The 57,671-nt window shown below is 66.9% G+C and carries 52 protein-coding genes and 3 rRNA genes (1 of these 55 running past the window's edge); 37 read left to right on the top strand and 18 right to left on the bottom strand.

All coding sequences use genetic code 11. The annotated features are described in order from the left end of the window. From AC1XX3_RS18000 to AC1XX3_RS17990, 3 genes are all read left to right on the top strand, one after another. A protein-coding gene (locus tag AC1XX3_RS18000) for a glycosyltransferase family 87 protein (RefSeq protein WP_483322558.1) crosses the window boundary here: on the top strand, nt 1-757 show its 3' portion. Its footprint begins 677 nt before the window's first position; only the last 757 of its 1,434 coding nucleotides appear in the window; its start codon lies off the left edge, out of view; it ends in the stop codon at nt 755-757. Continuing rightward, the gene (locus AC1XX3_RS17995; RefSeq protein ID WP_483322557.1) at nt 754-1,866 is read left to right on the top strand and encodes a glycosyltransferase family protein; all 1,113 of its coding nucleotides are present in this window, start codon (nt 754-756) and stop codon (nt 1,864-1,866) included. Before AC1XX3_RS18000 ends, AC1XX3_RS17995 begins: the two co-directional genes overlap by 4 nt. Nucleotides 1,867-2,046: 180 nt before the next feature. After that, nucleotides 2,047-2,670, top strand: a complete 624-nt coding sequence (locus AC1XX3_RS17990) for a GAF and ANTAR domain-containing protein (RefSeq protein ID WP_483322556.1) — start codon at nt 2,047-2,049, stop codon at nt 2,668-2,670. A 46-nt stretch (nt 2,671-2,716) separates the two neighbouring features. On the opposite strand, the gene AC1XX3_RS17985 is transcribed toward AC1XX3_RS17990, so the two are convergent. Then, nucleotides 2,717-3,268 (bottom strand): GNAT family N-acetyltransferase, encoded by a 552-nt coding sequence (locus tag AC1XX3_RS17985; protein WP_483322555.1) that lies wholly within the window; start codon nt 3,266-3,268, stop codon nt 2,717-2,719. A gap of 49 nt (nt 3,269-3,317) precedes the next feature. On the opposite strand from AC1XX3_RS17985, the gene AC1XX3_RS17980 reads away from it, so the two are divergent. After that, nucleotides 3,318-4,118 (top strand): tyrosine-protein phosphatase, encoded by an 801-nt coding sequence (locus AC1XX3_RS17980; protein ID WP_483322554.1) that lies wholly within the window; start codon nt 3,318-3,320, stop codon nt 4,116-4,118. A 12-nt stretch (nt 4,119-4,130) separates the two neighbouring features. Here the strand turns inward: AC1XX3_RS17980 and AC1XX3_RS17975 are convergent, their stop codons facing one another. The 3 genes from AC1XX3_RS17975 to AC1XX3_RS17965 all read right to left on the bottom strand — a co-directional run bounded on the left by AC1XX3_RS17975 (nt 4,131) and on the right by AC1XX3_RS17965 (nt 6,769). Further along, on the bottom strand, nt 4,131-4,514 hold the full coding sequence (locus AC1XX3_RS17975) for a VOC family protein (RefSeq protein WP_483322553.1): 384 nt from the start codon (nt 4,512-4,514) through the stop codon (nt 4,131-4,133). 80 nt (nt 4,515-4,594) lie between these two features. Beyond that, on the bottom strand, nt 4,595-5,647 hold the full coding sequence (locus AC1XX3_RS17970) for an alanine racemase (protein WP_483322552.1): 1,053 nt from the start codon (nt 5,645-5,647) through the stop codon (nt 4,595-4,597). Nucleotides 5,648-5,656: 9 nt separating this feature from the next. Next, nucleotides 5,657-6,769, bottom strand: coding sequence for a lipid II:glycine glycyltransferase FemX (locus AC1XX3_RS17965; protein WP_483322551.1), 1,113 nt, complete (start codon nt 6,767-6,769; stop codon nt 5,657-5,659). A gap of 123 nt (nt 6,770-6,892) precedes the next feature. On the opposite strand from AC1XX3_RS17965, the gene AC1XX3_RS17960 reads away from it, so the two are divergent. From AC1XX3_RS17960 to AC1XX3_RS17935, 6 genes are all read left to right on the top strand, one after another. Next, a complete protein-coding gene (locus AC1XX3_RS17960; RefSeq protein ID WP_483322550.1) occupies nt 6,893-7,363 on the top strand; it encodes a hypothetical protein in 471 nt (156 codons plus the stop codon). 491 nt (nt 7,364-7,854) lie between these two features. Further along, a complete protein-coding gene (locus AC1XX3_RS17955; protein ID WP_483322549.1) occupies nt 7,855-8,922 on the top strand; it encodes a LacI family DNA-binding transcriptional regulator in 1,068 nt (355 codons plus the stop codon). A gap of 31 nt (nt 8,923-8,953) precedes the next feature. After that, on the top strand, nt 8,954-10,231 hold the full coding sequence (locus AC1XX3_RS17950; protein ID WP_483322548.1) for an ABC transporter substrate-binding protein: 1,278 nt from the start codon (nt 8,954-8,956) through the stop codon (nt 10,229-10,231). Between the two features lie 109 nt (nt 10,232-10,340). Further along, nucleotides 10,341-11,180 (top strand): carbohydrate ABC transporter permease, encoded by an 840-nt coding sequence (locus AC1XX3_RS17945; RefSeq protein WP_483322547.1) that lies wholly within the window; start codon nt 10,341-10,343, stop codon nt 11,178-11,180. 71 nt (nt 11,181-11,251) lie between these two features. Beyond that, on the top strand, nt 11,252-12,067 hold the full coding sequence (locus AC1XX3_RS17940; protein ID WP_483322546.1) for a carbohydrate ABC transporter permease: 816 nt from the start codon (nt 11,252-11,254) through the stop codon (nt 12,065-12,067). 48 nt (nt 12,068-12,115) lie between these two features. After that, nucleotides 12,116-13,723 (top strand): FAD-dependent oxidoreductase, encoded by a 1,608-nt coding sequence (locus AC1XX3_RS17935; RefSeq protein ID WP_483322545.1) that lies wholly within the window; start codon nt 12,116-12,118, stop codon nt 13,721-13,723. Nucleotides 13,724-14,071: 348 nt separating this feature from the next. Here the strand turns inward: AC1XX3_RS17935 and AC1XX3_RS17930 are convergent, their stop codons facing one another. Both AC1XX3_RS17930 and AC1XX3_RS17925 read right to left on the bottom strand, forming a co-directional pair. Further along, nucleotides 14,072-14,800 carry a VOC family protein gene (locus AC1XX3_RS17930; RefSeq protein WP_483322544.1) on the bottom strand — a complete coding sequence of 243 codons (729 nt, stop codon included), beginning with the start codon at nt 14,798-14,800 and terminating at the stop codon, nt 14,072-14,074. A 150-nt stretch (nt 14,801-14,950) separates the two neighbouring features. Next, nucleotides 14,951-15,766: an SDR family NAD(P)-dependent oxidoreductase gene (locus AC1XX3_RS17925; RefSeq protein ID WP_483322543.1), complete on the bottom strand. Its 816-nt coding sequence runs from the start codon at nt 15,764-15,766 to the stop codon at nt 14,951-14,953. A 169-nt stretch (nt 15,767-15,935) separates the two neighbouring features. On the opposite strand from AC1XX3_RS17925, the gene AC1XX3_RS17920 reads away from it, so the two are divergent. Both AC1XX3_RS17920 and AC1XX3_RS17915 read left to right on the top strand, forming a co-directional pair. Further along, on the top strand, nt 15,936-16,760 hold the full coding sequence (locus AC1XX3_RS17920) for a helix-turn-helix domain-containing protein (protein ID WP_483322542.1): 825 nt from the start codon (nt 15,936-15,938) through the stop codon (nt 16,758-16,760). Between the two features lie 78 nt (nt 16,761-16,838). Then, nucleotides 16,839-17,285 carry a hypothetical protein gene (locus tag AC1XX3_RS17915; protein WP_483322541.1) on the top strand — a complete coding sequence of 149 codons (447 nt, stop codon included), beginning with the start codon at nt 16,839-16,841 and terminating at the stop codon, nt 17,283-17,285. Nucleotides 17,286-17,300: 15 nt separating this feature from the next. On the opposite strand, the gene AC1XX3_RS17910 is transcribed toward AC1XX3_RS17915, so the two are convergent. From AC1XX3_RS17910 to AC1XX3_RS17895, 4 genes are read right to left on the bottom strand one after another with little or no spacing between them, the layout of a single operon-like run. Next, nucleotides 17,301-18,833, bottom strand: a complete 1,533-nt coding sequence (locus AC1XX3_RS17910) for an arylsulfatase (protein WP_483322540.1) — start codon at nt 18,831-18,833, stop codon at nt 17,301-17,303. Nucleotides 18,834-18,883: 50 nt separating this feature from the next. Then, nucleotides 18,884-19,804, bottom strand: a complete 921-nt coding sequence (locus AC1XX3_RS17905) for a carbohydrate ABC transporter permease (RefSeq protein ID WP_483322539.1) — start codon at nt 19,802-19,804, stop codon at nt 18,884-18,886. Next, a complete protein-coding gene (locus AC1XX3_RS17900) occupies nt 19,801-20,787 on the bottom strand; it encodes a carbohydrate ABC transporter permease (protein WP_483322538.1) in 987 nt (328 codons plus the stop codon). Before AC1XX3_RS17900 ends, AC1XX3_RS17905 begins: the two co-directional genes overlap by 4 nt. Before the next feature lie 15 nt (nt 20,788-20,802). Continuing rightward, nucleotides 20,803-22,341, bottom strand: coding sequence for an ABC transporter substrate-binding protein (locus AC1XX3_RS17895; protein WP_483322537.1), 1,539 nt, complete (start codon nt 22,339-22,341; stop codon nt 20,803-20,805). A gap of 120 nt (nt 22,342-22,461) precedes the next feature. On the opposite strand from AC1XX3_RS17895, the gene AC1XX3_RS17890 reads away from it, so the two are divergent. From AC1XX3_RS17890 to AC1XX3_RS17880, 3 genes are all read left to right on the top strand, one after another. Continuing rightward, nucleotides 22,462-23,502 carry a LacI family DNA-binding transcriptional regulator gene (locus tag AC1XX3_RS17890; protein ID WP_483322536.1) on the top strand — a complete coding sequence of 347 codons (1,041 nt, stop codon included), beginning with the start codon at nt 22,462-22,464 and terminating at the stop codon, nt 23,500-23,502. Between the two features lie 61 nt (nt 23,503-23,563). Beyond that, entirely contained in the window at nt 23,564-24,115 is a 552-nt protein-coding gene (locus AC1XX3_RS17885; protein ID WP_483322535.1) for a DUF6886 family protein, read from the top strand. A gap of 41 nt (nt 24,116-24,156) precedes the next feature. Next, on the top strand, nt 24,157-24,873 hold the full coding sequence (locus AC1XX3_RS17880) for an HAD family hydrolase (protein WP_483322534.1): 717 nt from the start codon (nt 24,157-24,159) through the stop codon (nt 24,871-24,873). On the opposite strand, the gene AC1XX3_RS17875 is transcribed toward AC1XX3_RS17880, so the two are convergent. After that, nucleotides 24,863-25,771, bottom strand: a complete 909-nt coding sequence (locus tag AC1XX3_RS17875; protein WP_483322533.1) for an SDR family oxidoreductase — start codon at nt 25,769-25,771, stop codon at nt 24,863-24,865. The genes AC1XX3_RS17880 and AC1XX3_RS17875 overlap by 11 nt on opposite strands. Nucleotides 25,772-25,959: 188 nt before the next feature. On the opposite strand from AC1XX3_RS17875, the gene AC1XX3_RS17870 reads away from it, so the two are divergent. Next, nucleotides 25,960-26,907: an AraC family transcriptional regulator gene (locus AC1XX3_RS17870; RefSeq protein WP_483322532.1), complete on the top strand. Its 948-nt coding sequence runs from the start codon at nt 25,960-25,962 to the stop codon at nt 26,905-26,907. 102 nt (nt 26,908-27,009) lie between these two features. Here AC1XX3_RS17870 and AC1XX3_RS17865 read toward each other — a convergent pair whose 3' ends face one another. Then, nucleotides 27,010-27,528 (bottom strand): MmyB family transcriptional regulator, encoded by a 519-nt coding sequence (locus AC1XX3_RS17865; protein WP_483322531.1) that lies wholly within the window; start codon nt 27,526-27,528, stop codon nt 27,010-27,012. Between AC1XX3_RS17865 and AC1XX3_RS17860 the strand changes: the two genes are divergently transcribed. Further along, entirely contained in the window at nt 27,500-27,778 is a 279-nt protein-coding gene (locus tag AC1XX3_RS17860) for a hypothetical protein (protein WP_483322530.1), read from the top strand. The genes AC1XX3_RS17865 and AC1XX3_RS17860 overlap by 29 nt on opposite strands. 98 nt (nt 27,779-27,876) lie before the next feature. Here AC1XX3_RS17860 and AC1XX3_RS17855 read toward each other — a convergent pair whose 3' ends face one another. Beyond that, nucleotides 27,877-28,344 carry an anthrone oxygenase family protein gene (locus AC1XX3_RS17855; RefSeq protein WP_483322529.1) on the bottom strand — a complete coding sequence of 156 codons (468 nt, stop codon included), beginning with the start codon at nt 28,342-28,344 and terminating at the stop codon, nt 27,877-27,879. A gap of 218 nt (nt 28,345-28,562) precedes the next feature. Between AC1XX3_RS17855 and AC1XX3_RS17850 the strand changes: the two genes are divergently transcribed. After that, on the top strand, nt 28,563-29,123 hold the full coding sequence (locus tag AC1XX3_RS17850; RefSeq protein WP_483322528.1) for a DUF4334 domain-containing protein: 561 nt from the start codon (nt 28,563-28,565) through the stop codon (nt 29,121-29,123). A gap of 8 nt (nt 29,124-29,131) precedes the next feature. Here the strand turns inward: AC1XX3_RS17850 and AC1XX3_RS17845 are convergent, their stop codons facing one another. Further along, a complete protein-coding gene (locus AC1XX3_RS17845) occupies nt 29,132-29,890 on the bottom strand; it encodes an exodeoxyribonuclease III (protein ID WP_483322527.1) in 759 nt (252 codons plus the stop codon). Nucleotides 29,891-29,975: 85 nt separating this feature from the next. Beyond that, a complete protein-coding gene (gene recQ / locus AC1XX3_RS17840) occupies nt 29,976-31,826 on the bottom strand; it encodes a DNA helicase RecQ (protein ID WP_483322526.1) in 1,851 nt (616 codons plus the stop codon). A 540-nt stretch (nt 31,827-32,366) separates the two neighbouring features. On the opposite strand from recQ, the gene dnaB reads away from it, so the two are divergent. From dnaB to AC1XX3_RS17800, 8 genes are all read left to right on the top strand, one after another. After that, nucleotides 32,367-33,713, top strand: a complete 1,347-nt coding sequence (gene dnaB, locus AC1XX3_RS17835; RefSeq protein ID WP_483322709.1) for a replicative DNA helicase — start codon at nt 32,367-32,369, stop codon at nt 33,711-33,713. Between the two features lie 287 nt (nt 33,714-34,000). After that, complete coding sequence (locus tag AC1XX3_RS17830; RefSeq protein ID WP_483322525.1) at nt 34,001-35,350, top strand: ABC transporter substrate-binding protein; 1,350 nt, start codon at nt 34,001-34,003, stop codon at nt 35,348-35,350. Between the two features lie 2 nt (nt 35,351-35,352). Then, complete coding sequence (locus tag AC1XX3_RS17825; protein WP_483322524.1) at nt 35,353-36,297, top strand: carbohydrate ABC transporter permease; 945 nt, start codon at nt 35,353-35,355, stop codon at nt 36,295-36,297. Between the two features lies 1 nt (nt 36,298). Continuing rightward, on the top strand, nt 36,299-37,207 hold the full coding sequence (locus tag AC1XX3_RS17820; protein ID WP_483322523.1) for a carbohydrate ABC transporter permease: 909 nt from the start codon (nt 36,299-36,301) through the stop codon (nt 37,205-37,207). Between the two features lie 92 nt (nt 37,208-37,299). Then, nucleotides 37,300-38,112, top strand: a complete 813-nt coding sequence (locus AC1XX3_RS17815) for an IclR family transcriptional regulator (RefSeq protein ID WP_483322522.1) — start codon at nt 37,300-37,302, stop codon at nt 38,110-38,112. Beyond that, nucleotides 38,099-39,184: an enolase C-terminal domain-like protein gene (locus tag AC1XX3_RS17810; protein ID WP_483322521.1), complete on the top strand. Its 1,086-nt coding sequence runs from the start codon at nt 38,099-38,101 to the stop codon at nt 39,182-39,184. The genes AC1XX3_RS17815 and AC1XX3_RS17810 overlap by 14 nt, the downstream gene beginning before the upstream one ends. Nucleotides 39,185-39,221: 37 nt before the next feature. Further along, nucleotides 39,222-40,034 (top strand): 5-dehydro-4-deoxy-D-glucuronate isomerase, encoded by an 813-nt coding sequence (kduI, locus tag AC1XX3_RS17805; RefSeq protein ID WP_483322520.1) that lies wholly within the window; start codon nt 39,222-39,224, stop codon nt 40,032-40,034. A gap of 147 nt (nt 40,035-40,181) precedes the next feature. Continuing rightward, the gene (locus AC1XX3_RS17800; protein ID WP_483322519.1) at nt 40,182-41,213 is read left to right on the top strand and encodes a GNAT family N-acetyltransferase; all 1,032 of its coding nucleotides are present in this window, start codon (nt 40,182-40,184) and stop codon (nt 41,211-41,213) included. A gap of 102 nt (nt 41,214-41,315) precedes the next feature. On the opposite strand, the gene AC1XX3_RS17795 is transcribed toward AC1XX3_RS17800, so the two are convergent. Further along, nucleotides 41,316-42,773: a DHA2 family efflux MFS transporter permease subunit gene (locus AC1XX3_RS17795; RefSeq protein ID WP_483322518.1), complete on the bottom strand. Its 1,458-nt coding sequence runs from the start codon at nt 42,771-42,773 to the stop codon at nt 41,316-41,318. Between AC1XX3_RS17795 and AC1XX3_RS17790 the strand changes: the two genes are divergently transcribed. From AC1XX3_RS17790 to AC1XX3_RS17755, 8 genes are all read left to right on the top strand, one after another. Next, nucleotides 42,774-42,959 (top strand): hypothetical protein, encoded by a 186-nt coding sequence (locus tag AC1XX3_RS17790; RefSeq protein WP_483322517.1) that lies wholly within the window; start codon nt 42,774-42,776, stop codon nt 42,957-42,959. Between the two features lie 363 nt (nt 42,960-43,322). Then, nucleotides 43,323-44,837 carry a DEAD/DEAH box helicase gene (locus AC1XX3_RS17785; protein WP_483322516.1) on the top strand — a complete coding sequence of 505 codons (1,515 nt, stop codon included), beginning with the start codon at nt 43,323-43,325 and terminating at the stop codon, nt 44,835-44,837. A gap of 255 nt (nt 44,838-45,092) precedes the next feature. Beyond that, on the top strand, nt 45,093-45,680 hold the full coding sequence (locus AC1XX3_RS17780; protein WP_483322515.1) for a TetR/AcrR family transcriptional regulator: 588 nt from the start codon (nt 45,093-45,095) through the stop codon (nt 45,678-45,680). A gap of 261 nt (nt 45,681-45,941) precedes the next feature. Next, entirely contained in the window at nt 45,942-46,388 is a 447-nt protein-coding gene (locus tag AC1XX3_RS17775) for a nitroreductase family deazaflavin-dependent oxidoreductase (RefSeq protein WP_483322514.1), read from the top strand. 237 nt (nt 46,389-46,625) lie between these two features. Further along, nucleotides 46,626-47,042 carry an aspartate 1-decarboxylase gene (gene panD, locus AC1XX3_RS17770; RefSeq protein ID WP_483322513.1) on the top strand — a complete coding sequence of 139 codons (417 nt, stop codon included), beginning with the start codon at nt 46,626-46,628 and terminating at the stop codon, nt 47,040-47,042. Then, nucleotides 47,035-47,877: a 3-methyl-2-oxobutanoate hydroxymethyltransferase gene (panB, locus tag AC1XX3_RS17765; RefSeq protein WP_483322512.1), complete on the top strand. Its 843-nt coding sequence runs from the start codon at nt 47,035-47,037 to the stop codon at nt 47,875-47,877. The genes panD and panB overlap by 8 nt, the downstream gene beginning before the upstream one ends. Further along, complete coding sequence (panC, locus tag AC1XX3_RS17760; protein WP_483322511.1) at nt 47,874-48,797, top strand: pantoate--beta-alanine ligase; 924 nt, start codon at nt 47,874-47,876, stop codon at nt 48,795-48,797. Before panB ends, panC begins: the two co-directional genes overlap by 4 nt. A 193-nt stretch (nt 48,798-48,990) precedes the next feature. Then, the gene (locus tag AC1XX3_RS17755; protein ID WP_483322510.1) at nt 48,991-50,211 is read left to right on the top strand and encodes a L,D-transpeptidase family protein; all 1,221 of its coding nucleotides are present in this window, start codon (nt 48,991-48,993) and stop codon (nt 50,209-50,211) included. On the opposite strand, the gene AC1XX3_RS17750 is transcribed toward AC1XX3_RS17755, so the two are convergent. Further along, nucleotides 50,202-50,651, bottom strand: coding sequence for a universal stress protein (locus AC1XX3_RS17750; RefSeq protein WP_483322509.1), 450 nt, complete (start codon nt 50,649-50,651; stop codon nt 50,202-50,204). The genes AC1XX3_RS17755 and AC1XX3_RS17750 overlap by 10 nt on opposite strands. A gap of 173 nt (nt 50,652-50,824) precedes the next feature. After that, the gene (locus AC1XX3_RS17745) at nt 50,825-51,505 is read right to left on the bottom strand and encodes a YoaK family protein (RefSeq protein ID WP_483322508.1); all 681 of its coding nucleotides are present in this window, start codon (nt 51,503-51,505) and stop codon (nt 50,825-50,827) included. 857 nt (nt 51,506-52,362) lie between these two features. On the opposite strand from AC1XX3_RS17745, the gene AC1XX3_RS17740 reads away from it, so the two are divergent. The 3 genes from AC1XX3_RS17740 (at nt 52,363) to rrf (ending at nt 57,621) form a co-directional block, all read left to right on the top strand. Further along, a 16S ribosomal RNA gene (locus tag AC1XX3_RS17740) occupies nt 52,363-53,881 on the top strand. Nucleotides 53,882-54,242: 361 nt separating this feature from the next. Further along, a 23S ribosomal RNA gene (locus tag AC1XX3_RS17735) occupies nt 54,243-57,367 on the top strand. Between the two features lie 137 nt (nt 57,368-57,504). Further along, a 5S ribosomal RNA gene (rrf, locus tag AC1XX3_RS17730) occupies nt 57,505-57,621 on the top strand. Together the 16S, 23S and 5S rRNA genes form the textbook arrangement of a ribosomal RNA operon. Nucleotides 57,622-57,671: the final 50 nt, after the last annotated feature.

Genomic DNA, 57,671 nt, shown 5'->3' with positions numbered 1-57,671 from the left:
CCCGCTGCTGCTGCTCTGCCTCCGGGCCGGCAGGATGCGCGCGTTCGGCCAGCTGCTGGCCGCGTTCGCGCTGAGCTGGCTGGCGGTGAACCTGCCGGTGATCGTGCTCGCACCGCAGGCGTGGCTGAGCTTTTGGACCTTCAACTCCGATCGCTCCGGCGACTTCGGCTCGCTCTGGTATGTCTTGTCGCTGGCCGGCCATCCCGTGCCGCACCTCAACGCGGTCAACGCGGTGATCTTCGTGCTGGCCTGCGTCGGCATCGCCGTCCTGATCGTGGTCGCGCCCCGACGGCCACGGTGGGGGGCGATGGCCTTTCTGGTGCTGGCGGCGTTCCTGATGACCAACAAGGTCTATTCCCCGCAATACGTGCTGTGGCTGCTGCCGTTCGTGCTCCTCGCCCGACCGCGCTGGCGGGACTGGTGGATCTTCACCGCCGGCGAGCTGGTCTATTTCGGCGCCATCTGGTGGCACCTCGGCGGCTTCCTCGCACCCGGCGACGGGGCCCCCGACCGGGTCTACTGGCTGGCGGTGCTGCTCCGCCTCGCCACCCAGGGCTGGCTGGTGGCGATGGTGGTCCGCGACGCGCTGCGCCCCGAGCATGACCCGGTCCGCCGACCGGGGGTCGACGACCCGTCCGGTGGGGTGCTCGACGGTGCTCCCGACGCCGCCTGGATCGGCCGGCTGCGCCCCTCGCTCATCCATCGATCCGCACCGACCCATCGACCCACTCCCACCCAGGCGGTGCCGGCCGCGTGAAGCTCACCCCCCTCGACCTGCGCGGTGGACGACTCGTGGTGCAGGCCTGGCTGGCCAGCCGCGGCCTGATCGCCGCCGTCGCCCTGGTGCTGGCCGTCCACGAAGGACGCCGGGTGAGTGACATGGTCAGCAACTGGGACGTCCAGCACTTCACCAACCTGGCCACCGGTGGCTATCGGGCCGAACCCGACAACATCTTGATGGCCTTCTTCCCCGGTCTGCCCTCGATCCTCTCGCTCGGACTCGAGTTCGGGGTGCCGGTGGCGATCACCGGGGTGGTGCTGTCGCTGCTCTGCTCCGCCATCGCCGCGGTGGCGCTGATGCGGTTCGGCGGGCCGTGGGTGGCCACCGCGTGGCTGTTCGCCCCGACCGCGGTCTTCACCACCGTGCCTTACACGGAGTCGCTGTTCTGTGCCGCCGCCTTCTGGGCCTGGGAACGGGCCCGCTCGGACCGCTGGCTGGCCGCCGCGCTGCTCACCGCGGTCGCCTGTTCGGTGCGGGTCTCCGGGCTGTTTTTGATCGGTGCGCTGGTCGTGATGATCCTGACCACCCGCCGGCTCGACCGCCGGGTGCGGCTGCAGCGGCTGGCCCTGCTGCTCATCCCAGCTTCGGTGGTGGGGCTGTTCGCGACCTATCTGTGGACCCTGACCGGCAGCTGGATCGCCTGGTACACGGCGCAGTCGACCGGCTGGGTCCGCGGCTTCACCTGGCCGTGGCAGTCGTTCCTCAACACCCTGCCCGCGATCGAGCCCGGTGCCTTCGCCGACCACCCGTGGTGGGCGGCGGTGTTCCGCGGCGAGATGGTGTCGATGGCGCTCGGGGTGGTCGTCGTGATCTGGTGCCTGGCCAAGCGGCTGTGGCCCGAAGCCGCCTGGGTCGGCGTCCAGGTGCTGGCGTTCTCGCTGTCGTACTGGTTCTTCTCGGTCAACCGGGCCACCTTGTTGTGGTTCCCGCTGTGGATGATGCTCGCCTCCTGGGGCACCTGGCAGCCGCGCCGCGCCGCGGTGGCGAAGGTGCACCGGGTGGTGGTGATCGGCGCGTTCTGCCTCAGCGTCGTGCTGATGCTGTGGTGGAGCTGGCTGTTCTTCACCGGTCATTGGGCCAGTTGATCTCGGTCTGCGAACGAATCACTTCTCAAAGCTCTCTACTGGGTATCGTTTTAGTGAGAATCTAAAAAGAGGGCGGGGGCCTGAGGACGGGAGCGACAGTCCACCATGGAAAACCGGTCACTACGAGAGCTAGTCACGATAGTCAGTTGCGAGCTGAACGAGGCTGAGTCGGTCGAGTCCGTGGACTCGCTGCTGAAGCGGATACTTCACCTGTCCCGGGAGCTGGTCGCGGCCGCCGACTTCGTCGGGGTCTCGAGCGTCAGCACCCGCGGCAGCATCCAGACGGTGGCTGCGAGCACCGAGCTGGTCCGCGAGATGGATGAGCTGCAGTACGCCTTGGAGGAGGGCCCCTGCATCGACTCGCTGCGGCAGGGACGTACCGTCTGGACGCCGGACCTGACAGTGGACGACCGCTATCCGCGCTACGCCGCGGCTGCCCGAAAGCTCGGGGTACGCGCGCAGCTCGGCGCGGTCATGTATGTCGAGGGCCACGTCGTCGGCGGCCTCAACCTGTATTGCACCCGGCCGTTCGCCTTCGACATCGCCGACCGGGACACGACCGAGGTGCTGGCCGAGCAGGCGGCGCATGCGCTCGCCACCACCCGGCGGATCGAGCAGCTCACCGACCTGGTCGAGGGCCGACAGCAGATCGGTACGGCGGTGGGGATCGTGATGGAGCGGTTCGCGCTCGACCAGCCCCGGGCCTTCACCTTCCTGACCCGGATGTCACAACAGGGCAACCTGAAGCTGCGCTACATCGCCGCGCAGATCATCGAGGACGCAGCCCACAAGACCCGCGACTGAAGACCAGCAGCCAGCCGCCTCGCCGCCGGTGAACGGGGTGGCGAGGTCAGGAGCTGGTCCGACCCGACCCGGGCGTCCACTCCGATCGCAGGATTCCGTACGCCACCGAGTCGAACCGCTCGCCCCGCACCTCCCGGGCCTGCCGGAAGGTGGCCTCACGGGTCCAGCCGAGCTTCTCCCCGACCCGGCACATGGCGGTGTTGCCCGACCAGGTCAGATAGTCCAACCGGTGCGCCGGCGTCTGGCTGAAGACGTGGTCGGTCATCAGGGCCAGCGCTGCGCTGCCCACGCCCCGACCGCGGACCGCGGGGTCGTAGACGGTGATCCCGGTCCGGGCCCAGCCGCCCGGCTGGTGCTCCCAGTGCCAGCTGACCTGGCCGAGCAGTACGTCGGTCTCGTCGGTGATCACCAGCGAGCTCCGCGGATCGGGCTGGTCGTCGAGGGTCGCGGCCAGCTCGTCGACGTACGCCGCCACCTGCGCCGCGTCCGGCTTCGGGAAATAGGGCGCATCCCAGCGATGCCACTCCTGATCCGGCTGCAGCCAGCGGCGCAACGCGGCGAGGTCGTCGGATCGGAGGTCGCGCAGCCGGATCGTCATCCGCCGACCTTATGACGGCGCCGAGTCGGTACGCACTACAGTCTTCGTCGTGGAACGCCGATGGATCGATCTTGACGGACTGGCCAACCTGCGCGATGTCGGGGGTATCCCGACGGTGGACGGGGAGACAATCCGCCCCGGCCGGCTGCTGCGGTCGGACAACCTGCAGACCCTGAGCGAGCGCGACGTCGAGCAGCTGCTCGAGCTCGGCCTGACGGACGTGGTCGACCTGCGGAGCACGTTCGAGGTGCAGTCGGAGGGACCCGGCCCGCTGACGAAGCGGCCGGAGATCACCATCCACCACCACTCCCTCTTTGCGGAGTCGGAGCCAGGTCGGGGCGAGCCGAAGCCGGACGTACGCGCTGAGGTGCTGCCCGAGGAGGCGCTGCCGTGGGTGAATCTGCGGCCGTCGGTGGAGGTCGACAACTACGTCACCTCGACCTACCTGTCCTATCTCGTCGACCGGCCCGACTCCGTGGTGGCGGCGTTGCGGGAGATCGCCACCGCCGACGGGGCGACGTTGGTCCACTGCGCGGCGGGCAAGGACCGGACCGGCACGATCGTCGCCCTGGCCCTCAGCCTGGTCGGTGCCGAGCCGGCGGCGGTGGTCGCCGACTACGCGGCCAGCACCGAGCGGATCCAGCAGATTCTGGACCGGCTGCGGGCCAGCGCCACCTACGCTGACAATCTGCGCGGTCGTGCGGTGTCCTCGCATGAGACCCACCCCGAGACGATGGCGGCGTTCCTGGCCCACGTCGACGAGGCGTATGACGGGATGGAGAAGCTGATGGCCCGCCTCGGCTGGACCGACGCCGACACCGAGCGGCTGCGAGCGAAGCTGCGCGACTGAGCGCGCGGCCGGCTACGGCCAGACCTGCGCGAGCCGGTCGAACACCTCCGGGTCACTGTGCCGGGGGATCACGCAGAGCAGATGTCCACCCGGCACCCGCAGGGTCCGGCACTGCAGCCAGCGCGACACCTCAGCTGCCCCCAGCGCCAGCAGCCGGGCCGTCTCGGCGTCGACGTCGTCGGTCTCGATGTCGACGTGGTAGCGCGGTTCGCCGTCCTCGAGCGCCTGGACGGCGAAGACGAAGTCCGCGTGCACGGCGCGCAGTGCGGTGTATTGCTCCTCACCCGGCTCGGCTTCGGCCGCCACCCCCAGGGCGCCGGACCAGAAGCGGGCGGCGGCGTCGGCCTGCTCACCCGGGGTGTCGATCAGGAAGGTCGACAGTCGGCTGCGATGCATCCGGGCACGATAACAACGCCCGAGCGGGGTGACCAGGGTCGCCGACGGGGCGGGGGAGTCAGTCGCCGACGGGACGGGGGTCAGCCGACGACGGTGTGGTCGACCGTGGCCGTGGTCAGGCGCAGCTCGACCGGCACCTCGTCGCCGACCGCCGGCGGGGTCACCTTGCGCGGCAGGAAGACCAGGCTGGACTGCATGTGCGGTGGCTCCAGGAACCAGCGCTTGCGGCCGCCGATGGTGTACGGGCTGAGCGCCAGTCCGGCCGCCTCCAGGCCGCCGGTCGCCAGCGAGATCGCCCGCTGGCGCATGGTCGCGGCCGCCGTCGGAGCCTCCAGGCCGATGCCGTGCGAGGTGCCGCCGGCCACGACCACGATCCAGCCGTCGGCCGGGACCGTACGCTGCCGATAGCCGGCTCGCTGGCCGCGCTTGACCGGGTGCACGTCGAGCACGGTCGCGGTGGTCGTGCGGGTCGACTCGTCCCCGAGCCACAGCCGGGTGCCGAGCCGCAGCTTGACCGGGACCGGGCCGGCGGCGCCACCGAGATCGCGGGCCAGCGTGGTGACCTCCTCGGTCGGCAGGTGGGACAGCCACAGCGGACCGGCGGCGACGTCGAGCGCCGCCCGGGACAGCCGCTGCGCCTCGGCATAGCGGCCCTCGGCCAGCAGCGGCAGATGGATCGTCCAGCCCTCGAACTGCACGGACCCGAGCAGGTCGGCGACCCGCGGCAGGTCGACGACCGCGATCCCGTGCCGGGTCATCGAGGTGAGCACCTCGACCAGCACCCGGGGGCGGCCGCCCTTCTCGACGAGACGCTGCAGGTCGGCGACCCGCGACACGGTGGTCACCACCTGCGGGTCGTCGAGCAGCTCGGTGGCCACGGCGTTGTCCGCACGCCAGGGGGTGAGCACGACGATGTCGCCGCCGAACGCGTCGGCGACGACCGCCACCTCCTCGGCCATCCCGACCGCGAGAGTGTCGACGCCGAGGACCGCCGACTCCGCGGCCAGCCGCTTGAGCCCGTAGCCGTAGCCGTTGCCCTTCGCCACCGGCACCAGCTCCGGCGTGGCGGCGGCCACGCTCCGCAGGTGTTCGCGCCAGCGCGCGCCGTCGAGTCGAAGAGTCACACCAGCCACAGGGTCAGGCTACCGGCGCCGTAGGTACAGATCGAACGCCTTGTAGAGCACCGGGTTCAGCGGCAGGTCCCACTCGCCCAGATACTCCACCGCCTCACCGCCGGTGCCGACCTTGAACTGGATCAGCCCCAGGTGCGGGTCGGCGCTGTCGACGCTCTCGGTGATGCCGCGCAGGTCGTAGACGGTGGCGCCGGCGGCGCGGGCGTCACGGATCATCTGCCACTGGATGGCGTTGGACCCGCGGACGTCCCGCTTGGCCGTCGAGCTGGCGCCGTAGGAATACCAGGCGTGACCACCGACGCGGACCCAGGTCGTCGCGGCGACCAGGTCGCCCTCGTGGTGGGCCAGATAGAGCCGGATCCGGTCGGAGTCTTCGGCCAGCAACGCCTGGAACATCGTCTGGAAATAGCTCAGCGGTCGCGGCGTGAAGTGGTCGCGCTCGGCGGTCTCGCGATAGACCCGGTGGAACTCGGGCAGGTCGGCGACCGTACCCACCGTCACCGTGACCCCGGCCTTCGCGGCCTTCTTGATGTTGCGGCGCCACTGCTGGTTCATCCCGGCGAGCAGCTGCTCCTCGGTGGTGCCACCGATCGGCAGCTGGAAGACGAACCGCGGCTGACCGGCGGCGAAGCCCTCCTCATCGACCGGCGGACGCCAGCCGGCCTCGAGCAGCTGGGTCCGCAGGGTGGCGGCGTGGTGGTTGGTCTCGTCCGGCTCGACCTCGCTGAGCTTGGTCACCTTCTCGTCCGCGATGGCGGCCTTGATGGTGTCCGCTCCCCAGCGGCGAGCGATCACGGGCGTACCGATCCGGACGCCGAACGCGCCGGCCGACTTGAGGTGCTTGGCCAGCGGGTCGAGCCAGGCGGCGACGTCGTTGGTGGTCCAGTCGATCACCGGGCCCTCGGGCAGATAGGCCAGGTAGCGCTTCACCTTGGGCAGCTGGCGATAGAGGACCAGTCCGGCGCCCACCTGGGTGTCCCCGTCGAACCAGCCGACGGACTCACCCTTCCAGTCGGGCTTCACCTGGGCCCAGGCCGGGGTCTGGAGAAAGCTGAGTGCCGGACGTGTGCGGTTGTACGCCACGTGCTCGGCTGCGGAAATGGTCCGTACCTCGAATGCCACGGTACGAATCTAACGGTCGCGGCGCGGATCACCGCTTTCGTGTCGCTCCGGCCGTCTGATCGCAGCCGGCAGCGGGCTCACCGTCGTCGTGACTCAGGGTTTGCAGCTGCTGCTGACCTGGGCGTGCTGATCGGCCTCGGCACCGGGTCGATGGCCATGGTGTTCGCCGCCACCGTGGCCAACCGGTGGCTCGTGGCACGCCGCGGCCTGGTGATGGGCATCCCGACGGCAGCGGCGGCCACGGGTCAGCTCATCTTTCTCCCGGTGACCGTCGTCCTGGTCGGGAGTTCCTGGCGGCTGGCCTCCCTGGTGATCGCCGTGGCCGCCGTGGCCGCTGGTCATGCTCCGCGAGGCGGCGCGTTCCCGTACGTTCTGGGCGCTGGCGGGTGGCTTCGCCATCTGCGGCGCGACCACCAACGGCTTGATCGGCACCCATTTCGTCCCGTCGGCACCATCGCCTCCGGTGCGCTGACCGACAAGGTCAATCCGAGAATCCTGCTCGCGCCCTATGACGGCTTCCGCGAGTCGGGCTGGTGGTGCTGCTGTGGCGGCTGTCGGACGCCGTGCATCCGTCCATGCTGGTGTTCATCGTGATCTACGGGCTTGATTGAGTCGCGACGGTGCCACCGACGGTGGCCCTGTGCCGGAGGCGTTCGGCTGTCCGGCCGATCGTCTTCGGCTGGCCGCCACCGCCACGGCCCAGTGCCGCCGTGGCGAACCGTCAGACGACCATCGGCCGCCGTTGGATCGCGGCGCCCGATCCTGAGCGATGCGCATCTACCGCGGACGCGATGGCTGGCGTTCGCGGTGTCCATCCTGACCAACAGCGATCATGATCAACAAGGGTGGCGACGCGCCGCTTGCGCCCCGACGTCGTCGCGAACGGCTCTCGCATCGAGACGCTCACCACCTAATTCCCATTAGTTAACGCTTATCGGGTAGAGGGTGCAGCCGACGGTCGATGAGAAATCAGAAGCCAGCTCTTGATCAATCTTTTGCTGGAAAGTAGTTGACCGCCGAAGGCTGAACGGCTAAAGTACCACCTAATTCGTATTAGTACTGGGAATCGCGAGACGGGGGTGGCGATGGCTATCAGCAAGCGGCCAAGTCAGCGTGACATCGCCCAACGGGCGAATGTGTCACAGGGCGCGGTATCGATCGTCCTGAACGGCAAGGCCGCCCAGCACGGCATCTCCAAGGAGACCGAGCGGAAGGTCTTGGCGGCCATCGAGGATCTCGGCTACGTCCCGAACGTCTCGGCGCTCGCGCTGCGTAAGGGTCGTAACGGCCTCATCGGGGTGCATACCTTCGAGAACCTGTTCCCGACGACCCAGCACTCGTACTACTTCGAGTTCATGGTCGGCGTCGAGCAGGGTGCTATCGAGATGGGCCAAGACCTCGTGCTGCTCACCTCGGCCCATCAGCGCGAGGGCGACCAGAACATCTACAGCGACGGCACCAACCGACTGCGCTTGACCGACGGCGCGGTGATCCTCGGCTTCAACCAGAACACCACAGAGCTGTCTCGACTGGCTGATGAAGGCTTCCCCTTCGTGTTCATCGGCCGGAGAGACGAGGTGTCATCGCTGATGCCCTACGTCACCGTTGACTATGCGGCGGCGCTCAAGGCCGTGGTGGCCGAGGTTGCCCAGCGAGGTCACACCCGGACCGCTTATCTGGGGCTCGATATCCGTGTCGAGCCCCGAGTCGAGCGGCTGGATGCCTTCCACGCCTACGCGAAGGCTGCCGACCTCGAGATCTGCGACGAGAGCATGGCCGCACCTGGCGCTCTGACGTCCGCTTGGCTGGGGCGGCTGCGCGAGGCCGGTGTGACCGTGTTGTTGGTGGAGGGCTCGGATCACCTGACGGAGGTGGCTGCACTGGCAGAGCAAGGGGGCCTCTCCATCCCGGACGACCTGTCGGTTGTCGTCCTCGACAACCCCCGTGCGGCAGTCGACCGTCACGACTGGGCGCACATGGCCATTCCCCGAAGAGAGATGGGACGTCGCGCCGTCAGCCTCCTCCTTGAGCTGCTCGACGGACGATGTTCGACCGATTATCGCGAAGAGCTGCCGTGCACGTTCAACCTCGGCAACACCCTGACCACGATGACCTCACACGACCTACAAGGAGATCCTTTTCATGAGAATTAGGCCATGGAAGCGCATTACCGCGATAGCGGCAGTGGCTGCCCTGAGCACTTTCCCGCTTGCTGCCTGCTCGTCCGGAGGCGGTGACACCACCACCGCCGCTGACGACAAGACGATCTCCGTCTGGTTCCCCGGAACGGAGGCGAGCGAGATGAAGCTCGTCAACGAGACCCTTGTGCCCCAGTTCGAGAAGGAAACCGGGGCTCAGGTCGACGTGACCTTTGTCGATTGGCAGGAGATCTCGCCCAAGCTCAACGCGGCCTTCGCTGCAGGGACGGCACCCGACGTCTTCGGCCACGGCGTCGCTGCGGCCGCTGACTTCGTCTACAACGACCGGATCGCGGATCTCACGCCGTACGTTGACAAAATGGACGCCGATGAGCGCAAGGATTTCGAGAATGCGCTTCCCGGTGGTCAGGTGAACGGCAAGCAATACGTCATGCCCTTGCTGATGACTCTGCGCCTGATGGTCTACAGCGGCAAGGACTTCAAGGAAGTCGGGCTTGACCCCGACGCTCCGCCCACGACCTGGCAGGGCGTCAAGGCGGCAGCGGAGAAGCTGACGAAGCGTGATGGGGCGAAGATCAGCCGGTCCGGCATGGTGGTGCCGAGCAACCCCATCGGCTCGCAACAGACCTTCGCGACGCTGCTGTGGTCCAATGGTGGATCGCTCTTGAATGAGGACCAGACCGCCGCAGCCTTCAACTCACCTGAAGGCCAGGAGGCGCTGCAGTACTTCACCGATCTCTATTCCGGTGAGTCACCGGTCGACGGTCAGCTCGGCAGCAACTGGTCCGGCCTGCCTCCTGCTCAGCAGCCAGTCGTGACCGGTCAGGCGTCGATGGAGCTGACCAGTGTCAGCGTGGTGGCCGATCTGCAGAAGGCGGCACCGGACCGTGATCTGCGGGTCATGACGCCGCCTGCCTTCGAAGGCAAGGAACCTGCCGCCTTCGGCGGACCCGCCAACGGGCTCATGATCAACAAGGACAGCCAGAATCAGGAACTCGGCTGGAAGTTCGTCGAGTACATGATTTCGGCCGACACCAACGAGGAATACAACGAGGGCCTGGGCAACCTCCCCATTCGCAAGTCGTCCTCCGAGGCCCAGTTCATCAAGGACAGTCCCGAGTTGGCATTGGCTCTCAAGTCGCTGGACTATGCCCGCGGGAACCCCAACGTTGCCGGCTGGGTGCAGATGCGGGACGAGATCGACGCATCGCTCGAGCGTGCTCTGCGTGGGAAGCTGACGCCTGAGGAGACCCTGGCCGAAGCCGCAGGGAAAGTGGACAAGGTCCTTGCAGCCAACAGTTGACGACAAGAAACCAGCGGCACCTGTCCGGTCGGCGTCACTCTCGCCGGCCGGGCAGGACCGCCCGAACCGACTCTTTCGCCATGTACACGGCAAACAGCGGTTGTTTGGGATGCTCTTCGTCCTGCCCGCCGCGTTGTACATCCTTATCTTTCAGATCGGGCCGGTGCTGTACGGGTTCTATCTGAGCTTCACCGAGTACAGTCCGTTGAGTCGCTCCGGCCCCGAGTTCATCGGGCTGGAGAACTATCGAGCCTTGATGGACGATCCCGACTTCGGCAAGGCCCTGCTGGTCACGCTTCGCTATGTGGCACAGGTTCTGCCGTTCACGGTGATTATCGCCTTGTTCTTGGCCCTGCTGGCTAACCGGCCGTTCCGCGGGGTCGGATTCTTCCGAACGGGCCTCTATGTCCCGCACATCATCTCCCTGACCGCTGTGAGCATGATTTGGCTGTGGATCTATTCCGACACCGGGCTCGCCAACGGGGTTCTCGGGGCGCTCGGTCTGGAGGATCAGCGCTGGCTCGCGAGCGAGGACGCTGCTCTGAATGCGGCGTCAGCCATGCGGATCTGGAAGGCACTGGGAAGCAATATGGTCCTGCTCCTGGCAGGCCTACAGGCAGTGCCGCGTGATCTCTACGAGGCGGCCCGCATGGATGGTGCGAACGCCTGGAACCAGTTCCGTTACGTGACCCTGCCGGGTGTCCGCCCGATGCTGACGTACGTCATCGCGATGGACATCATCTATCTCGCGCAAGGCTTCGCGGAGATCTTCATCCTCACCCAAGGTGGCCCGTTGGGCAGCACGACAACTGTCAACTACCTGATCTACACCGAGGCATTTCAGTACAACCAGATGGGAAGCGCCTCAGCAATGGCATTCGTCCTCTTCGCGTTCATCGCCGGACTGACCATGCTCGCGATCCGCGGCGGCCAAGGGGGACGGAAATGACGGCCCGACGAAGAGGGCCGGGTGCCCGTCATGCCTCCCGTCTCCACTGGGGCCGAATCGTCGTCCTGTCCGTGGCCACCATCATGGTGCTGGCGCCGTTCCTCTGGATGATCAGTTTGGCGTTCACCCCCGAGGCGTCCGCGTTCGCCGCGGCGAAGCTCATCCCGGACAACCCGACGTTGGAGAACTTCTTTACCGCCGTCAAGGCGGCGAATCTGGGACGGGCGTTCCTCAACTCCAGTTTCGTGACCGTGGTGGCCGTCCTGTGTAACTGCATCGTGCCTGTGATCGCGGGTTACGCGTTCGCACACCTGCCCTTCCCCGGCAGCAGAGTCGTCTTCTATGGGCTGCTGTCCACCGTCGCGATCCCCACCGCAGTGACCCTGATCCCGCTGTTCCTCATGGCCAAGGGTTTCCCGTTGGCCGGCGGCAACGACATCTTCGGTCGCGGAGGAAGCGGGCTCCTGGATTCCTTGGGCGGACTGCTGCTGCCCTATCTCGTCGGCACCATGAACATCTTCTTGTCCCGGCAGTACTTCGCCGGGCTGGATCGTGATCTCGCGGAAGCCGGGCGGCTCGACGGTGCCAGCGAGTTCCGCATCTTCTTCAAGATCTATCTGCCCCTGGCGAAGCCGCTGATCGCCGTGGTCGCCATCTTCTCGTTCACCGGGGTCTGGGACGACTTCCTCTGGCCCCTGGTGGTCTCCACATCCGAACGCAGTATCACGGTGCAGTTGGCGATCACCACCTTCACCTCATCGGGGAACATTCAGTACGGAGCCCTGATGGCGGCCACCTTGCTGATCAGCATCCCAGTTCTGATCGTCTTCTTCCTCAACCAGCGAGGCTTCGTGTCCGGCCTCTCCGACGGTGGCCTCAAAGGCTGATCCGCAGCCATCCAACTTTCCTCCCGATCAACGAAAGACTGCACATCTATGACTGAAGAGCTTTCAACCGACCTCGTGATCATCGGCGGCGGCCTCGGCGGCGTCGCCGCCGCGCTGGCCGCGCTCCGACTGGGCAGGACGGTCGTGATGACCGAAGCGTCTGACTGGCTCGGCGGGCAGTTGTCCACCCAGGGCGTACCACCGGACGAGCATCCGTGGATCGAGAGCGACCTGGCGTCACCGAGCTATCGCGACCTCCGGACCCGGGTGCGCGATTACTACCGGCGCAACTATCCGCTCACACCGGAAGCACGCACCGACGACGAGCTCAACCCCGGGCGCGGCTTCGTCTCGCGTCTCTGCCACGAGCCCCGCGTGGGCGCGAGCGTGCTGAGTGAGATGGTGGCCGGCGCAGTAGCGGCCGGTCAGTTGCAGGTGTTCTACGAGCACGAGCCTGTGGCGGTCGATCGCGCGGGTGACCGCATCGAGTCGGTGCTGGTTCGCGACAGGAAGACCGGCCGCGAACGCCGATTGCGCGGCGCCTTCACCATCGACGCGACCGAGCTGGGCGACCTCCTCGAACTAGCAGACGTACCCCACGTGATCGGCGCCGAGTCGCGGCAGCAGACGGGCGAGCTCCATGCGCCGGACGAGTCGAACATGCGTGATCAACAGGCCATCTCCTGGTGCTTTGCGGTGGAGTACTGCCCCGGCGAGGATCACACCATCGATCGGCCTGCCGGCTATCAGCACTGGCGCGAGACCTGTGATCCGCGGTGGCCGGGATCGCAGTTGTCGTGGACCGACGTTCACCCGATCACACTTGAGGAACGCGTCCGGCCAATCTTCAGCGGCGCGCCTGAGGAGGCGATCGGCCACGACGGGCGGGACCTGTGGCATTACCGGCGGGTCCTCTCGACGGCGAACTTCGACGAGACCTTCGTCGGCGGCGAAGTGACCTTGGTCAACTGGCCCCAGATTGACTACTGGGAGAGCGCCCTGTTGTCGACGGACCCGGACGAGCGCCAGCGCACCCTGGCTGGTGCCCGCGATCTCAGCCTGTCGTTCCTGTACTGGATGCAGACCGAAGCACCGCGGTCGAACGGTGAACGGGGCTATCCCGAGCTCCGGCTCCGCGGCGACGTGACCGGGACGGCCGATGGTCTGGCCAAGGAACCCTATATTCGAGAATCGCGGCGTATGAAGGCCCTCTTCACCGTGACCGAGGAGCACATCGGCTGGGAGATGCGCCCGCCGGGGGCTGGGTCGGAAATCTTCGTCGACAGTGTCGGGATCGGCCACTATCGGATCGATCTGCACCCTTCGACGTCAGGGCGCAACTATGTCGACATCGGGTGCTATCCGTTCCAGATCCCCCTCGGAGCGCTGATTCCGGAGAGCGTCTCCAACTTCCTGCCGGCCAACAAGAATATCGGGACGACCCACATCACGAACGGTGCCTATCGGTTGCATCCCGTGGAGTGGTCAATCGGTGAGGCCGCCGGCGCTCTGGTGGCGTACTGCCTTGCTCACAACCTGACTCCCAGGCAGGTGCGCGAGGAGGAGAAGAACTTGCGCGACTACCAGGGCGTGCTCACTGGCGAGCTCGGCATCGTCTTGAGTTGGCCCGACGAGATCCGTTGCTGGCAGGGATAGTGCGGCGTGACCCTTGTGACGGGTCGTCTGGGCGGGCGCGCCGGTGGTCAGGTGGTGACGTCGAAGCGCCCCGCTCGGTGGCTCGGCCGATGGTGACGTCGACCGTCGTCGCCGGATGACCGAGATGTCCTCGACTGTCGTGATGGTCGCTACGTTTGCGACCGTCGAGGACCTCGGCGAAGAGCTCGGCCACCGGGTGACCGGCGCGTTTGGCCGCCACGGTCACGACGTCGTTCAGCGCCATGGTGACAACCATGGTCAAGACGTACAGAGCGAGGCGATGACGACCCGCAGGCGGACGCGCCTGTCGTGGCACCGGCGATCAGCGATGTGTGCGGTTGTACCGGGTCAGTCGGTGCGGGCGGCCGACAGCACGCAGAACTCGTTGCCGTCGGGATCGGCCAGCACCGCCGAGTTGTCCTCGCCCAGATCCACGTCGACCGCGACCGCCCCAAGGGACACCAGCCGCGCCACCTCCTCGTGCTGGGCGGTGCCGCCGGTCGGAGCGAGGTCGAAGTGGGTACGGCTCTTGCCGCGTTTCTCCCGCACCGGCGGACCGCCCCAGGAGACCTTCGGGCCGCCGTGCGGCGAACGGATGGCGGTCTCTTGGTCCTGGTCCCAGACCAACGGCCAGGCCAGCGCCTGGCTCCAGAAGTAGCCGACCTGCTGCGACCCTTCGCACGACAGCGCGCCGACGAGACCGCAGCCGGCGAGGAAGTTGTTGCCCGGCTCGACGACGCAGAACTCGTTGCCCTCGGGGTCGGCCAGCACGACATGCTGGGCGTCGGCGCCCTGGCCGATGTCGAGGTGGTGACCGCCGAGGCTCAGCGCCGTCGCGACCCGCTGCTGCTGGTCTGCCGGCGTGGTGCTGGTCAGGTCGAAGTGGAGCCGGTTGAGGCGGACCTTCGGCTCGCGGGTGGGGCGGAACCGGATCCGGAATTCGGTGTCGTCGCTCGGTAGCAGGGAGGTGCCGTCGCGGTCGTCGACCACCTCTTTATCCAAGAGGCCTGCCCAGAAGCCGCCGAGCAGCTGAGGGTCGTTCGCGTCGATGCAGAGTGCTATCAGCCGAGACGTCATCGTCGTCCTTTCCCGCGGCTCTCGTCGGCGGGCCGGTCCCGCCAGTGGGACGTCTCGATGCTAGGCGGCTCGGTGCCGCTGCAGCACCTGGTTATCCGTGCTGGTTCAGCCCGATCCGATAGATCGCCCGGGTCCTGATGCGACTGTCGCTCAGCGTTGCGCGACCTCGGTCACCGTCGCCCACCGGTCCCACTCGTCGAGGCGGCGCTGGTAGATCCCGCGGACGATGCCGGCCGCTTGGGCGCCGAAGATCACCCGGAGCGGTGGCTCGGCGCTGTCCACCACCTGCAGCAGTGCTGCGGCGGCGTCCTCCGGTGAGCCGGAGGTCTGGCCGCCACGTCGGGCGGCGGCCGCCTCGCGGAGCGGGTCATACGCGGGCAGCGGCGCGGAATGGCGGGCCGACGCGCCGGCCCAGTCGGTGGCGTAGCCGCCCGGCTCGACGATGGTGACGTGAATGCCGAACGGCGCGACCTCCAGGGCGAGTGACTCTGACAACGCTTCCAGTGCCCACTTGGATGCATGGTAGGCGCCGAGGTTGGCGAACGCCCCGATCCCGCCGAGGCTGGAGATCTGGATCAGCCGGCCGTGTCCCTGGGCACGCATGATCGGGATCGCGGCTTGGGCCACCCACAAGGCGCCGAACAGGTTGGTCTCGAGCTGGGAGCGGAGATCGTCCTCGGACAGCTCCTCGACGGCGCCGAAGTGTCCGTAGCCGGCGTTGTTGACGACGACATCGAGCGAGCCCAGCTGTTCCGCCGCTGCCGCGACGACCGAGCGCGCATCGTCGCGGCTGGTCACATCGAGGGCGAACGGCAGCAGCCGATCGCCGTACGTCGACCGCAGGTCGTTCAAGGTGGCCAGGTCGCGGGCGGTGGCGGCCACGGTGTCGCCGCGGTCCAGTGCGGCCGTGGCGAATGCGTGCCCGAGTCCGCGGCCGGCGCCGGTGATGAGCCAGGTGGTGGTCATGAGGTAGTCCGATCGTTGTTCGTCATGCTTCGAGTCTGGGCAGCCTCCGAGACTCGGGGAAGGCCCGGTTGCACCGGGGTGCGCCGCACCCACCCTCGCCAGCACCGCGAGGTTCGCCAGCACCGCGAGGTTCGGCGCCGTCGCGTGGGGCCGGCGCTAGAGTCGCAGCGTGCCCTCCACTCTCGGCGAGTTCCTGCAGGCCATCCGCAGTCGGGTGCAGCCCGCCGACGTCGGGCTCGGCCAGGGCGATCGGCGCCGAGTCCCCGGCCTACGCCGTGAGGAAGTGGCCCAGCTCGCCGGGGTCAGCGTCGACTACTACGTCCGCCTGGAGCAGGGGCGGGAGACCTCGCCGTCGCCGGCGGTCGCCGACGGGATCGGGCGGGCGCTGAAGCTCGACGAGTACGGCCTGACCCACCTCTATCGACTTGCCGGGCTGACGCCGCGGCGTACCAGTGCCACCGCCGACGAGGTGGACCCGGACCTGGTCGCCCTGCTGGACGAGTGGGTCGATCATCCGGCCATCGTTCTGGGTCACGCCTTCGACGTGCTCGCCACCAACGCGCTGGCGGAGGTGTTGTTCCTCGGCTTCCCCGGCACCCGCAACTATCTCGAGTCGGTGTTCCTCGAGCCGAGTTCGTGTGCGCTGTATGTCGACTGGGAGGACGTCGCCGCCAACACCGTCGCCGGTTTCCGCCTGCTGGACGCCGGTCAGCCCGACGACCCCCGGATCGGCGCGGTCCGGGATCGGCTGTACGCGGGCAGCGCCGAGTTCCGCGCGATGTGGGCCGACCACCTCGCCCGGGGCCGACGGCTGCGGGCCAAGCGGTTTCGCCACCCGGTCGCCGGCGACCTGGAGCTGCGGATCCAGACCTTCGACGTACGCTCGGCGCCAGGTCAGGAACTGGTGGTCTATCGGGCTGACCCCGACTCGGCGGCCGCCGCCGCTCTGGCGAAGCTGCGGCAGGGACCGGAATCGTCGCCCGGCGTCGAATAGCCGCGCAAACATCGGCCCGGGAAGCCCGACTGGCGTGACGGCGACGAAATGCCCCACGGCCGGACTAGCGTGTCCGCCATGGACTACGCCTACTTCGCCGCCCGCTCTGATGCGGCGGCCGCCGCCGTCCTCGACTGGCCGCGAGGTCCGCAGCGACCGCCGACCGAGGCCGACGCCGCAGGCCTGCTCACCGACGTGGTCGACGGAGTGCAGTTCTCCCAAGAGCTCGGTCGCTTCGTCGTCCTGCTGACCGGGCCGGGAGTCGACCTCGAGGACGAGGAGCACATCGTCGCCGAGACCGAGGATGAGCGGGGGATCGTGCTCCGCCTGCCGGCTGACCTGGTGAGCACCATCGCGGTCAGCGACGCAGACCGACTGCATGCCCTGGTCCCGGAGTGGTCGACGTTCGAGGATTTCGCCGACCCGGACCCGGCGCAGCTGCGGGCATACCTCGACGAGCTGCAGCGGCTGTGCCGGGCAGCCGTCGACGCCGGCGGCGGCGTGTATGCGCACGGCGGGGCCTAGGCGCGGACTGACCGGTCAGAGCAGAGCGCTGATCCGCGACGCCTCGGTCTGAACCGGACGTCCGGGCACCAGCGCTCCGTCGCAGACGAAGCCTTCCTCCCGGCCATCGAGATAGCTGATCAGCCGTTGGCGCCAGTCCTCGATCTCAGCCTCCCGCGTGACGTCGCCGATCAGATTGTGCAGCTCGTCTGGATCCTGCTCCAGATCGAAGAACTGCTCCAGCCCTCGGGCCGAGCTCCACAGGTATTTCCGCTTGCCGTCGGTGACCCACTGCAGCGACTGGTCGAAGTGGACGTGTTCACCGTGGATCTCGGCCCGCCAAGGCACGTCCCGGCGGCGCAGGTGGGGGAGCAGGCTGAGCCCGTCCACGCTGTCCGGGACGGGAACGCCCGCCATCTCCAGCACCGTCGGCATCACGTCCCGCAGCTCGGTCACGACGTCGATCACCTGCCCGGGAACGTAGTCGGGCTCGAACCGGGGCGCCGGTCGGACGATGAGCGGGACGTGCGCACTGCCCTCGTAGCCGACGCTCTTGCGATACATGTCGTGGTCACCCATCATGTCGCCGTGGTCGGACACGAACACGATCGCGGTGTCATCGGCCAGCTCGTGGTCGCTCAACGCCTCCAGCAATCGGTTCAGCTGCAGGTCGATGTGGGTGATGTTGCCGTAGTAGCCGCTCGTGGTCCGATGGTGCGACTCGGGGTCGAGGCGGCCCATCACCGTCTGGTGATAGTTGTCCCGGCGGAACTCGTCGTAGTCGCCGACCCAGTCGCCTACCGGCGGCTCCACCCGGGGGCCGTGGAAATACTGGTCGAAGGCCCATTGCGGCGGGTTGAACGGCGCGTGCGGACGATGGAACGACAGCCACAAGAAGAACGGTGCCGTCGGGTCCCGCCGGTCCAGCCAGTCGAGAGTCTCGGTGACGGCCCAGTTGGTGGGGTGCAGGTGCTCCGCGCGGTTCCACGGGATGGCCACCATTGAGTTGCAGCCGACGCCGTCATCCATGTAGTCGGCGACGGCGTCCACGCCGGGTTGACGGCGCAGCCAGGTCAGGTAGTCGTCGTTGGCCGCGAGGTTGCGACCACCGTAGCGGCGCCCGAAATGCAGGAAACCGTCGTGCAGACGGACGTCGTCGAACCCGCAGCGAGCGCGCTCGGGGAAGACGTGCATCTTGCCGATGGCCTGAGTCTGATAGCCGTGATCACGCAGCGTCTGCTGCATCGTGACCGGATGGGCCTCGGCGAACGGCACCCCCTCCCGATAGCCGGTACGTCCGTGGCGCTCCTGCGACTGCCCGGTGAACAAGGCGGCACGCGCCGGAACGCAGGTCGGGGTCGCCGAGTACGCCCGGGAGAAGCGGGTGCCGCTGTCGGCGATCTCGTCCAGGTGTGGGGTCTTCACGACCGGGTGGCCGGCGGCCGACAAGGCGTCGCCCCGCATCTGGTCGACACAGATGCAGATGATGTTGGGTCGATCCAGCGGTTGGGAGCGGGGACCGGCGGCACGTGACGGCGTCCGGACGGGCGGGGGATGTGGTGACGACATGGGTCTCCGAATCAGTGGGATGGGGGTCATCGGTGATCACGCGGCGGCGATCAGCCTTTGATGGCTCCCGCGAAGCTTTCGACGAAGTAGCGCTGGAGGAAGAGGAACAAGACGATGATCGGCAGCAAGGCGATGGCTGAGGCTGCGGTCATCACTCCCCAGTCGCTGTAGTACTGGTTGCGCAGGGCGTAGATGCCGACGGACAGCGTGCGGAGCTCGGGGCGGCTGAGGGTCAGCACCAGCGGCAGCAGGAAGTCGTTCCAGGAGTGCATGAACTGCAAGATCACGGCAGTGGCGGTGACGGGCTTGGCCAGCGGGAGATAGATCTGCAGGAAGATCCGGACGAATCCGGCGCCATCGACGCGGGCCGCCTCCTCCAGCTCCTTGGGCATCTGGGCGAAGTAGCCGGCGAACAGCAAGATGGTGACGGCGTTGATCCCGCCGGCCTCAGCCAAGGTCACCCCCCACAGGCTGCCACTGAGGTGCAGCGCGTCGACCAGGTCGAAGATCGGGATGATGGTGTAGCCCTCGGGCAGGAACACCGCGAGTGCGAAGAAGGCGATGACGACGCGCTTGCCGGCGAACCGGTACCGCCCCAGGACATACCCCATCAGCGCCGCGGTGGTGACGGCGATGAGGATGGAGAATCCAGTGACGAAAACGGTGTTGAACAGATATTTGCCCATGTCGGCGTCATTCCAGGCCTGGCTGTAGTTGCCGAGCCGGACCACCGAGGTGAACGGGTTGACGTTGCTGAAGATCTCGGTGTTGCTCTTGATCGACGACGACAGCGTCCATACGAACGGATACACCCAGACGAGCAGGATCGGGATCAAGATGATGCTAGTGAGTACCGCCCACCAACGTTCCCGCCGGGAGAAGCGGGGCCGTTGCCGGCGGGGAGGCGGCGTCGTGGCCGGCCCGTCAGGACTGAACGGCGCTCCCGGTCGGGCGTCGGTCAGCGTGCTCATGCGATCGTCTCCTCGGCAGTGCTGTCGGCCTTGAGCTCCCGCCGGGTCTCAGCGACCCGTTTGGCGGCCCAGGCCTGCATCAGTCCGATGATCAGGGTGGCCGTTCCGAAGAAGCACCCGGCGGCGGAGGCGTAGCCCAGTTGGGGAACCCCGCCGCTGGTGTCGGCAGCGAAGGCGGTCTGATAGATGAAGATCTCAATCACCTGCGTGGTGAAATAGGGACCGCCCTGCGTCATCGCCTGGATCATGGCGAACGCGTGCAGGTTCTCCTGGGCCGTCAGCACGATGATGATCACCGTGAAGGGGAGCAGGATCGGCATCGTGATGTGCCGCAGCAGCTGCCACGCCTTAGCGCCGTCGACGGAGGCGGCCTCGTAGTAGTCCTTCGGCACGGTCTGCAGGGCAGCGAGCCAATAGATCATCGTGATGCCGAAGTTCTTCCACAGATGCACCAGCAGGGCGGTCCAGAAAGCCAGCTTCGGGTTGGAGAGGAACTCCACCGGAGCGTCCACCAAGCCGGTACCGGTCAGAACCGTGTTCACCGGACCGTTGTTCGGGCTCAGGACGAAGGTCATCACCACACCGATGACCGACGCTGACGCCATCACCGGCAGGAAGAACATGGTCCGAAAGACGGTGGAGAGGCGGTTGACCTGGTGGTTGAGGATGAGCGCCACGACGAGGGCGAGACCGACGCGCAGCGGGGTACCCACCAGGACGAAGATCATCGACCGGCCGAACGCCCGCCAGAACAGCGGGTCAACGACCAAGGTGGCGTAGTTCTCCAACCCGACGAAGGTCATCTCGCTGGTGAAGCCAGACCAGGACATCGTCGAATAGACCCAGGACATGATCATGGGATAGAAGGTGAACAGTGCGGCCAGAATCAGGGCGGGGAGCAAGAATACGTAGCACCAACGGGCGGTGACGCGTTCGTACCAACCTCCCACCCGGTTCTGGACCCGCAGCTCGGTGGTGGACACTGTCGCCATCGTGGCTCAGCCCAGCGCTTTGTAGTCGGCGGCGACGTAGTCCTTCGTCGGGTCCCAGTTGGAGAACGCATACTGCTCGCGGTCGATCTTGGCGCCGTCCGCCTGGGCGGCGGCGATCGCGGTGTCGAGCGCCTTGTTCATCCGGGCGGAGTGCTCGGTGAGGACTGTACGGGCGTCGCTGAGCTGGCCGGAGAAGATGCCCTGCATCAGGTCGGTGATCGTCGGCGACACGGGCTTGAACCGGAGGGCCACCTTGGCGGCGTCGTCGCTGCGCAGCTCCACCTGGGGACAGGTGCGCATCATCGCCCGGGCCAGACCTGCCGCCTGCTCCGCCTTCGGGTCCAGCAGCCCAGGCTGGGCTGCGTCGCTGTTGGCCTGGGCGATGGTCGAGACGAGGTTGCCTTCGCTGAGCTGCACCATGGTCGTTTGACCGGCCAGCGAGCCCATGTAGGCGATCAGCTGGCCCGCCACCTGAGGATGGGGCGTCTTGGCGTACACCCAGACCATGTTGGCGCCGGTCTCGCGATAGGGCACGTGGTAGTCCCGGCCGTCAGGGCTCGGGGCCACGGCGATGGAGTAGTCCCAGTCCGGTGACTGCTTCTTCCAGGACGGGATGTCCCACGGTCCGTTCAGAATCATGCCGTATTTGCCGGTGGGCATCTGCGCACGAGCATCCTTGTCGCCGAGACTGAGGAAGCCGGGGATGACGGACTTGTCGGCGATCATGGACCGGAGCAGTTCGATGGCGTCCAGCATCTCAGGCGCGTCGTAGACGTATTCGCCCGACCGCATGTCCATCCCGTTGTTGTTGCCGCGCCAGCCGGCGCTGTTGGCCAAGATGGCGAGGCACACCGACAGCTGGTCACCCGTGACGACGTAGCCGACCTTGCCGGAGTCGGTCACCTTCTTCGCGGCGGTCCGGAAATCGTCCCAGGTCTTGACGGTGCCGGCCGGATCGTCGTATCCGGCGGCGGCCATCACCTTGGTGTCGAAGAAGATCATCTTGTCGAGCCGACGGGTGGAGTTCAACGGCCAGGAATAGGTCTTGCCGTCGAAGACATGCACGCCGGGAATCAGCGCAGTCTCGGGAAAGCCGGCCTTCCAGGTGGCGAAGTCAGGGACGACGTCATCCAGCGGTTGAACCCAGCCCTCGGCGATGGCCGTCTGCGCGGGGACGTTCTGCGGCAACGCGAAGACGTCCGGAGCGCTGCCGTTGCGGATGCCGAGCGGCACCACCTGGTTGACGTTGTCCCAGCCGTTGCCGTCGTACTGCGTGGTGATGTTGTCGTGCTTGGCGGTGAAGGCGTCCAGCACCGCCTTCTCGAAGACGGCCTTGAGGTCGCCGCTGTCCACCCAGCGGAAGGTGACGTCCTCGGTCGGCAGCTCGGTCGGAAAGTCCGGAAACTCCAGGCCGGTGCCGGACGCTTCCGCTCCGGCGGAGGCTCCGGTGTCGACCTGGCAGCCCGCGAGTGCCATGGCACCCAGTCCGGCGGCGCCGCCGATCAGCGTACGGCGGCTGATCCGATCCGTTGTGGCGTCAAACATCCATGGCTCCTTTGTCTGGGTATTCGTTTAACCGGGTATGCGATTAACCATTATGGTTCGGGCCAGATCTTGTCAAGGGTGCGAGACTGCGTGGTCATGGCGAAGGGGAGAGGGGGTTCGATGCCAGCACGACCGTCACGAGCAGTGACGCAGCGCGACGTCGCAGCGCTTGCCGGCGTCTCCGTCGCCACCGTCAGCTATGTCATCAGCGGCCGCGCGGACCGCAAGAGCCCGGCCACCCCGGAAGTTCGAGAACGCGTCTTCGCCGCGATGGCCGAGCTGAACTACCGTCCTCAGCGCGCCGGCCGGGTGTTGCGTCGCAACCGCACCGGCCTGGTCGCCGTGGCGGCGTACACGCCGCTCAACCCGTGGGCGCTGACCTTGATCACCCAGATCGAGGAAGTGGCCGATGAGGCCGGCTTGGGCGTGGTGATCGTGCGCTTCGACGACACCGGTCCGCGGACCATCGACCGCAGCGAGAAGCTCGTGTCGGACGGCATCGCCGATGCTGTCGTCGTGGTGGCCAACGCCACCTACGGCCAGGATCGGCTGGACCGGATCGCCGCTTCCGGCGTACCCGTGCTCGCGGTGGGTGAGGGATTCTCCCCCGGAGCGATCGACGTGTTGGTTCAGAACGAATACGACGCGGTGGCCCAAGCCGCCCAGTATCTGATCGATACCGGCACTGCTCGACCCGCCTACATCGCCCGCGATTCGGGCGATCATCCCGACCCCCGCAAGGACGGGTTCCTGGACACCTTCACGGCGGCCGGCTTCAATCGCGCCAGCATCACGACCAGGTTCACCGTCCCGGCCGCCTATGGCGGTGAGATGCAGATCCACGCGCTGGTCACCGAGCTGCTCCAGCAACCCGTCGACCGCCGACCGGACGCGATCATGGTCGGTTCGGACCGTGGCGCGATCACGGCGATGTGGGCATCGATCCAGCTGGGTCTGCGGGTTCCTGACGACGTCCGGATCGTCGGGGCCGGCAACATCGAGGAAGGCCTCGCCGTCACTCCGCCGCTGACCACGGTCGGCTGCGAGGACACCAACTATCGTCCGGCGATCCAGCGACTCCTGCGCCGGATCGACGAACCCGACCTCCCCTGCGAGCGGATCGCGGTGCCGTGGCGCCTGATCAGGCGCGGCACTGCCTGATGGCTCGGTCGTGTCCGCAGTCATAGTGACCATCGACGTGTCGTCGCTCTAGGCTCGCGTCATGCGGCCACGAGCGGGCGAGGTGCTCCACTTCTCGGAGGATCCGACCATCATCGAGTTCACCCCTCACGTCGCGGCCACAGCGACCGATCCCACCGCGTACGTCTGGGCGGTGAATGCTGACCATGCTCCCAGCTACTGGTTCCCGCGGCAGTGCCCACGCGCCATGGCATGGGCGACCAGCAGCACCACCGACGATGATCAACAGCGGGTCCTCGGCCCCTCCGCCGCTCGGGTCCATGTGGTGGAGTACGCCTGGCTGGATCGGATCCAGGCTGCTCAGGTCTTCGCCTACCGCTTCGACGCCGCTGGGTTCGACCCGTACGGCGACGCGGACGAGCCGCACGCGATGGTGGCTCGCCAGCGCGTCAGTCCCCTCGGGCCACCGGAGCCGGTGGGCGACCTGCTCGCGCTGCATGAACGAGCTGGGATCGAGCTGCGCCTGGTGCGATCGCTGTGGCCCTGGTGGGACGCCGTCGTCTCGTCGACGGTCGGTTTCAGTGGCATCCGGCTCCGCAATGCTGCACCGGCTCCCACGCAGCAGCAGCCATGAGACCCGCGGCGGTCAGCGGCGGCCCTGGGTACGGTGGCGGCATGGCAGACCTGGCCGGCTTCGCGGCAGTGGTCTTCGACCTGGACGACACCCTGCTCGACCACCGGGGCTCCGCCATCGCAGCGTGTCGGGCGTGGTGCGCCGAACGAGGGGTGAGTGACGCCGAGCTCGGCGAGCGTACTGACCGGTGGCTGAGGTTGGAGGCCGAGGCATTCAAGGCGTACCGGTCGGGCCGGTGTTCCTTTCAGGACCAGCGCCGGCGTCGCGTCCGGGCGTTCTGGCCGGGCGCCGCCGGCTGGGACGACTCTCAAACCGATGAGGCCTTCGAGGGCTACCTGACCCACTATCGCTCCCACTGGGTCGCGTTTCCCGACGTCTTGCCGAGCGTGACCCGGCTGCGCGCACAGGGCTATTGGCTGGCGGTGCTCACCAACGGTGATCATGATCAACAACAGCAGAAGCTCGCCGCTGTCGGCCTGGATTGCCTTGCTGATCAGCTGTTTGCGTCGTCTCGGTTGCCGGCGGCGAAACCCGATCCCCGGTGCTTCGCTGCCGTCAACCAGGCACTCGACCTCGCACCCGGGGATTGCGTGATGGTCGGCGACGATCTGGCCAACGACGTCCTCGCCGCCCGGGCGGCGGGGTGGGGCGCGGTGTGGCTGGACCGCGAAGGTGCTCTCGAAACGCCCCGCAGTCCCAGCACAGGGCGCCTCGACGACATCGCGGTCATCGCGACGCTGGCGGATCTCAGTCTCTGATACCGGGACCGCCGCGACCGGCGTACCGGTCCGCGCCGGTGAGGGGGGCCGGCGGCTGGGTCCCGTCCTCGAAGCATCCCCGCTCGGCAGCTCGCCCGATGGTGACGTCGACGGCCGTCGCCGGACGACCGAGGACATCCTCGACCGTTGTGGTGGTTGCGACGTTGCGGCCGTCGAGAACCTCGGCGAACAGCGCGGCCAGACCTGCGGCCAGGTCGGCCGGGACACCGGCCAGGACCGCCTGTTCGACGTACTCCGGGGCGGAGATCTCCCGGAACGCGACGGTCCGCCCAGTTCGCCGCGCTATAACGGCCATGACGTCGGGGAAGGTCATCGCCTGGGGTCCGGTCAGCTCGAGGATCCGGCCGTGCTGTGCCACGTCCGACAGGGCGGCGACGACGACGTCGGCGAGGTCATCGATGTCGAGGAACGGCTCGGCCACCGCCGGGCTCACCGGCAGCGCGAAGTCGCCGTCGAGGACACTGGGCAGGAAGGGTCCCTCGGTGAAGTTCTGGGTGAAGAACGAGCAGCGGACGGCGATCGCTGACGCAAGTGCGGCGTGGAGTGCCCGCTCGCTCGCGATGGCGCCGTCCTCACCCCGGCCGGAGAGCAGCACCACCTGCCGGATCTGCCGCTCGGCGAGCATGGCAGCGAGCCCGGCGATCTGTTGGTCGGCACCGGGAAACGCAAGGTCGGGGCTGTAGGTGATGTAGGCCGCGCCCGCGTCGGCGAGCGCCGGCGCCCAGGTGTCGACGTCGTCCCAGTCGAACCGGATGGGTGTGGACCGAGACACCGGGCGTACCGCGACGCCGCGTTGCTGAAGTCGTTCGGCTACCCGGCGGCCGGTCTTTCCGGTGCCGCCGATGATCACGGTCGGGCCCGGGTTGGGGTCTGGCATGGTGCTTCCTTTCGCAGAGGGTTCAGCTGGCGCTTCGGCCACAGGTGTGACCTCGGCCGCGGCGAATGAGTCCCCACCGAACCGGCCGGGGAGTCTCGTCGCCACAGGTCGAGTCCATCGCACTCAAGCCGGCGCAACCATGGCCAGAACACGCCGAAACATACGCAGGCGTCCACTAGATTGCCTCCATGGACGCACTGAGTGGACTGCTGGATGGTCCTCGGGCGGATGGGGCGTTCCTGATGCGGTCGGTGCTCCAACCCCCGTGGTCGATCCGGATCCAAGACGAAGCACCGCTCTCGATCGCGGTGGTGGCGCGCGGGGACGCCTGGATCGTCACCGACGATGTCGATCCCGTCCACCTGCACGCCGGCGACGTGCTGATCGCGAAGGGACCCACCCCCTACACGGTGGCCGATGCACCGGACACCGAACCTGTCTACTTCATCAATCCCGGGCAGATCTGCACGGACGCGTCCGGGCGCAGCATCTCAGCTGAGATGACGCTGGGTACGCGAGCCTGGGGCAACGACACCGAAGGCGACACGGTGCTGGTGACGGGGACGTACGAACGCGCGTCCGCGGTCAGCGAGCGGCTGCTACGGACGCTGCCGACCCTCATCGTGCTGACTCAAGACCGGTGGAGCTCTGACCTCGTCACGATCTTGTGCGACGAGGTGCAGCGCGAGCACCTCGGACAGGACGTCTTCCTCGACCGGCTGCTGGACCTCGTCGTGATGGCCGCTGTTCGGGCCTGGCTGGCCAGCGCGGAGGCCGACCGCCCAGGCTGGTATCTCGCGAGCAGCGATCCGGTGGTCGGCCCGGCGCTGCGGCTGCTCCATGATCACGTCAGCCGCCCGTGGACGGTGGCGTCGCTGGCGGCCGAGGTGGGGGTATCCCGGGCGGCCTTGGCGCGCACCTTCACCGAGCTGGTGGGTGAGCCCCCGATGGCCTACCTGACCGCCTGGCGTCTCGCTCTGGCCGCCGACATGCTGATCCGGACGGACTGGACGATCGGATCCATCGGCGCCAAGGTCGGCTATGGCACCCCCTTCTCCTTCAGCGCGGCGTTCACCCGAGTACGCGGCATCAGCCCAGCGCACTACCGCGCCGGAGCCCGTGGCCGTGCTGGCTGAACCGGTGCTTGATCACCAGTGCGGCGGGTGCAACCGAGTCACCGGGCGGGCCACATCGCCGGCCAGCAGGACTCAGCGTCGGTGGACCGCGGCGGCTGAGGCCTAGCCGGTCGCAACGTTGTAGGTGCCGACGACGGTGAGCAGCCGCAGTTTCTCCGCGCTCCGGGTGCCGGGGGTCGCGGTGAAGACCAGCAACGTCTGGGCCTGGTCGGGGTCGACCACCTGCTGGCAGAAGAGGGAGAGCTCGCCCACTTCAGCGTGCACGAGTCGCTTCTGCTCCGAATAGCGAAGCCCCACCTCCTGCGCGGCCCACAGCCGGGCGAACTCGGGACTGTGATCATGGAGGTGCCTGATCAAGGGCGCAGTGGCGGCCGGACCGAGTCGAGCGGCGGCGCCGCGGAGCTGGGAGACCTGGACCCGACCGTGGTGATCATGGTCCTCGGGCGGATACAGCTCGCGGGTGCTGGGGATGAGGAACCAGCGGTACGCCGCACTGCGGCTGAGCTCGTCGTCGACGGCGGTCGAGGGGTGGTCCCTTTCGTCGACGGCGGTCGAGGGGTGGTCTCTTTGATCACCGAACAACGCGACCGCGGTGGCGTTCTCGTCAGCGAACGTGATCAACCGGTTCCCGTTTCTGCTCAACGACCCGGCGCACGGTGCGTTGCCGTTGCTGTTCGCCGCCACCCAGGACGTCGCCGGCAACGCCTACGTCGGTCCCGACGGCATCGCCAGCATCAAGGGATATCCGACGGTACGCAGGCCCGGCAGGGGTGGCCGGGACTACGCCGCCGCCGCGAGCCTCTGGGCAAGCGCGAGTCGACTGGTCGGCCTGCCGCGACCCGGGATCGACAACTCGCTCTCGCCCCGATGATGTCTGTTCCGCAGACCGACCTGGTCCGTTCTTCGACTGGCTGAGAGGTCACGACGTCTGGCGCAGTGGCGTCGTCGTCGCCGGCGTCCGGACAGGATTCACCCGGATGGCAGCCGGAGCAGGGCGATCGTCGCTGCGACGAAGGCAGCTGCGTTGAGCAGGGCGCGGATCGTGTTCCAGGTGACCCAGGGACTCTCGAAGGCGGCGCGCAGGGCGGCTGCCGAGTCCGTACCGGATTCGAGCCGCTCGTTCAGCGGGACGTTGAGCACCATGGTGACGACCATCGTCGAGATGTACAGCACGAGCGCACCGACGACCCAGAGTCGGACCCCTCCCTCGTGGCGAACGCTGATCAGCGCGCTGACCAGAAGCGCCAAGGCGCCGGCGAAGATGACTCCGAAGACGGGGTTGCTGAGGATCGCCTTGTTGATCGACCGCATGCAGTGAACGAAGGTCGCGTCGTCGGTGCGACGAAGGCCCGGCATCACGGCATAGCTGAACGCAGCGAACAGGCCGGCCATCAGCCCGCTGGTCAGAACCGACAGGGTCAGGAGTGTCTTATCCACCTGTCGAGTCCATCGCACTCGACCCGGCGCAGCCATCGCCCAGACGCGCGCGTCCATACGCGAGAGTCCGTACATGGGCCTCCACCTCAGGGCCACCAGGGATCCGCTGGGCGTCGCCCCGTCTGGCCGCGGTGGTCGACCCGGTCGCGGCCAGGACAGGACCGCCTGCGTTCGGGTAGACCTGAGGAGACGAGGATCCACCGCGAGAGGGGAAGCCGATGACCGAGTCGCCGCCGTCCGCCGCCGATCGGCTGGCCACGCTTCAGCAGGGTACGACCACCGCCGCGGCGCTGGACTTCTTCGACGACCTGCCCGCGGTGGACCTGGCCACGATGCGCGGGGCGTGGCGGGGGAGCGAGCTGCCGACCGGGCATCCGCTGGACGGGTTGCTCGAGCGGCTGGGCTGGCACGGCAAGCGGTTCGACAACCCCGAGGACGGGCATCCGCTGATCTTCCGCGGCCCGACGGGAGAGCTGGTCGACGTGGACCCCGCCCGGTTGCCGCTCGGCCTGCTCACGGCCTGGCCGCGGCTCGGTCACCTGCCGCTGGCCGACCGCGCGTTCCGGCTGAGTCTGCCCCTGCTGAGCACCCGCGCTCCCCGGTCACGGCTGCGGATGCTCGAATACCGCGGCATCACCTCGGCCGCCATGATCTACGACAGCCAGCCGATCCAGGACGCCTTCCGACTGGTCGACGGGGACACGCTGCTCGGGGCGATGGACCTGCGGGGGATGGCGCAGCCGTACTTCTTCGTGCTGCGGCGCGAGCTCGGCCGCTGAGCCGCGCGTCAGGTCGGGTCGACGATCTCCACCAGGACGGGCGCGTGGTCGGAGGGACCTTTGCCCTTGCGTGCCTCCCGGTCCACCCAGGCGTCCACGACCTCGAGCGTGGGACTGGCCAGCACATAGTCGATCCGCATCCCGAAGTCCTTGTGGAACATCCCGGCGCGGTAGTCCCAGTAGGTGAAGGGATGATCGCCTTTTCCCGGCCGGGCCGCGATGTCGACCAGGCCCCAGTCGATCAGTGACTGCAGCGCGGCGCGTTCGGCCGGGGTGACGTGGGTGGAGCCCACGAACGAGGCGGGGTTCCACACGTCGGCGTCGGTCAGCGCCACGTTGAAGTCACCCATGATCACCTGCGGGACGCTGCGGTCGACCTCATCGAGACCCCGGCGCAGGGTGGCCAGCCAGTCCAGCTTGTAGGCGTAGTGCGGGTCGTCCAGCGAGCGTCCGTTGGGGACGTACACGCTGGTGGCGGTGACGCCACCGCAGGACGCCGAGACATAGCGCGGCTCGGGGTGGCCGGGCAGCTCGGTGGCGACCGGCTCCAACCCGACCCGGGACAGCACCGCCACCCCGTTCCAGCGGCCGTCGCCGACGGCGAGCGCCGAATAGCCCAGGGCACTGACGTCGGCGTACGGGAAGGCGTCCGCAGCGCACTTGGTCTCCTGCAGCGCGACCACGTCGGGGGAGCGCTGCTCCAGCCAGTCCAGCAGCCGCGGGAGCCGGGCCCCGACCGAGTTGACGTTCCAGGTGGCGATCAGCACGCCGACCATCCTGCCAGCCCACCGCCACCACCAGCGCGGCGCGGCATCAGGCCGGCGCGCATCAGGCCGCTAACGCGGCGCGGCATCAGGCCGCTAACGCGGCGAGGATCTGCTGGCCGTACTTGGCGAGCTTGTTCTCACCGACCCCGCTGACGGTGCCCAGCTGGTCCAGGGTGGTCGGCTGCAACGCGGCGATGCTGCGCAACGTCGCGTCGTGAAAGATCACGTACGCCGGTACGCCCTGCTCGCTGGCGGTGGCGGCTCGCCAGGCCCGCAGCTGCTCGAACACCGGCTGCGCGTCGGCGGGCAGCTCCGCCGCTGCGGCCGCCCGGCGGGACCCGCTGGAGCGGCCGGCGGATCGGGCGCTGCGCTCGGGTTCGCGCCGCAGCCGCACCGTACGTCCCGAATAGAGCACCTCGGCGCTGGCCTCGGTCAGCCCGAGGGTGCCGTGGTCGCCCTCCACGGCCAGCAGGCCCTGGGCCAGCAGCTGCCGGACCACGCCGCGCCACTCACTCTCGGCCAGCTCGGTGCCGACGCCGAAGACGCTCAGCTGGTCGTGGCTGAACTGGGCGACCTTGGGGGTGGAGCGGCCGAGCAGGATGTCGATCACGTGCCCGGCGCCGAACCGCTGCCGGCGCTCCCGGTCGAGGCGGTACACCGTCGAGAGCACCTTCTGGGCCGGCACCGTCCCGTCCCAGGCCTGCGCCGGACTGAGGCAGGTGTCGCAGTTGCCGCAGGGGCCGGTCTGCTCCCCGAAGTACGCCAGCAGCTGGGAGCGGCGGCACTCCACCGTCTCGCACAGCGCCAGCATGGCGTTGAGGTGCGTACCGAGCCGGCGGCGGTGGGCGGCGTCGCCCTCGGAGGTGTCGATCATCCGGCGCTGCTGCACCACGTCTTGAAGCCCGTAGGCCAGCCAGGCGCTGGACGGCAACCCGTCCCGCCCGGCCCGGCCGGTCTCCTGGTAATAGCCCTCGACCGACTTGGGCAGGTCGAGGTGGGCGACGAAGCGGACGTCCGGCTTGTCGATGCCCATCCCGAACGCGATGGTGGCCACCATCACCAGCCCGTCCTCGCGGAGGAAGCGGGACTGGTTCGCCGCGCGGGTCCGGGCGTCCAGGCCGGCGTGGTACGGCAGCGCCTCGATGCCCTGCTTGGTCAGGAACTCCGCGGTGGTCTCGACCGAGTTGCGCGACAGGCAGTAGACGATGCCCGACTCGTCCGGATGCTCGCTGCGGATCAGCTGCAGCAGCTGTTGGCGTGGCTGGTCCTTGGCCACGATCCGGTAGGAGATGTTGGGCCGGTCGAAGCTGGAGACGAAGTGCTTGGCCCCGGTGAGGTCGAGCCGAGTGGCGATCTCGGCCCGGGTAGCAGCGGTGGCGGTCGCGGTCAACGCGATCCGCGGGACGTCGGGCCACATCTCGTGCAGCGCCGACAGCCCGAGATAGTCGGGGCGGAAGTCGTGGCCCCACTGCGACACGCAGTGCGCCTCGTCGATGGCGAACAGCGCGATCGTGCCGGACTGGAGCAGACGCTGGGTGGAGGTGACGCGCAGTCGCTCCGGGGCCAGATAGAGCAGGTCGAGCTCGCCGGCCAGGAACGCGTCCTCGACAGCCCGTCGCTGAGCAGGGTCCTGGGTGGAGTTGAGGAACCCCGCGCGGACACCGAGGGCGGTGAGGGCGTCGACCTGATCCTGCATCAGCGCGATCAGCGGCGAGATGACGACACCGACACCGTCGCGGACCAGCGCCGGGATCTGATAGCACAGCGACTTGCCACCACCGGTCGGCATCAGCACCAAGGCATCCCCGCCGGCCACCACCTGGTCGATGATCTCGGCCTGGTTTCCGCGGAAGGCCGGATAGCCGAACACCCGGTGCAGAACCTCCACTGGCGTGCCCGCTGCGGGGCCTGCGTCCGGTTCCGTCTGCTGCGCCACCCGGCGATTCTAGGGGCCCGGACGGTGTCCTGCAGTGTCGACAAACCGGCAAGTCTGGAAAGCGCCTAGTTTTCCCCAGCCTCGTGTGTGATAGCGACTCGGAGGCGGTGTTGTCAACTGTCCGCCCACGCCGTCGGTGGGGCGAAAAGAATGTCGGTGCGGATAGTTGTCCACCAGCCGCTTATCGTGTTTCCCCTAGTCAAAGGGCACATTGGGCCAGTGGTGCTTAGTTGTCCCCAGTCTTGTCCCCAGCCTGCGCACAGGTGCTGTGCGTGTCGTTGACGGTTGTCCCCAGGTTATCCCCAGAAGCTGTGGATAACGTGCTATCGCGCGGACCGCGAGGGGCGTACGTTGTGCCCTGGCCCGGTCGGGGCTGACCTGAAGCGGCGCGGTGCACCGAAGTGTCCGAGGTTGCTCGTACGGTGAGCCTACGAGGTCCAGACCGACCGGTTCGAGGAAGCAGGCCGGTCAGAGGATCAGGCCGGTCGAGGAACAGTCAGCACCATCGCAGAAGGAGCGTTCGTGAGTCTTGCCGAGGTGATGACGCCGTTCGACGACGACAGCAGGCGATCGATCGATCGGACCCCTCCGCAGGATATGGCGGCCGAGCAGTGCGTCCTCGGCGCGATGCTGATGAGCAAGGACGCGATCGCCGACGTGGTCGAGGTGCTGCGCGGCGTCGACTTCTATCGGCCGGCCCACGAGCAGGTCTACGAGGCGATCCTCGACCTCTACGGTCGCGGCGAGCCGGCGGACGCCATCACGGTGGCCGACGAGCTGACCAAGCGGGGCGAGATCACCCGGGTCGGCGGGGCGCCGTACCTGCACACGCTGCTGGCCAGCGTGCCGGTGGCTGCGAATGCCGGCTATTACGCCGAGATCGTCCGGGAGAAGGGCATCCTGCGTCGCCTCGCCGACGCGTCGATCCGGATCGGGCAGATGTCGTACGCCGCCGAGGGCGATGTCGACCAGATCGTCGACCGGGCCCAGGCCGAGGTCTATGCCGTCACCGACCGCCGGGCCAGCGAGGACTACAAGCCGCTGTCGGAGCTGATGCAGCCGACCCTGGACGAGATGGAGGCGATCTCGTCCCGCGGCGGCCAGCTGGCCGGCGTGCCCACCGGCTTCGCCGAGCTGGATGAGGTGACCAACGGGCTGCACCCGGGACAGATGGTGATCGTGGCCGCCCGACCCGGTTGCGGCAAGTCGACCCTGGCGCTGGACCTGGCCCGGTCCGCCTCGATCAAGCACGGGCTGACCTCGGCCATCTTCTCCCTCGAGATGAGCCAGATCGAGATCACCATGCGGCTGCTCTCGGCCGAGGCCAGCATCCCGCTGAGCCACATCCGCGGCGGCAAGATGAGCGACGACGACTGGCACCGGGTGGCCACCAAGATGGGCCAGGTGTCCGAGGCGCCGCTCTACATCGACGACTCACCGAACCTGACCATGATGGAGATCCGGGCGAAGGCGCGGCGGCTGAAGCAGCGCCACGACCTCAAGCTGGTGGTGATCGACTACATCCAGCTGATGACCTCCGGCAAAAAGGTCGAGTCCCGTCAGCTCGAGGTCTCGGAGTTCTCCCGGCAGCTGAAGCTGCTGGCCAAGGAGCTCGAGGTGCCCGTGGTGGCGCTGTCCCAGCTCAACCGTGGCCCCGAGCAGCGCACCGACAAGAAGCCGATGCTGTCCGACCTGCGAGAGTCCGGCTCGCTGGAGCAGGACGCCGACATGGTCTTGCTGCTGAACCGTCCCGACCTGTACGACAAGGAGTCGGACCGCGCCGGCGAGGCGGACTTCGACCTGGCCAAGCACCGTAACGGCCCCACCAAGATCATCACTGTGGCCTTCCAGGGTCACTACTCCCGCTTCTCGGACATGCAGCACTGAGCTCACGATTGTCGTGACGCTCGCGGCTGTCCCGTTTGAGCTGCATCTTCAGTGACGAGTAGATCGATGGCGTGTCCTGGTCGGCCGGCTGCGGCGACCCCCCGAGTCTGCTGCGTGTGCAGTTGGAGCGCTGCGCCACCTCAGTGACTGACTGCGGCGGCCCGCCGCGTCCGCGGCCACGCCACGGTGATCCGCGTGGACGAGTCCTTGCCATGCCCCAGCTGCCTCCACTACTGTCCTGATCATCGGAACAGATGTTCCACTGATCGGGATACGAGGAGGTATTCGTGGTCTTCCGGGCAACGATGAGCCGGCGTTCACTGCTCAGTCGAGGGGCGCTGCTTGCTGCCGGGGCGGCGACGGCGGGCACGCTGTCGGGTTGCAGCCAGGCGTCACGCACCGAGGCGGAGCTTCCGACGCCCGCAGACGAATACGACGGGCCGCCGGTCACGTTGCAGTTCTGGAACGGCCTCACCGGCGGCGACGGCCCGGTCATGCGGTCGCTGCTGGGGGAGTTCAGCAAGGAGCATCCCTCGATCACCGTCGAGATGTACGCGCTCCCGTGGAACAACTTCTACCAGAAGTTCCCGGCGGCGGTGGTGAGCGGACTGGCACCGGACTTCGGCCTGATGCACAACTTCCAGGTCGTCACGAACGCGGCCCGTGAGGTGATCACGCCGCTCGACCCGCTGGTGCCCGCGCTGGGTCTGCAGCAGCAGGACTACCTCCCGGTGGTGTGGGAGTCGGGCCTGTATCGCGGGCGCCGGTGGTCGCTTCCGCTCGACATGTGGCCCGACAGCCTGTTCTACAACAAGCGGGTGCTCGACGACGCCGGCCTGGACGCCGATCGTCCACCGCAGACCGGCGAGGACTACCTGGCCGCGCTGGACACGATGCGCGGCCGCGACATCCAAGGACACTGGCTGCCGGCGATCGACCCGCAGGGTGTCGGACGCGGCTTCGACTCCCTGCTGTGGCAGATGGGTGGCACCCACTACAACGAGGACGGATCCCAGGCCCTGTTCGGGTCCGAGGCCGGCATTCGTGCGTTGGAGTGGCAGAACAGCCTGATCCAGTTGGGCTACAGCCCACGCGACGTCAGCGGCTCCGACGCCAACGTCGCCTTCAAGAACAACCGGACCGCCTTCCTCTGGGGCGGTCCAGGCGCCTTGATCAACGACTTGGCGAAGGTCAAGGAGCTGGAGTGGGATGTCGCGCCGCTGCCGCAGATCGGGACGCAGCGCGGTGCCTTCTCCGGCTCACACCAGTTCGTGATCATGAGGCAGCGCTCCTTCGACCCCGGCCGGATCACAGCGGTGGCGACCTTCCTGCGCTGGATCATGTCGAACTCCACCGGATGGGCCAAGGCCGGCCCAGTCCCGGCCCGGTTGCCGACCCTGGCCGAGCCGGCCTTCGCCGAGCTCGGTCCGCAGATCAACGTCGCCAAGGGCATCAACGACATCCACTTCTATCCCCTCATCGCGGGCATCGCTGAAGTGCAGACGACGGTGCTCTACCCGAACGTCGGTGATGCCCTCCTCGGTCGAGTCCCGGTGCCTAAAGCTTTGGCGGACGCAACGCAGCAAGCCTCGTTCCTGCTGGAGGAGAACCTCACCAAATACCGAGAGGCGCGTTGATCATGACCGTTCTTTCCACCGGCAAGGCCGCCCCCGTACGACGGCTCGCCACCCGCCCGCCGAGCCGGCCGAAGCCGTGGACGCCGTACCTCTTCCTGGCTCCGTTCCTGATCATCTTCGGCACCTTCGTCCTCGCTCCGGCCGGCTACGGCTTCTGGATGAGCCTCCACAACTGGGACTTCTTCCTGCCGGTGCAGCCTTTCGTCGGGCTGCGCAACTATGCCGAGCTGTTCTCACCGGCGGCCTTGGTGGCGCAGCAGTTCTGGGAGAGCATGCGCGCGACCGGGCTGTTCGTCCTGCTCTCGGTCCCGCTGTTGATGATCATCCCGCTGGCCCTGGCGCTGCTGCTCAACCGGCATTTCCGCGGTCGGACCTTCTTCCGGGCCATCTACTTCGCCCCGTACGTTCTCGGCGTCAGCGTCATCGGCCTGCTCTGGCAATACCTGCTGAACGCCAACACCGGCCTGATCAACTATTACCTGCTCGAGTGGGGCGTGATCGACACCAAGATCGCGTGGCTGACCACCGTGCCGTGGGTGTGGGTGTCACTGGTCGGCGTCACCGTCTGGTGGACCATGGGTTTCAACTCGGTCGTCTACCTGGCGGGCCTCCAAGGCGTCGACGAGAACCTCTACGACGCCGCCAAGGTGGACGGAGCCAGCCCGTGGCGCGAGTTCCTCCACGTCACCCTGCCCGAGCTGCGGCCGGTGGTGCTCTTCGTCCTCACCATGACCGTGCTGGCGTCGGCCAACATGTTCGGCCAGTCCTACCTGCTCACCAGCGGGAACCCGTCCAACCAGACCCGCACCGCCATCATGTACATCGCTCAGGTCGGGCTGGAGCAGTTCCGGATGGGCAAGGCCGCCGCGATGAGCTATCTCCTCGCGCTCGTCCTGGTCGTGATCAGCGCCATCAACTTCTGGTTCTTCCGGCAGAAAGAGAACTGACATGGCCACCTCCACCGCCGAACCCGTGCTGCACGCCCCGCTGCCGGCAGCCGACCCTGCCCCGCGCACCAGCCGGCGCACCAACCGCGGCCTGCCGGGCACCATCGCGCTGTACGCGGCGCTGCTGCTGCTCTCTGTTCTCTTCGTCGCGCCGCTGCTGTGGATGCTGTCGACCTCGTTCAAGACCACCGGGGATGCGACGGCGGTCCCGCCGCAGTGGGTTCCGCCGACCTTCTCCACCGACGGCTATCGCACCCTCTTCGCCGACGCCCAGGCCCCGGTCCTGCGGTGGCTGGCGAATTCGGTCCTGGTCGGGGTGCTGCACACGGTGCTGGTGCTGGTGACGGCGGCTGCGGCCGCGTACCCGCTGGCCAAGATGCCGTTCCGCGGCCGCAACCTGATCTTCGGGCTGATTATCGTCACCCTGTTCGTGCCCGGGTTCGTGTTCTTGATGCCGAACTATCTCATCGTGGACGGACTGGACTGGCTGGACAGCATCTGGTCGCTCGTCGTGCCAGGTGCGGCCAGCGCGTTCGGGGTCTTCTTCCTCCGCCAGTTCTTCACCTCACTGCCCGACGCGCTCGAGGAAGCGGCGCTGCTGGACGGTGCCAACCGGTTCCAGATCTTCTGCCGCATCGTGCTGCCACTGTCGCGGGCGCCGCTGGCCACCTTAGCGGTGCTCACCTTCCTGGCGAGCTGGAACGACTTCCTCTGGCCCCTCTATGTGCTGTTCAACCCGTCCAACCTGACCCTGCCGGCCGGCCTGGCCACGCTGCGTGGTTCGTACGCCACGGACTACCCGGCCATCATGGCCGGCGCCGCCCTGGCCAGCATCCCGGTGCTCATCCTGTTTGCCTTCGTCCAGCGCTATGTCATCGCCGGGGTGGCCAGGTCCGGACTGAAGGGCTGATGGTCACCACGCGCTCCGACTCCGCACTGTCGCCGGCTGCCCATGTTCTCCCGTCACGGGGTACGCCGGTGGCGGTGGGGGATGATGCGAGCATGAGTAGCGAAGCGTCGACCTCGTCCGCCGGCACCTTGGCACGAGGCCTGGACATCATCGAGTGGGTCGCCGAAGCCGAGCACGGCGCGATCGCGGACCTGTGCCGCGCACTCGGCCTGAGCCGCAGTGCGGCCTATCGGATCGTGGCCCAGCTGCGCGAGCGCGGCTATCTCGAGGAGACCGGCGACGGTCAGCTGCGGCTCGGTCCGGTCGCCATCCGGGTCGGCCTCCAGGCCCTGGAAGGGCTCGACCTGTTCAAGGTCACCCCACGACACCTGCGGGCGCTGGTGGCGACGACCGAGGAGACCGCCTTCGTCGCCGTGCCCGACGGCGACGAGATGGCGTACGTCATGCAGGAGGTCGGCCCGCAGGTCGTCAAGGTCTCGTCCAAGCTCGGCGGCCGGGCGCCGCTGCACGCATCGGGTCTGGGAAAGGCCTACCTGTCGGCCCTCCCGGCCGGCGAGGTGGAGGACCTGCTCACGCGGCTGACGCTGACCAGCTACACCCCGACCACCCTGACCACGCCCGCGGCCCTGCTGGCCGCGGTCCGCCGGGCGGCCGAGGTCGGCTACGCCGTCGACGACGCAGAACGGGAGCCGGGTGTGCGTTGCCTGGCGGCGCCCGTCCGCGACGCGTCGGCCCGACCGGTCGCCGCGATCAGCGTCGCCGGTCCCCGGGACCGGATCAGCGCCGCCGAGGACGAGATCATCGCCGCGCTGCTGGAGACCACCGGCACCATCTCGCGCAGCCTCGGCTATTTCGAACGCAACTCATCCGAACCCCAACCACAGGAGACCCGTGTCCCGTCTTGACCCGATCATCACCCGCATCGACATCGTTGCGCTGGAGACCGTCTATCCGCGGACCGTCGGCCGCAACGCCCGGCTGGGCAGCCACGGTTCCGGTGGGCAGTCCACCGTCGCGGTGCTCAGCACCGACAGCAGCTACCAGGCCTGGGGCCTGGTGGAGGGGCACCCGGCCGACACCTCGGCCGTCGTCGGGCGCACCCTGTCGGAGCTGATCGACCCAGGCACCGGCGTCCGCGACCCCGCGAACAGCTGGCTCGACATCGCCCTGCACGACCTCGCCGGCCTCGTCCACGACGTCCCGGTCCATGCGCTCCTCGGCTCCGCCGGCCCGACCACGGTCGAGGTCTACGACGGCGCGATCTACTTCGATGACCTCGATCCCGAGGATGCGCCCGGGGATGTGGCCGTGGTGCTCGCGAACGTCGAAGCCGACGCGCAACTGGGCTACGCGAACTTCAAGCTCAAGATCGGCCGCGGCAACCGGTGGATGCCGATCGACGAAGGAGCGGCCCGCGACATCGAGATCACCCGGGCGGTGCGCGCAGCCAGACCGGACGCCAAGATCCTGGTCGACGCCAACGACGGCTACACCCGGGAAGGGTTCTGCCGATACCTCGACGCCGTGGGCGACGCCGATCTCTACTGGGTGGAGGAGCCGTTCCTCGATGACGCCGACGACCTCGCCGCGCTCCGGGCGTACCTGGATGCGCACTCGCCCGCCACGCTGATCGCCGAGGGCGAGACCTCGCCCGACGTGGAGGCCTTGCTGCCGATCGCGGCGAAGCATCACATCGACGTGATGCTGATGGACATCATGTCCTTCGGGGTGACCCGCTGGCGCTCGCTGATGCCCACCCTGGCCTCGATGAACGTGTCGGCGTCCCCGCACGCCTGGGGTCGGCCGCTCAAGACGCTCTATGCGGCCCAGCTGGCTGCAGGGCTCGGCAACGTGAGCGTCATCGAGGGCGTCCCGGGCCACACCGTCGGTGTCGACACCCAGGCGTACGCCTTCGCGGACGGCCGACTGAGTGTTCCCGACCGGCCCGGCTTCGGGCTACCGCTGCCCACCCGCTGACTCCTGCTGTCTTGCGTAACGATCGATAAGGACCGCTGTGCCCGTGCTGCCTGCCACCCATCCCGACGACTTCGCTGGGCTCGACACCGAGGGCCTTCGCCGCCGGTTCCTGGTCGACTCCCTGTTCGCTCCCGACGTCCTCAGCTGGACCTATGCCGGGGACGATCGGATCCTCCTCGGCGGCTGCGTCCTCGCCGGCGCCAGCGTCGAGGTGACCGCACCGCCGGAGCTGCACACGCCCACGCTGTGCGCCCGGCGGGAGCTCGCCATCGTCTGCCTCGCCGGTGAGGTGAGCGTCCAGACGGACACCTCCTACCAGCTCGGAGCGCTCGATGTGCTCTACCTCGCCCGCGGGACCGACCGCATCACCCTCGGCGGAACCGGCCGGGTCTACCTGGTCTCGGCACCCGCCCACGGTGATCATCCCAGCGCGCTGGCGCGGAAGGAGGAGGCCTTCTCGGCCCGGCTCGGTGATCAGGCCGAGGCCAACGCCCGCACCATCCGGCGCTATATCCACGCCGACGGGGTGGCGTCGTCCAACCTGGTGCTCGGCATCACCACCCTCGAACCCGGCAGCGTGTGGAACACCATGCCGTGCCACACCCACAACCGGCGGACCGAGGTCTATCTCTACACCGGGCTCGGCCCGGACCACCGGGTGGTGCACCTGTGCGGTCCGCCCGAGGCGACCCGTTCGCTCGTCGTGGCCGACGACCAGGCCGTGGTCAGCCCGGGGTGGTCGGTGCACACCGGTGTCGGCACCCGGGCGTACTCGTTCGTCTGGGCGATGGCCGGGGAGAACCAGGACTACGCCGACATGGATCCGGTCGGACTCGCCGACCTGCGTTGAGGGTCGCCGACGGCTGAGGGGGCTCGGGTACGCAGGCCGGTCCCCGACCGGCTGTGACCCGCCGGCGGTCGGCAGAGGGGGACCGTCAAGCGGTGCCTTCCACGTGGCCAGCGACCCCGACTCGGCTGAATGCGAAAGACTGGGCCGGTGAGCACCGACATCCCCGAGGAGAATCCACCCGTCCTACCGGACGGCTGGGGGGCCCGTCGTCCCGTGCTGGCGGACGTTCCCACGCTGGCTGAGCTGGTGGCGGCCCACCGCCGCTCGGTGCTCGGCTCCGGCAGCCCTCAGGTCGACGCGGTCGCCGCCGAGGCCGCCGGGATCGGCTCGTGGACCCGCCGGGAGCTGGTGGTCACCGACCCTGCCGGTGCAGTGCGGGCATGGGTCCGAGTGCACGACCGCGCCGCCGGGCGTACGTCCGTCGCCGTCGACCTCGACCCGAGTCTGCCCGCCCCCGCTCCGCTGGCCTCATCGCTCTACGCGTGGGCCGCGACGGTGGCCGCAGAGATCACCGCACACCGTGGGCTGGCCGGCACCCAGCTCGACGCCCTCGCGTTCGCCGCTGACGACACCCGGCGGGCCTGGCTCACCGAGGCCGGCTACCGGCAGGTACGCACCTGGCTGCAGATGATCCGCCCGGTGACGCCGGCCGAGGGCGCACCCGGGGCGGTGCCGCTACGCGAGGGTGTGGCGGTCCGCCAGGTCGCCACCCATGAGAACGGGCTCCCGGTCGCCGACGACCTGCAGACCGTCCACCTGCTGCTGGAGCAGTCCTTCGCCGACCACTTCAACTCCTATCGGGAGAGCTTTCCGGAGTTCATCCATCGGTTGCGGGAGGACCCCGGCCATCGGTGGGACCACTGGTGGATCGCCACCGTCGAGATCGACGGCGCCCCGGCGCCGGCCGGCGCCGTGGTGGGATCCGTGCTGCCGCCCGACTCCGACGGCGTACCCGGCAGCTACATCGACTACATCGGGGTCCATCGCCGGGCCCGCGGTCGCGGGGTGGCCAAGTCGCTGCTCTTCACCGTCATCGCCGACGCCGCCCGGCGCGGCCGCAACCGAGTGGGCCTTGAGGTGGACGCCGACTCACCGACCGGGGCCGACGGGCTGTACCACTCGCTCGGCTGGCGGACCGACTACCGCACCGAGTCCTGGCACCGCGACATCACCATCTGACGTACCCGCAGGTCAGGTGGAATCCGGGCTGCTCCGCGCCCTCGGTTTGAATCCGGCCTGCTCCGCGCCATCAGTGGAGTCCGCCATCAGTGGAGTCCGCCCTCAGTGGAATCCGGCCGGCTCCGCGCCCTCGGCCGGACCCGGATTGCGCAGGAAGGCGGCGATCACGATAGCCACCGCGGAGATCCCGGTGGCGACCCAGAAGGCGGCGTGCAGCCCGTACGTCTGAGCAGCCACCCCCTCGGCCCCACGCTGGGTGGCGCCGGCGGCGCTCCCCGCGAGGACGGTCACCAGCAGGGCGGTGCCGGCCGCGCCGGCGACCTGTTGCAGGGTCGACATGGTGGCGCTGCCGTGGGAGTACAGGTGCGGCGGCAGCGGGTTCAGACCGGAGGTGAATGCCGGTGTGAACAGGCAGGCCAGCGCCAGCGACAGCAGCAGGTGCAGGCCGATCAGCAGCCAGACCGGGGTGGTGGCGTCCAGCGTCGTCAGCCGCCACATGATCACCGTCATCAGCACCGTGCCGCCGGTGGTCAGGACCATCGGACCGTACCTGTCGAAGAGCCGGCCCACCAGCGGTGACGCCAGACCCATCAGCAGGCCGCCGGGCAGCAGGATCAGCCCGGTCTGGAGGGAGTCCAGCCCGCGGATCGTCTGCAGATAGATCGGCAGCAGGATGACGACTCCGAACAGGGCCATCATCGCTATGCAGAGCAGCGCGACGGCCAAGCTGAACATCTTGAACCCGAAGACGCGCAGGTCGAGCAGCGGGCCCCGGTCACGCAGCGCATGCTGCCGCAGCCCGAAGAGCAGCAGGCAGACGACGCCGATGACCAGCGATGCCACCGGCACCAGCAGCCCGGAGTGGGCGCTCTCGCCGATCCGGCTCAGACCGAACACCAGCCCACCGAAGCCGGGCACCGACAGCAGCACCGACGCGACATCGAGTGGCTGCGAGCCTCGCTCGCCGACGTTGACCAGGGTCCGGGCGCCATAGACCAGGGCAGCCAGGGCGATCGGCAGCACCAGCAAGAACATGAAGCGCCAGGAGAGGTACTGCAAGATCAACCCCGACACGGTGGGGCCGATGGCGGGGGCGACTGAGATGACGATGCTGACATTGCCCATCACGACGCCGCGCCGCTGCGGCGGCACCAGGGTCAGGATGGTGGTCATCAGCAGCGGCACCATGATCGCGGTGCCCGAGCCCTGGATGACGCGGGCGATCAGCAGCACCCAGAAGCCCGGCGCGACGCCGGCTAGCAGGGTTCCGGTGCAGAACAGCCCCAGGGCCAGAATGAAGACCGTACGGGTGGCCAGTCGCTGCAGCAGATAGCCGGTGGTGGGGATGACCACCGCCATGGTCAGCATGAACGCCGTCGACAGCCACTGCACGGTGCTGGTGCTGATCGCCAGCTCGGTCATCAGCCGCGGCAGGGCCACCCCCATGATCGTCTCGTTGAGAATGACCACGAAGGCGGCGACCAGCAAGGTGATGATCACCGCGCGGTCGCGGGCCGGCATGGCCGAGGTGGTCGTGGTGTCGACAGACGCGGTCGTCACGTGAGCTCCATCCTGATGGTGCTGGCCCTGTCGTGCCGGGCAGCAGCGTGCTGGCTGGGTGATGCTGGGCTGGGCGGTGCTGGGGCGGGGCTGCCCGATCGGGGCCCGGAGGTCTCGATGGTGCGGGCGGGCTGCGGACTGCATCGCGGCTGGCCCTGCCCGGTGGCTGCCCCGTGGCTGTTCTGACCTGGAGTTCCCGATGAACTCATCGACCGTCTGCGAACTGTGGAGTGATCTGCGTCGCAGGGTCGGTGGCTCGTCGGGCTCAGGGGATCAGCACCCGAGCAAGGCTAGGAGATGTGGGGCGGCGCGTCATCTCGTTTGATCATTCTGCTCATCCGGAGATCGGGTGGGCCCGGGACCGATCGGAGGCTGCGACCACCGGCGAAGTAGGTCGAGCTGAATCGACGCGCTATGCTTTCCAAAGACATGCGTGCGCTAAGCACGCCCCACAGGTCGTTTGCTCTGCGCCGACGAAGGCGCTCTTCAACTCTCCTTCACACGTGAGTGGTTTGCAACCGCGGCCAACTCGACGTACAAGGATTTTCTGTGACTCAGCACGTTTCCCGCCAGTCCGCCGCGCCCGTTTCCGGCAGCTCCCTGCCCGCGGAGGACACCAACGGCTTCCTGGCCTTGGGCGTTCCCGGCCCGATCGCGGCCTCGTTGGCCGACGGCGGCATCTCCCAGCCCTTCCCGATCCAGACCGCCACGCTGCCCGACTCGCTGGCCGGACGCGACGTCCTCGGCCGTGGCCGGACCGGCAGTGGCAAGACCGTCGCGTTCGCCGTCCCGACGGTGGCCGCACTGGCCGCCTCCGGCGTTCCCCGTCAGGCCGGCGCCGTCCGCGCCCTCATCCTGGTCCCGACCCGCGAGCTGGCCACCCAGGTGGAGCAGGTGGTCGGGCCGCTCGCCCGCCGGATGGGCCTGCGCAGCATGACCATCTTCGGCGGCGTCGGCCAAGGGCCGCAGGTGACGGCGATGCGGCGTGGCGTCGACATCGTGATCGCCACCCCGGGCCGGCTGGAAGACCTGATCGACCAGCGCCACGTGCGGCTGGACAAGGTCGAGGTGACCGTGCTCGACGAGGCCGACCACATGGCCGACCTGGGCTTCCTCCCGGCTGTCAAGCGCCTGCTGGACGCGACGCCCAAGAACGCCCAGCGGTTGCTGTTCTCCGCGACCTTGGACCGCGGGGTGGACGTGCTCGTCCGTCGCTACCTGACCAACCCCGTCACCCACTCGGTCGACTCGGCCGCGTCCGAGGTGCCCAAGATGACGCATCACGTCTTCACCGTCGCACCCGACAACAAGATCGCTGTGGTCAAGGAGCTGGTCGGTGGGCAGGGCCGCACGCTCGCCTTCACCCGGACCAAGCACGCGGCCAAGAAGCTCGCCAAGCAGCTCACCAGCGCAGGCGTGCCGGCTGTCGACATGCACGGGAACCTCTCGCAAGGTGCGCGCCAGCGCAATCTCGCGGCCTTCGGCGACGGCAGTGTCCGCGTTCTCGTCGCCACTGACATCGCCGCCCGCGGGATCCATGTCGATGACGTCACCCTCGTCGTCCACGTGGACCCGCCGGCTGAGCACAAGGCCTATCTGCACCGCTCGGGTCGTACGGCCCGCGCCGGCAACGAGGGCGTCGTGGTCACCATCGGCACGCCCAGCCAGTCCAACGACGTCCGCACCCTGATGCGACAGGCCTCGATCAAGCCGACCCAGCACGTCGTCGCGCCCGGCGACCCGGTGATCACCGAGATCGCCGGCCCCGCCGCCGCCTTCGTGCAGCCGGCGCCGGAGCCCGCGGCCTCCGCCGACGGACGCCCGTCAGGCTCTCGGTCACGGGGGCGCACCGGGAGCGGCCGCGCAGCCGGCAGCCGGAGCGGGAGCGGACGCACCGGCGGACCCTCCTCGGCACGCAGCTCGAACACCGGTGGCCGCGATGGTGCCCGCCCGAGCGAGGCGGGTGGGCGTCGCAGTGGCCGCCCTGACGGCGCCGGTGCCTCGGCCGCCGGGTCGACCCGGAGCGCCGCCACCTTCTCAGCCGGACGTCGTCGCGGTCGCTGACCACGGCAATACTTATTGCGCCGCCGGCGATCTATTCATCTGACGAGCAGTCGTCGCAGAGGTGAAGAGGTCGCTGCGGCCCCGGGGATCGCCGCCTGGTGAGACTCCAAACATTAAATCTAGGTGAACGGCTCCGGGGTGGCTACACTGAGTGCATATAACATTCAGATGGAATATTTATTAAAAGGGGGGAACCGGTTGTCTGGCCAGCCCGGTTTGCGCGAACGCAAGAAACTCCAGACCCACGCTTCGATCATGCAGGCGGCTTTCGAGCTGTTTGCGGAGTTCGGGTTCGAGTCCGTGACAGTCGCCGAGGTGGCCCAGCGGGCCGACGTCTCGCCGGCCACCGTCTTCAACTACTTCGCTGCCAAGGAAGATCTGATCTACGGCACGGCGGACTTCTTCTACGCCGACCTGCTGTCGTCGATCGAGAACCGGCCGGCAGGCACCACGGTGGCCGCCCAGTTCCGCGTCTACCTGATGCAGCAGCGCCCCCTGGGCCGCACGGCCGAGGAGGAAGCGCGGCAGCGGACCTTGATCAAGATCATCACCGCCAGCCCTGACCTGCTGGCTCGGGAGCGGGATCTGACCCATCAGGCCGTGCGGTCGTTGGCGGCGATGATCACCGCCGAGTCCGACGTGTCGGATGGCGACATCACCTCCTGGGTGGTCGCCAACGCACTGATGGGCGTACATCAGGCGGTGGTCGAATACACCCGACAGCAGGTGCTGGAAGGCGTATCCGGCTCGACCCTCACCCGCCGAGTCCGCTCGCGGGCGTCCCGGGCGCTCACCCTGCTGGACAAGGGCCTCAACACCGGCGACATCGCATCCGCCACCTGATCTAAGCGCTGCAGTCACCATCGCGGTCGATCGCGTCCAGGCGACGTCGGCCGCGGACACCGACTGGGCGAGGATCGATCACCGCGACCTGCTGCTGAGCGGATCGCCGGTGGTCGAGCTGAACTGGGCCAAACCCCGGTCGGCCCTGGGCGGATCCGGCCGTCGCCGGATCCGGGAATTCTGCTCGAGGTGGAGCACGCCAGCTCGCGTCGGTCGGCCGTCGGGGTCGAGTGGGTTGCCAGATCGTCCTACCATGGACACATGCCACTTGAAGGTGAATACGAACCGAGCCCCGAGAAGTGGGTCCGCGACCAGGTCGAGCTCTACGAGCGGACGGGGGGTCGTGAGGGCAACACCCTTGCGGACACCGGAATGCCCGTCGTCATCTTCACGACCCGGGGGGCCAAGTCGGGCAAGCTCCGCAAGATCCCGCTGATGCGGGTCGAGCATGACGGGGTCTACGCCATGGTCGCTTCCAAGGGCGGCGCGCCAGAGCACCCCGTCTGGTACTACAACGTCAAGGCCGACCCGGACGCCGTCACGGTGCAGGACGGACCGGAGCCGATGGACGGCCACGCCCGGGAGATCACCGGCGAGGAGCGCGCTATCTGGTGGGAGCGTGCCGTCGCCGCCTACCCGCCGTACGCGGAATACCAGACCAAGACTGATCGTTTGATCCCGGTGATCCTGGTGGAACCGCGCAGCTGACGTCAGGGCTCCGGCAGCAATATTTGCGGTCCATAGCGGTCGGGTCTCGGTTTCAGCACAGATTCTGTGTCGCCGGCCGATCAGGTGGTCCCTGGGTGGACATGCGCTAGTGTCGGTTGGCGAAGGCGCGGCCCGCTCGGGGATGAGAGGGGTACGCCCCGCGGCTCGCCGCGCCGTGCGCTGCTCGGAGCAGTCCAGAAGAGCGTCAGTTCGCCGTTCGTCAAGGAGTATCAGGTCGTGTTTCGGACCATGTTCAAGTCGAAGATCCACCGAGCGACGGTGACGCAGGCAGACCTGCACTACATCGGGTCGCTCACCGTCGACCGTGATCTGATGGATGCCGCCGACCTCCTTCCCGGTGAGCAGGTGTCCATCGTCGACGTCACCAATGGCGCTCGGCTGGAGACATACCTGATCCCGGGCGAACGTGGCTCGGGCGTCATCGGCATCAACGGCGCCGCTGCGCACCTGGTGGCCGTCGGAGACCTCGTGATCGTCATCTCCTACGGCGTCATGTCCGACGAGGAGGCGCGCGCGTTCTCCCCGACCGTCGTGCACGTGGATGCGACCAACTCGATCCTCGCCATCGGCTCGGACCCGGGCGAGGGTGTTCCCGGCCTCGTCATGGACCCGCAGGACGTGGTGCATGTCTGAGCGGCGACCACGCCGGCTGCGGATCTCCGACCTCCAGTCGGCCAAGGACCGCGGCGAGAAGTGGGCGATGCTCACCAGCTATGACCAATACACCGCCGAGCTCTTCGACGAGGCCGGCGTCTTCGCGCTGCTGGTCGGCGACTCTGCAGCCAACAACGTCTACGGCTACGAGACCACCCTGCCCGTCACATTGGACGAGATGCTGCCGCTGGTTCGGGCCGTCGTCCGTGGCTCCAGCCGGCCGCTGGTGGTGGCCGATCTGCCCTTCGGCTCGTACGAGGACGGGCCGTCGCAGGCTCTGGCCAGCGCGGTCCGGCTGATGAAGGAGGGCGGCTGTCAGGCCGTCAAGCTCGAGGGTGGCGTACGCGCCGCCGCTCAGATCCGCAAGATCACCGAGGCCGGTATCCCGGTGATGGGTCACGTCGGCTTCACGCCCCAAAGTGAGCACAACCTAGGTGGCTACAAGGTGCAGGGTCGCGGCGCGGCCGCCGAGCGGCTGATCGCCGACGCCCACGCGGTGGCCGACGCCGGCGCCTTCGCCGTGGTCTTCGAGATGGTGCCCGGTGCCGTGGCCGCTCAGCTGACGGCCGAGCTCGCCATCCCCACCGTCGGCATCGGCGCCGGCGTCGGCTGCGATGCGCAGGTGCTCGTCTGGCAGGACATGGCCGGTCTGCGTCGTGGGCCCGCGCCCCGCTTCGTCAAGCGCTACGCCGACCTCGCCGGCGTGCTGGGTGGCGCCGCCCAGGCCTACGTCGACGACGTACGCTCCGGGTTCTTCCCCGCCGACGAGCACACCTTCGCCTCGACCGTTCCGACCTCCGAAGGATCCGCATGACACTCCACGCCCGATCACCGCAGGTGGCGGCCAGCATCCAAGAGCTGCAGGCGCTGCGGGGGTCCCTGGGGGAGGAGCGCGTCGCCTTCGTCCCCACGATGGGCGCCCTGCACGACGGGCACCGGTCGCTGATCAGGCTGGCCCACCAACTCGCCGACCGGGTCGTGGTGAGCATCTTCGTGAACCCGCTCCAGTTCGGCCCGGACGAGGACTACGCCCGCTACCCGCGGGTGCTCGAGCACGACCTTGACGTCTGTGCCGCCGAAGGCGTGGACATCGTCTTCACCCCGACGGTCCACGAGCTCTATCCTCCGGGACGTCAGGTCCTGCTCAACGCCGGACAGCTCGGCACGGTGCTCGAAGGCGCCTCGCGCCCCGGCCACTTCGACGGAGTGTTGACCGTCGTGCTCAAGCTCTTCAACATCGTCCGTCCCGACCTCGCCATCTTCGGGCAGAAGGATGCCCAGCAGCTCGCCTGCCTGCGGCGGATGGTCGTCGACCTGAACGTCACCGTGGGCATCGTCGGAGCGCCGATCGTGCGCGAGCCCGACGGCCTGGCTCTGTCCAGCCGTAACCGATTCCTCTCGTTGACCGAGCGCGCTTCCGCGCTGGCCCTGTCGACGGCCCTGCGGGCGGCGGCGGCGCACCCCACTCGCGACGCCGTGCTCGCCGCCGGCCGCGCGCGGCTGGACCAGGCTGAGGCGGGCGACCCGAGCTTCCGGGTTGACTACTTCACTGTGGTGAACCCGTTGACCTTCGCCGAGGTGCCCGACGACTTCGAGGGGGAGGCCCTGGCGCTGGTGGCCGCCCGGGTCGGCAGCACCCGACTGATCGACAACATGGCGGTGCAGCTGCAGCCGGAGGACGCCGGTCGGGGTCGCCGCCAGCTGTCCGACGTAGAGTTCAGCGACGTGGAGTGACCAGAAGTTCGCACCTGAGCTAGCCCGATCGTCACCGTGGCGGCCGGGCTGGTGACTTCTGTGGCTGGACGCATTAGCCTGGGACCCCTGTGACGCATGTGACGTGAGTCGAGTCGGGGGACCGTGCAACGCAACCTTCCCCGTTCTGTCTGCGTACGGATGATGTCCGCAGTCCTTCCGAAAGGAGGCCGTCATGCTCGTACGGCGCATCTCCGGCCGACCTGCCTCGGCCCGCCGCCCCGCCCCCCGTATCCACCGGGTTCTCGGTGCGCTGGCCGTTGCGGCCCTGTTGAGCGCCACGGCGTGCGGGGCTCCGGTCGACAACCCGCAGGCGGCGGCGCCCGCCACGCTGCAGCCGAGGCCCTCGACCTCGCCGACCGCAGGACCGGCGGGCCAGCAGGCCTCCACCACCCCGCGGACGCCCACGACCCCGGCACCCAAGACACCCGCCGCCAGCACGCCGGCGCCCACCGCACCGGCACCTCCCACCCCCACCCCCACCCCGACGCCGACCCGCCCGGCCGAGGAGCCCGCATTGCTGCGCAGCGGCGATCGTGGCGAGAAGGTGCGCGAGCTGCAGCACCGGCTGCTCCAGCTCGACTGGTTCAGCGGCAAGATCACCGACAGTTACGCAGCCGCCACCGTCACAGCGGTCCAGGGTTTTCAGGGCAAACGTGACCTCAAGCCGAGCGGTGCAGTCGACCGCAAGACCTGGGACGCGCTGGTCGATCGAACCCGCCAGCCCACGCAGGACGAGATGCACAACGTGCTCCGGCCCGGTCCGGCGATCCTGAAGAAGGGCGCCGAGGGCGAGCAGGTACGCGAGCTGCAGGCGCGGCTGAAGCAGATCGGCTGGTACAGCGGCAAGATCACGGGCCTCTACGGCACCGACACCGTGGCGAACGTACGCGCCTTCCAGGACAAGCGTTCGATCCCGGTCACCGGGGAGGTGGATCAGCGGACCTGGGACCGACTGCTGGCGATGACCCGTGAGCCCACCAAGGACGAGAAGAACAACCGCACACCGAAGCCGTCCGCGACCGGACTGGACTCTCGTTGCCTCACCGGTCGTGCGCTATGCGTCAGCAAGTCCAACAACTCGCTGGTGTGGGTGATCGACGGCAAGCCCCAGCTTCGGGTCGACGTGCGCTTCGGCTCCGACGAGCTGCCCACCCGCGAGGGCGCGTTCTCGGTCGGCTGGAAGTCACGCAACCACGTGTCGACGATCTATCACACGCCGATGCCATTCGCGATGTTCTTCAGTGGCGGCCAGGCCGTGCACTATTCGGCAGACTTCGCCGCCCGTGGCTACAACGGGGCTTCCCACGGCTGCGTCAACGTCCGCGACCGGCAAGCGATCGAGCGGCTCTTCGACACCGTCCAGGTCGGTGACAAGGTGATCGTCTACCGCTGAGGCGCATCGAGCTCGTGCGGGGTGACGTCGGAGGGCGGGGGATAGGTCGCCAGGCTCTTGACCACCAGCACGGGGGCCGGCGAGTCAAGTACGACGCGTTGGACGGTACTGCTGAGCAGGAAACTGTTGGCGGGGGTACGGCGACGTGAGCCGATCACCAGCAGCTCGGCGCCGACCTGCTGCGTCAGCTCCACCAAGGTGGCCCCCACGCCCTGCTCAGCCGGGCCGAGACGCAGCCGCCACTCCACGTCGAGGTTCCGCTTTGCCAGCAGGTCCGTGATCTCGCGCCGGAGGGCGGTGGCGTCGAGGGTGTCGACGGCCAGCTCGTCGGTGACCCGCAGCACGGCGAGGTCGGTGCCGAGGAAGCGCGCCTCGCGGGCTGCGTACACCAGCGCGGCCTCGCCCAGTGGGCTGTTTCCCCATGCAGCGGCAATGGTCATCGAGCTTCACCCCTGTCCCGGTTCACCCGGCGGACAGGTCGAGCCGCCGGCGCGACGCCTGTGTGTTCGTCGTCTAACGGGGCTCTACCCGCGGGCAACCACCTCACACAGCCCAGACGAAGGCCATCCCGCTCGGCGGTGCGCCCGCGAACTGGGGGAGGCCGGCCTTCTGCTCAGGCGGTGCGCCCGGCCACGTGCCCGAGCAGGGCGACGGCCGCGGTGATCAGAGCGGCGATGGCGACACCAAGGCCCAGGGAAGCCTGCAGGGCGAGTGCGCCGGCGGCGGCACCGGCGCTGATCAGCAGCAGCGCAGCCACCCGGCGGAACCACTGCTGCTTCACCCCGGCGCCGAGCCAGGAGTCAAAGGCCAGACCAGTGATCAACGAGGTGACCACGACTGTCGTGATGTCCTTGACCGCCAGGTGTCGCGCGGTGGCCGCCTGCATTCCCATGGCGAAGCCGAGCGCGATCGTGATCGTGAGCGCGACGGCGCGGGACGGCGCATCCCCGACAGCGAACACGGTGCCCGCGATAGCAGCGAGGATCACCGCGACCACGGCCAACATGAGGGTCGACCTGGCCGACCAGCCGGCTTCGACCGGCTTCAGTACCCGACCGACCAGCGCGGCGCCGAGCATGAACCCGGCCAGCGCCAGGGCGGGCCCCAGGACGGGCAGGTCGGCGGCGCCGGCCAGAGCCATGCCGAGGATCACCACATTCCCGGTCATGTTGCCGGTGAAGACCCGGTCGAGCCCGAGATAGCCGACGGCGTCGATCACCCCGGTCGAGAAGGTCAGAGCCAGCATCAGGCCCAGGTGGACGTCCGCGGGCCGGGAACGCAGTCGGGTCAGCACAGGAGTCGTCTTCTCTCGATGTCGTGGAGCTGGGTCGTGGAGCTGGGTCGTGGAACTGGGTCACGGAGTCGGGCCGCCGAGTCGGGGCGCAAACGCACCCCACGGGGCCGCGCTAACGATGCCAGGCCGGCCGAGGCCGGTGGACATCTGGTCCATGCCCGAGCACCCACACGACGCCCGCCCGGCCGTCGATTTGACGCTGAGGCGCCGTCGCCCGTAACGTTCTCGTCGTCGCCAAGAGTGCGGGACGCAGCGGGAAACCGAAGCGGCCGACCAGGCTGACACCCTCCCTTCATCGATGACTGGATGGGGTGTGCGTTCCACTCGAACCCACCTCGGATCCAGCAACATCGGTGTGCGCGGGGGGCGAGCAACAGCCGGGTTGAAACCGACTGGCTCGATGTGTAATGTAGGGCGAGCCCCAAGGGGAGAACGTGAGGCCGGGAACCGGTCGAGCGGACTGCCAGGAGGGCACCATCTCCTAGATTTCACCGGGTGGACGTGCATCGCACGGACTCGCGGAGGATGACCATGAGATGGGGCGGGATCGGATTCGCTGGGTTTGACTTGGTGGGTTTGGTTGCGTAAGGTTGGTCGAGTTGCCCCAAGCGGATGTCAGTGATGGCGGATGTGCGGTGTGTGCCCGAATTTTGAGAACTCAACAGCGTGCTAAAAGTCAATGCCAAATATGCACTATTGAACCCGTGCTTGGTTGGCTGGCCTCCTCTTTTGGGGTGGTTGGTTGGTCGAGTCGGATTCCTTTGAGATTGAAATTGATTGACCCAGCTATTGGGTTCTGTCAGCGTCAAGCTCGTTGTTTTTGACGATTATCCGGCTTTGCCGGTTGTCGATATTTTTCAACGGAGAGTTTGATCCTGGCTCAGGACGAACGCTGGCGGCGTGCCTAACACATGCAAGTCGAACGGTAAGGCCCCTTCGGGGGTACACGAGTGGCGAACGGGTGAGTAACACGTGAGCAACCTGCCCTTGACTTCGGAATAACAGTTGGAAACAGCTGCTAATACCGGGTATTCATCTTTGGAGACATCTTCTTTGGTGGAAAGCTCCGGCGGTCAGGGATGGGCTCGCGGCCTATCAGCTAGTTGGTGAGGTAATGGCTCACCAAGGCTTCGACGGGTAGCCGGCCTGAGAGGGCGACCGGCCACACTGGGACTGAGATACGGCCCAGACTCCTACGGGAGGCAGCAGTGGGGAATATTGCACAATGGGCGAAAGCCTGATGCAGCAACGCCGCGTGCGGGATGACGGCCTTCGGGTTGTAAACCGCTTTCAGTAGGGACGAAGCTAACGTGACGGTACCTACAGAAGAAGCACCGGCCAACTACGTGCCAGCAGCCGCGGTGATACGTAGGGTGCGAGCGTTGTCCGGAATTATTGGGCGTAAAGGGCTTGTAGGCGGTTTGTCGCGTCGGAAGTGAAAACTCAGGGCTTAACCCTGAGCCTGCTTCCGATACGGGCAAACTAGAGGGATGCAGGGGAGAACGGAATTCCTGGTGGAGCGGTGGAATGCGCAGATATCAGGAGGAACACCGGTGGCGAAGGCGGTTCTCTGGGCATTACCTGACGCTGAGAAGCGAAAGCGTGGGGAGCAAACAGGCTTAGATACCCTGGTAGTCCACGCCGTAAACGGTGGGCACTAGGTGTGGGGGACATTCCACGTTCTCCGTGCCGAAGCTAACGCATTAAGTGCCCCGCCTGGGGAGTACGGCCGCAAGGCTAAAACTCAAAGGAATTGACGGGGGCCCGCACAAGCGGCGGAGCATGCGGATTAATTCGATGCAACGCGAAGAACCTTACCTGGGTTTGACATATACCGGAAAGCTGCAGAGATGTAGCCCCCGCAAGGTCGGTATACAGGTGGTGCATGGCTGTCGTCAGCTCGTGTCGTGAGATGTTGGGTTAAGTCCCGCAACGAGCGCAACCCTCGTCCTATGTTGCCAGCGGATAGTGCCGGGGACTCATAGGAGACTGCCGGGGTCAACTCGGAGGAAGGTGGGGATGACGTCAAGTCATCATGCCCCTTATGTCCAGGGCTTCACGCATGCTACAATGGCTGGTACAAAGGGCTGCGAGACCGCAAGGTTTAGCGAATCCCAAAAAGCCAGTCTCAGTTCGGATTGGGGTCTGCAACTCGACCCCATGAAGTCGGAGTCGCTAGTAATCGCAGATCAGCAACGCTGCGGTGAATACGTTCCCGGGCCTTGTACACACCGCCCGTCAAGTCATGAAAGTCGGTAACACCCGAAGCCGGTGGCCCAACCCTTGTGGAGGGAGCTGTCGAAGGTGGGACTGGCGATTAGGACTAAGTCGTAACAAGGTAGCCGTACCGGAAGGTGCGGCTGGATCACCTCCTTTCTAAGGAGCTAATTGGCGCACGACGGAAGTTGCGCGTCCATTGCGTCCAGTGCCGAGGCGTCTGTTCTCGGCTGGACAAGTTCTGGAATGTGGAACATTGACTATTAAGCAGCTATGAGATTGTCAGTCAGTACAACTGGATCGCCTTTCGGGGTGTGATGGAGTGGAACCTCTGGTGGTGGAGTGGTTGCCTAAGCACGCTGTTGGGTCCTGAAGATTCGGTCACCTCATCTGGACTTTGGTTCGGGTGCTGGGGCGGTCTTCTTGCGGGCCAGGTGGGTTCAAGCCTTTGGGTTTGGGTTCTCTGGTGTCCGCCCGTATTTTGAGAACTTCACAGTGGACGCGAGCATCTTTGTAGTAAAAACAAGCTACTAAGGGCAATCGGTGGATGCCTAGGCACCAAGAGCCGATGAAGGACGTTGTAACCTGCGATAAGCCCCGGGGAGCTGGTAAACGAGCTTCGATCCGGGGATCTCCGAATAGGGAAACCTCGAAAGAAACCGGAGTAATGTCCGGCGACCTCTGCCTGAATATATAGGGCAGTAGGAGGGAACGTGGGGAAGTGAAACATCTCAGTACCCACAGGAAAAGAAAACAACCGTGATTCCGTAAGTAGTGGCGAGCGAACGCGGAAGAGGCCAAACCTCACTTGTGTGATAGCTGACAGGCGTTGCAAGTGTGGTGTTGTGGGGCCGTTCTGACCATGCTGTCAACTGGTCAAAGAGTCATAAATGATCATCGAAGTCGAAGTACTCTGGGAAGGTACGGCAAAGAAGGTAATACCCCTGTAGACGTAACATGATCACTCTTGAGCGTTACCCCAAGTAACACGGAACCCCTGAAATTCCGTGTGAATCTGGCGGGACCACCCGCTAAGCCTAAATACTCCTTGGTGACCGATAGCGGACAAGTACCGTGAGGGAAAGGTGAAAAGTACCCCGGGAGGGGAGTGAAATAGTACCTGAAACCGATTGCCTACAATCCGTCGGAGCAAACACACTTGTGTGGATGTGACGGCGTGCCTTTTGAAGAATGAGCCTGCGAGTTAGTGGTACGTGGCGAGGTTAACCCGTGTGGGGAAGCCGTAGCGAAAGCGAGTCCGAATAGGGCGATTTAGTCGCGTGCTCTAGACCCGAAGCGGAGTGATCTATCCATGGCCAGGTTGAAGCGACGGTAAGACGTCGTGGAGGACCGAACCCACCAGGGTTGAAAACCTGGGGGATGAGCTGTGGATAGGGGTGAAAGGCCAATCAAACTCCGTGATAGCTGGTTCTCCCCGAAATGCATATAGGTGCAGCGTCGCGCGTTTCTTGCTGGAGGTAGAGCACTGGATAGTCTAGGGGGCCCACAAGCTTACCGAAATTAACCAAACTCCGAATGCCAGTAAGTGAGAGCGCGGCAGTGAGACTGCGGGCGATAAGGTTCGTAGTCGAGAGGGAAACAGCCCAGAACACCAGCTAAGGCCCCTAAGCGATTGCTAAGTGGAAAAGGATGTGGAGTTGCGCAGACAACCAGGAGGTTGGCTTGGAAGCAGCCACCCTTGAAAGAGTGCGTAATAGCTCACTGGTCAAGTGATTCCGCGCCGACAATTTAGCGGGGCTCAAGCAATCCGCCGAAGCTGTGTCATTCACGTATTAGCCCGGCCGGCTTTTGTCGGTCCAAGCGCGTGGATGGGTAGGGGAGCGTCGTGTGCGCGATGAAGCGGCGGAGTGATCCAGCCGTGGAGAGCACACGAGTGAGAATGCAGGCATGAGTAGCGAATGAGGAGTGAGAAACTCCTCCACCGAAAGACCAAGGGTTCCAGGGTCAAGCTAATCTGCCCTGGGTAAGTCGGGACCTAAGGCGAGGCCGACAGGCGTAGTCGATGGACAACGGGTTGATATTCCCGTACCGGCGCTAGAACGATCCTGCCGAGGCGAGTGATGCTAAGCACGCAAGACTTCTGGCGACCTTCGGGTCAATAGAGGTTGAGTCTGCGACCCGATCTTGTAGTAGGCAAGCTGCGGAGTGACGCAGGAAGGTAGCCCATCCCGGGCGATGGTAGTCCCGGGCTAAGTGCGTAGGGCGAGGTATAGGCAAATCCGTACCTCACGTGCCTGAGACATGATGGCTCTTGTGCATTCGTGCATCGGAGTGGGTGATCCTATGCTGCCTAGAAAACCTTCGTGAGCGAGTTGTAGAGCCGCCCGTACCCTAAACCGACTCAGGTGGTCAGGTAGAGAATACCAAGGTGATCGAGATAACCGTGGTTAAGGAACTCGGCAAAATGCCCCCGTAACTTCGGGAGAAGGGGGGCCGGACACGTCAACGGATTTACTCCGGAAGGCGTTGAAGGCCGCAGAGACCAGGCCCAAGCGACTGTTTACTAAAAACACAGGTCCGTGCTAAGTCGCAAGACGATGTATACGGACTGACGCCTGCCCGGTGCTGGAACGTTAAGGGGAAGGGTTAGCACGCAAGTGCGAAGCTCTGAACTTAAGCGCCAGTAAACGGCGGTGGTAACTATAACCATCCTAAGGTAGCGAAATTCCTTGTCGGGTAAGTTCCGACCTGCACGAATGGCGTAACGACTTGGGCGCTGTCTCGACCACGGACTCGGCGAAATTGCACTACGAGTAAAGATGCTCGTTACGCGCAGCAGGACGGAAAGACCCCGGGACCTTTACTATAGTTTGGTATTGGTGTTCGGTACAGCTTGTGTAGGATAGGTGGGAGACTTTGAAGCAGCCACGCCAGTGGTTGTGGAGTCAACGTTGAAATACCACTCTGGCTGTTCTGGATATCTAACCTAGGTCCATTATCTGGATCAGGGACAGTGCCTGATGGGTAGTTTGACTGGGGCGGTCGCCTCCTAAAAGGTAACGGAGGCGCCCAAAGGTTCCCTCAGCCTGGTTGGCAATCAGGTTTCGAGTGTAAGTGCACAAGGGAGCTTGACTGTGAGAGGGACACCTCAAGCAGGGACGAAAGTCGGGACTAGTGATCTGACGGTGGCATGTGGAAGCGCCGTCACTCAACGGATAAAAGGTACCCCGGGGATAACAGGCTGATCTTGCCCGAGCGTCCATAGCGACGGCATGGTTTGGCACCTCGATGTCGGCTCGTCGCATCCTGGGGCTGGAGTCGGTCCCAAGGGTTGGGCTGTTCGCCCATTAAAGCGGCACGCGAGCTGGGTTTAGAACGTCGTGAGACAGTTCGGTCCCTATCCGCTGCGCGCGTAGGAGTCTTGAGAAGAGCTGTCCTTAGTACGAGAGGACCGGGACGGACTAACCTCTGGTGTGCCAGTTGTCCTGCCAAGGGCACGGCTGGTTGGCTACGTTGGGACGTGATAACCGCTGAAAGCATCTAAGCGGGAAGCACACTTCAAGATGAGGGCTCCCACAGGATAACCTGGTAAGGCCCCCAGCAGATCACTGGGTGATAGGTCGGATGTGGAAGTACAGCAATGTACGGAGCTGACCGATACTAATAGGCCGAGGGCTTGTTCCTACAAAGATGCTACGCGTCCACTGTGCAGTTCCCGAGATACGGTCGGGAACTGTCATCATCACCCCACCCACCCCTTTGTCGGGGTGTGGTTGGTGGTGAACATATGACAAGTTTTAACCGCTACATCTCCATAGAGTTACGGTGATCATGGCGAAAGGGAAACACCCGGCTCCATTCCGAACCCGGAAGTTAAGCCTTTCAGCGCCGATGGTACTGCACGGGGGACCGTGTGGGAGACTAGGACGTCGCCGGACATACACACTTCAAGGCCGACCACTTCACGTGGCCGGCCTTGAAGTGTTTT

The sequence above is a fragment of the Microlunatus sp. M237 genome, from assembly GCF_056896895.1.
Note: the sequence above shows the minus strand (reverse complement) of the source record. Positions and strands in the feature narration are given on the sequence as shown.

Bases quoted from the DNA above. Each gene is read 5' to 3' on its own strand.
- AC1XX3_RS17985 (WP_483322555.1), bottom strand. From the start codon at position 3,268: ATGACGATCCGGCTGCGCGACCTCCGATCCGACGACCTCGCCGCGTTG.
- AC1XX3_RS17975 (WP_483322553.1), bottom strand. From the start codon at position 4,514: ATGCATCGCAGCCGACTGTCGACCTTCCTGATCGACACCCCGGGTGAG.
- AC1XX3_RS17955 (WP_483322549.1), top strand. From the start codon at position 7,855: ATGGCTATCAGCAAGCGGCCAAGTCAGCGTGACATCGCCCAACGGGCG.
- AC1XX3_RS17945 (WP_483322547.1), top strand. From the start codon at position 10,341: ATGCTCTTCGTCCTGCCCGCCGCGTTGTACATCCTTATCTTTCAGATC.
- AC1XX3_RS17935 (WP_483322545.1), top strand. From the start codon at position 12,116: ATGACTGAAGAGCTTTCAACCGACCTCGTGATCATCGGCGGCGGCCTC.
- AC1XX3_RS17930 (WP_483322544.1), bottom strand. From the start codon at position 14,800: ATGACGTCTCGGCTGATAGCACTCTGCATCGACGCGAACGACCCTCAG.
- AC1XX3_RS17925 (WP_483322543.1), bottom strand. From the start codon at position 15,766: ATGACCACCACCTGGCTCATCACCGGCGCCGGCCGCGGACTCGGGCAC.
- AC1XX3_RS17915 (WP_483322541.1), top strand. From the start codon at position 16,839: ATGGACTACGCCTACTTCGCCGCCCGCTCTGATGCGGCGGCCGCCGCC.
- AC1XX3_RS17910 (WP_483322540.1), bottom strand. From the start codon at position 18,833: ATGTCGTCACCACATCCCCCGCCCGTCCGGACGCCGTCACGTGCCGCC.
- AC1XX3_RS17905 (WP_483322539.1), bottom strand. From the start codon at position 19,804: ATGAGCACGCTGACCGACGCCCGACCGGGAGCGCCGTTCAGTCCTGAC.
- AC1XX3_RS17895 (WP_483322537.1), bottom strand. From the start codon at position 22,341: ATGTTTGACGCCACAACGGATCGGATCAGCCGCCGTACGCTGATCGGC.
- AC1XX3_RS17890 (WP_483322536.1), top strand. From the start codon at position 22,462: ATGCCAGCACGACCGTCACGAGCAGTGACGCAGCGCGACGTCGCAGCG.
- AC1XX3_RS17885 (WP_483322535.1), top strand. From the start codon at position 23,564: ATGCGGCCACGAGCGGGCGAGGTGCTCCACTTCTCGGAGGATCCGACC.
- AC1XX3_RS17880 (WP_483322534.1), top strand. From the start codon at position 24,157: ATGGCAGACCTGGCCGGCTTCGCGGCAGTGGTCTTCGACCTGGACGAC.
- AC1XX3_RS17875 (WP_483322533.1), bottom strand. From the start codon at position 25,771: ATGCCAGACCCCAACCCGGGCCCGACCGTGATCATCGGCGGCACCGGA.
- AC1XX3_RS17870 (WP_483322532.1), top strand. From the start codon at position 25,960: ATGGACGCACTGAGTGGACTGCTGGATGGTCCTCGGGCGGATGGGGCG.
- AC1XX3_RS17850 (WP_483322528.1), top strand. From the start codon at position 28,563: ATGACCGAGTCGCCGCCGTCCGCCGCCGATCGGCTGGCCACGCTTCAG.
- dnaB (WP_483322709.1), top strand. From the start codon at position 32,367: ATGACGCCGTTCGACGACGACAGCAGGCGATCGATCGATCGGACCCCT.
- AC1XX3_RS17825 (WP_483322524.1), top strand. From the start codon at position 35,353: ATGACCGTTCTTTCCACCGGCAAGGCCGCCCCCGTACGACGGCTCGCC.
- AC1XX3_RS17820 (WP_483322523.1), top strand. From the start codon at position 36,299: ATGGCCACCTCCACCGCCGAACCCGTGCTGCACGCCCCGCTGCCGGCA.
- AC1XX3_RS17815 (WP_483322522.1), top strand. From the start codon at position 37,300: ATGAGTAGCGAAGCGTCGACCTCGTCCGCCGGCACCTTGGCACGAGGC.
- AC1XX3_RS17780 (WP_483322515.1), top strand. From the start codon at position 45,093: ATGCAGGCGGCTTTCGAGCTGTTTGCGGAGTTCGGGTTCGAGTCCGTG.
- AC1XX3_RS17775 (WP_483322514.1), top strand. From the start codon at position 45,942: ATGCCACTTGAAGGTGAATACGAACCGAGCCCCGAGAAGTGGGTCCGC.
- panB (WP_483322512.1), top strand. From the start codon at position 47,035: ATGTCTGAGCGGCGACCACGCCGGCTGCGGATCTCCGACCTCCAGTCG.
- panC (WP_483322511.1), top strand. From the start codon at position 47,874: ATGACACTCCACGCCCGATCACCGCAGGTGGCGGCCAGCATCCAAGAG.
- AC1XX3_RS17755 (WP_483322510.1), top strand. From the start codon at position 48,991: ATGCTCGTACGGCGCATCTCCGGCCGACCTGCCTCGGCCCGCCGCCCC.
- AC1XX3_RS17750 (WP_483322509.1), bottom strand. From the start codon at position 50,651: ATGACCATTGCCGCTGCATGGGGAAACAGCCCACTGGGCGAGGCCGCG.